Origin of the sequence: Christiangramia crocea (assembly GCF_022410465.1) — a bacterium.
Lineage (GTDB): Bacteria > Bacteroidota > Bacteroidia > Flavobacteriales > Flavobacteriaceae > Christiangramia > Christiangramia crocea.
The window spans coordinates 288,357-334,623 of record NZ_JAJSON010000016.1 but is presented as its reverse complement, the minus strand read 5'-3'; the positions used below and the strand labels follow the sequence as shown (position 1 = coordinate 334,623).

45 protein-coding genes, 2 tRNA genes and 1 pseudogene (1 of these 48 running past the window's edge) are annotated in these 46,267 nt (G+C 40.6%); 18 read left to right on the top strand and 30 right to left on the bottom strand.

What is annotated here, in order from left to right; genetic code table 11:
* A pseudogene (locus LU635_RS07535) lies at positions 1-213 on the top strand (alpha/beta hydrolase); the annotation flags it as partial.
* Positions 214-249: 36 nt separating this feature from the next.
* Here LU635_RS07535 and LU635_RS07530 read toward each other — a convergent pair.
* A tRNA-Ala gene (locus tag LU635_RS07530) sits at positions 250-323 on the bottom strand.
* Positions 324-385: 62 nt separating this feature from the next.
* Between LU635_RS07530 and LU635_RS07525 the strand changes: the two genes are divergently transcribed.
* The 4 genes from LU635_RS07525 (at position 386) to LU635_RS07510 (ending at position 3,320) form a co-directional block, all read left to right on the top strand.
* Positions 386-886, top strand: a complete 501-nt coding sequence (locus LU635_RS07525) for a GNAT family N-acetyltransferase (protein WP_240097771.1) — start codon at positions 386-388, stop codon at positions 884-886.
* A 39-nt stretch (positions 887-925) separates the two neighbouring features.
* Positions 926-2,254, top strand: coding sequence for an MATE family efflux transporter (locus tag LU635_RS07520; RefSeq protein ID WP_240097769.1), 1,329 nt, complete (start codon positions 926-928; stop codon positions 2,252-2,254).
* A gap of 64 nt (positions 2,255-2,318) precedes the next feature.
* A complete protein-coding gene (locus LU635_RS07515; protein ID WP_240097767.1) occupies positions 2,319-3,086 on the top strand; it encodes an enoyl-CoA hydratase/isomerase family protein in 768 nt (255 codons plus the stop codon).
* Positions 3,087-3,137: 51 nt separating this feature from the next.
* Positions 3,138-3,320 (top strand): hypothetical protein, encoded by a 183-nt coding sequence (locus LU635_RS07510; protein WP_240097765.1) that lies wholly within the window; start codon positions 3,138-3,140, stop codon positions 3,318-3,320.
* Positions 3,321-3,430: 110 nt separating this feature from the next.
* On the opposite strand, the gene LU635_RS07505 is transcribed toward LU635_RS07510, so the two are convergent.
* Entirely contained in the window at positions 3,431-4,084 is a 654-nt protein-coding gene (locus LU635_RS07505; RefSeq protein WP_240097763.1) for a 2OG-Fe(II) oxygenase, read from the bottom strand.
* Positions 4,085-4,183: 99 nt separating this feature from the next.
* On the opposite strand from LU635_RS07505, the gene LU635_RS07500 reads away from it, so the two are divergent.
* On the top strand, positions 4,184-4,633 hold the full coding sequence (locus LU635_RS07500) for a 6-pyruvoyl trahydropterin synthase family protein (protein ID WP_240097761.1): 450 nt from the start codon (positions 4,184-4,186) through the stop codon (positions 4,631-4,633).
* Between the two features lie 117 nt (positions 4,634-4,750).
* Complete coding sequence (locus LU635_RS07495) at positions 4,751-5,509, top strand: UDP-2,3-diacylglucosamine diphosphatase (RefSeq protein ID WP_240097785.1); 759 nt, start codon at positions 4,751-4,753, stop codon at positions 5,507-5,509.
* Here LU635_RS07495 and recJ read toward each other — a convergent pair.
* The 4 genes from recJ to LU635_RS07475 form a co-directional block, all read right to left on the bottom strand.
* A complete protein-coding gene (gene recJ, locus LU635_RS07490) occupies positions 5,506-7,200 on the bottom strand; it encodes a single-stranded-DNA-specific exonuclease RecJ (RefSeq protein WP_240097759.1) in 1,695 nt (564 codons plus the stop codon). The genes LU635_RS07495 and recJ overlap by 4 nt on opposite strands.
* A gap of 61 nt (positions 7,201-7,261) precedes the next feature.
* On the bottom strand, positions 7,262-7,828 hold the full coding sequence (locus tag LU635_RS07485) for a uracil-DNA glycosylase family protein (protein WP_240097757.1): 567 nt from the start codon (positions 7,826-7,828) through the stop codon (positions 7,262-7,264).
* Positions 7,828-8,499 carry a 16S rRNA (cytidine(1402)-2'-O)-methyltransferase gene (gene rsmI, locus LU635_RS07480; protein WP_240097755.1) on the bottom strand — a complete coding sequence of 224 codons (672 nt, stop codon included), beginning with the start codon at positions 8,497-8,499 and terminating at the stop codon, positions 7,828-7,830. The genes LU635_RS07485 and rsmI overlap by 1 nt, the downstream gene beginning before the upstream one ends.
* An 11-nt stretch (positions 8,500-8,510) precedes the next feature.
* Complete coding sequence (locus LU635_RS07475; protein WP_240097753.1) at positions 8,511-9,260, bottom strand: hypothetical protein; 750 nt, start codon at positions 9,258-9,260, stop codon at positions 8,511-8,513.
* Between the two features lie 189 nt (positions 9,261-9,449).
* Here LU635_RS07475 and LU635_RS07470 point away from each other — a divergent pair, with 189 nt between their 5' ends.
* The 5 genes from LU635_RS07470 (at position 9,450) to LU635_RS07450 (ending at position 15,130) form a co-directional block, all read left to right on the top strand.
* The gene (locus LU635_RS07470) at positions 9,450-10,097 is read left to right on the top strand and encodes a thymidine kinase (protein WP_240097751.1); all 648 of its coding nucleotides are present in this window, start codon (positions 9,450-9,452) and stop codon (positions 10,095-10,097) included.
* Entirely contained in the window at positions 10,090-11,211 is a 1,122-nt protein-coding gene (alr, locus tag LU635_RS07465) for an alanine racemase (RefSeq protein ID WP_240097749.1), read from the top strand. The genes LU635_RS07470 and alr overlap by 8 nt, the downstream gene beginning before the upstream one ends.
* A 54-nt stretch (positions 11,212-11,265) precedes the next feature.
* Positions 11,266-11,694: a large conductance mechanosensitive channel protein MscL gene (gene mscL, locus LU635_RS07460; protein WP_240097747.1), complete on the top strand. Its 429-nt coding sequence runs from the start codon at positions 11,266-11,268 to the stop codon at positions 11,692-11,694.
* Between the two features lie 190 nt (positions 11,695-11,884).
* A complete protein-coding gene (locus LU635_RS07455; protein WP_240097745.1) occupies positions 11,885-12,874 on the top strand; it encodes an aspartate-semialdehyde dehydrogenase in 990 nt (329 codons plus the stop codon).
* A 96-nt stretch (positions 12,875-12,970) separates the two neighbouring features.
* A complete protein-coding gene (locus tag LU635_RS07450) occupies positions 12,971-15,130 on the top strand; it encodes a prolyl oligopeptidase family serine peptidase (RefSeq protein ID WP_240097743.1) in 2,160 nt (719 codons plus the stop codon).
* 35 nt (positions 15,131-15,165) lie between these two features.
* Here the strand turns inward: LU635_RS07450 and LU635_RS07445 are convergent, their stop codons facing one another.
* Entirely contained in the window at positions 15,166-15,783 is a 618-nt protein-coding gene (locus tag LU635_RS07445; RefSeq protein ID WP_240097741.1) for an HAD family hydrolase, read from the bottom strand.
* A gap of 109 nt (positions 15,784-15,892) precedes the next feature.
* On the opposite strand from LU635_RS07445, the gene LU635_RS07440 reads away from it, so the two are divergent.
* Positions 15,893-16,861: an ABC transporter ATP-binding protein gene (locus tag LU635_RS07440; protein ID WP_240097738.1), complete on the top strand. Its 969-nt coding sequence runs from the start codon at positions 15,893-15,895 to the stop codon at positions 16,859-16,861.
* Here the strand turns inward: LU635_RS07440 and LU635_RS07435 are convergent.
* From LU635_RS07435 to pdxA, 9 genes are all read right to left on the bottom strand, one after another.
* A complete protein-coding gene (locus LU635_RS07435; protein ID WP_240097736.1) occupies positions 16,854-17,330 on the bottom strand; it encodes a transcription elongation factor in 477 nt (158 codons plus the stop codon). The two genes, LU635_RS07440 and LU635_RS07435, sit on opposite strands and share 8 nt — an antisense overlap.
* Complete coding sequence (mtgA, locus tag LU635_RS07430) at positions 17,308-17,979, bottom strand: monofunctional biosynthetic peptidoglycan transglycosylase (RefSeq protein WP_240097734.1); 672 nt, start codon at positions 17,977-17,979, stop codon at positions 17,308-17,310. The genes LU635_RS07435 and mtgA overlap by 23 nt, the downstream gene beginning before the upstream one ends.
* On the bottom strand, positions 17,976-19,097 hold the full coding sequence (locus tag LU635_RS07425; protein WP_240097732.1) for an NAD(P)/FAD-dependent oxidoreductase: 1,122 nt from the start codon (positions 19,095-19,097) through the stop codon (positions 17,976-17,978). The genes mtgA and LU635_RS07425 overlap by 4 nt, the downstream gene beginning before the upstream one ends.
* A 90-nt stretch (positions 19,098-19,187) precedes the next feature.
* Entirely contained in the window at positions 19,188-20,543 is a 1,356-nt protein-coding gene (gene accC, locus LU635_RS07420; protein WP_240097730.1) for an acetyl-CoA carboxylase biotin carboxylase subunit, read from the bottom strand.
* Between the two features lie 63 nt (positions 20,544-20,606).
* Entirely contained in the window at positions 20,607-21,116 is a 510-nt protein-coding gene (gene accB, locus LU635_RS07415; RefSeq protein WP_240097728.1) for an acetyl-CoA carboxylase biotin carboxyl carrier protein, read from the bottom strand.
* Between the two features lie 18 nt (positions 21,117-21,134).
* Positions 21,135-22,133, bottom strand: a complete 999-nt coding sequence (locus LU635_RS07410; protein ID WP_240097726.1) for a beta-ketoacyl-ACP synthase III — start codon at positions 22,131-22,133, stop codon at positions 21,135-21,137.
* 180 nt (positions 22,134-22,313) lie between these two features.
* A complete protein-coding gene (rpmF, locus tag LU635_RS07405; RefSeq protein ID WP_131398098.1) occupies positions 22,314-22,511 on the bottom strand; it encodes a 50S ribosomal protein L32 in 198 nt (65 codons plus the stop codon).
* A gap of 13 nt (positions 22,512-22,524) precedes the next feature.
* The gene (locus LU635_RS07400; RefSeq protein WP_240097724.1) at positions 22,525-23,058 is read right to left on the bottom strand and encodes a YceD family protein; all 534 of its coding nucleotides are present in this window, start codon (positions 23,056-23,058) and stop codon (positions 22,525-22,527) included.
* Positions 23,059-23,153: 95 nt separating this feature from the next.
* The gene (gene pdxA / locus LU635_RS07395) at positions 23,154-24,200 is read right to left on the bottom strand and encodes a 4-hydroxythreonine-4-phosphate dehydrogenase PdxA (RefSeq protein WP_240097722.1); all 1,047 of its coding nucleotides are present in this window, start codon (positions 24,198-24,200) and stop codon (positions 23,154-23,156) included.
* 61 nt (positions 24,201-24,261) lie between these two features.
* Between pdxA and LU635_RS07390 the strand changes: the two genes are divergently transcribed.
* Entirely contained in the window at positions 24,262-24,849 is a 588-nt protein-coding gene (locus LU635_RS07390; RefSeq protein ID WP_240097720.1) for a riboflavin synthase, read from the top strand.
* Here the strand turns inward: LU635_RS07390 and LU635_RS07385 are convergent.
* From LU635_RS07385 to mce, 3 genes are all read right to left on the bottom strand, one after another.
* Positions 24,846-25,109 carry a hypothetical protein gene (locus LU635_RS07385; protein ID WP_240097718.1) on the bottom strand — a complete coding sequence of 88 codons (264 nt, stop codon included), beginning with the start codon at positions 25,107-25,109 and terminating at the stop codon, positions 24,846-24,848. The two genes, LU635_RS07390 and LU635_RS07385, sit on opposite strands and share 4 nt — an antisense overlap.
* 570 nt (positions 25,110-25,679) lie before the next feature.
* Positions 25,680-25,753: transfer RNA gene (locus LU635_RS07380), tRNA-Ile, on the bottom strand.
* A gap of 66 nt (positions 25,754-25,819) precedes the next feature.
* Entirely contained in the window at positions 25,820-26,218 is a 399-nt protein-coding gene (mce, locus tag LU635_RS07375; RefSeq protein ID WP_240097717.1) for a methylmalonyl-CoA epimerase, read from the bottom strand.
* Positions 26,219-26,318: 100 nt separating this feature from the next.
* Here mce and rbfA point away from each other — a divergent pair, with 100 nt between their 5' ends.
* Entirely contained in the window at positions 26,319-26,714 is a 396-nt protein-coding gene (gene rbfA / locus LU635_RS07370; protein ID WP_240097716.1) for a 30S ribosome-binding factor RbfA, read from the top strand.
* A gap of 1 nt (position 26,715) precedes the next feature.
* Complete coding sequence (locus LU635_RS07365) at positions 26,716-27,930, top strand: ABC transporter permease (protein ID WP_240097715.1); 1,215 nt, start codon at positions 26,716-26,718, stop codon at positions 27,928-27,930.
* Here the strand turns inward: LU635_RS07365 and dusB are convergent.
* From dusB to LU635_RS07345, 4 genes are all read right to left on the bottom strand, one after another.
* Positions 27,915-28,907: a tRNA dihydrouridine synthase DusB gene (gene dusB / locus LU635_RS07360; protein ID WP_240097783.1), complete on the bottom strand. Its 993-nt coding sequence runs from the start codon at positions 28,905-28,907 to the stop codon at positions 27,915-27,917. The genes LU635_RS07365 and dusB overlap by 16 nt on opposite strands.
* A gap of 51 nt (positions 28,908-28,958) precedes the next feature.
* Positions 28,959-31,364 carry an outer membrane beta-barrel protein gene (locus tag LU635_RS07355; RefSeq protein ID WP_240097713.1) on the bottom strand — a complete coding sequence of 802 codons (2,406 nt, stop codon included), beginning with the start codon at positions 31,362-31,364 and terminating at the stop codon, positions 28,959-28,961.
* A 143-nt stretch (positions 31,365-31,507) separates the two neighbouring features.
* Complete coding sequence (locus LU635_RS07350; RefSeq protein WP_240097711.1) at positions 31,508-34,459, bottom strand: serine hydrolase domain-containing protein; 2,952 nt, start codon at positions 34,457-34,459, stop codon at positions 31,508-31,510.
* Positions 34,460-34,498: 39 nt separating this feature from the next.
* Positions 34,499-35,014, bottom strand: coding sequence for a hypothetical protein (locus LU635_RS07345; RefSeq protein WP_240097709.1), 516 nt, complete (start codon positions 35,012-35,014; stop codon positions 34,499-34,501).
* A gap of 274 nt (positions 35,015-35,288) precedes the next feature.
* On the opposite strand from LU635_RS07345, the gene LU635_RS07340 reads away from it, so the two are divergent.
* Together LU635_RS07340 and nagB are read left to right on the top strand one after the other, a co-directional pair.
* Complete coding sequence (locus LU635_RS07340) at positions 35,289-36,560, top strand: ROK family transcriptional regulator (protein WP_240097707.1); 1,272 nt, start codon at positions 35,289-35,291, stop codon at positions 36,558-36,560.
* Positions 36,561-36,580: 20 nt separating this feature from the next.
* Positions 36,581-38,500: a glucosamine-6-phosphate deaminase gene (gene nagB / locus LU635_RS07335; RefSeq protein ID WP_240097705.1), complete on the top strand. Its 1,920-nt coding sequence runs from the start codon at positions 36,581-36,583 to the stop codon at positions 38,498-38,500.
* A 170-nt stretch (positions 38,501-38,670) separates the two neighbouring features.
* On the opposite strand, the gene LU635_RS07330 is transcribed toward nagB, so the two are convergent.
* From LU635_RS07330 to LU635_RS07300, 7 genes are all read right to left on the bottom strand, one after another.
* Entirely contained in the window at positions 38,671-39,894 is a 1,224-nt protein-coding gene (locus LU635_RS07330) for a C40 family peptidase (RefSeq protein ID WP_240097703.1), read from the bottom strand.
* Between the two features lie 54 nt (positions 39,895-39,948).
* Complete coding sequence (locus LU635_RS07325; RefSeq protein WP_240097701.1) at positions 39,949-40,149, bottom strand: aldo/keto reductase; 201 nt, start codon at positions 40,147-40,149, stop codon at positions 39,949-39,951.
* An 11-nt stretch (positions 40,150-40,160) separates the two neighbouring features.
* A complete protein-coding gene (locus LU635_RS07320) occupies positions 40,161-41,180 on the bottom strand; it encodes a dipeptide epimerase (protein ID WP_240097699.1) in 1,020 nt (339 codons plus the stop codon).
* A 26-nt stretch (positions 41,181-41,206) separates the two neighbouring features.
* Entirely contained in the window at positions 41,207-42,652 is a 1,446-nt protein-coding gene (locus LU635_RS07315; RefSeq protein ID WP_240097697.1) for a sodium:solute symporter, read from the bottom strand.
* Positions 42,653-42,664: 12 nt separating this feature from the next.
* A complete protein-coding gene (locus LU635_RS07310; protein WP_240097695.1) occupies positions 42,665-44,290 on the bottom strand; it encodes a glycoside hydrolase family 10-like protein in 1,626 nt (541 codons plus the stop codon).
* A gap of 99 nt (positions 44,291-44,389) precedes the next feature.
* Positions 44,390-45,211, bottom strand: coding sequence for an N-acetylmuramic acid 6-phosphate etherase (gene murQ / locus LU635_RS07305; RefSeq protein ID WP_240097693.1), 822 nt, complete (start codon positions 45,209-45,211; stop codon positions 44,390-44,392).
* 12 nt (positions 45,212-45,223) lie between these two features.
* Positions 45,224-46,267, bottom strand: partial view of a beta-N-acetylhexosaminidase gene (locus LU635_RS07300; RefSeq protein WP_240097691.1) — the 3' portion only. The gene runs 525 nt beyond the window's last position; the window shows 1,044 of its 1,569 coding nt (coding positions 526-1,569); its start codon lies beyond the right edge, outside the window — the gene reads right to left on this strand; its stop codon occupies positions 45,224-45,226.

The following is a 46,267-nucleotide window of genomic DNA, read 5'->3' as shown; positions in this document are numbered from 1 at the left end:
TCTATTGGCGAAGCTGGTAATCTGTTCGAATGGAGCCCGGCACCAAAACTTCTGCTGGTAGAAAATGCAGACCACGTTTTTGGGACTAAACATCCGTGGAATGGCGAAGAACTTCCGAAGGAATTCAAACACGTAATCAAGAAAAGTATAGATTTTCTAAAAACCGATTCTAAAGAGTTATGGGACGAATACGGGGAATCTGATGACGATTAAAAGAAAAAACCACTGCTAAAAACAGTGGTTTTTTTGTGGAGAATATCGGAGTCGAACCGATGACCTCTACGCTGCCAGCGTAGCGCTCTAGCCAGCTGAGCTAATCCCCCAACTGGGAGCAAATGTAATAATTTTTCTGAAATATGGAAATCTTTTATTTTTCAAAAAATCCATGATTAAAAAAGCCAGACTCCATCAGCTTGCAGAGATAAAATCTCTCACTGAAGCCTGTGCCCGGGCTATGTGTGAAAAAGGAATATATCAGTGGAACGAACATTATCCTTCCCTGGAAAAACTCAAAAAAGACATTCAAAAAGAAGAGCTGTATGTCTTCGAGGAAAATGAACAAATTCTGGGCATCATTGTGATCACCGAAGATATGGATGAGGAATATATTCCTGTTGAATGGCTTAGCAAGACTAATTCAAATATTTATATCCACCGGCTGGCTACTCATCCGGAGGTTTGGGGAAAGGGATACGCTCAGAAACTAATGGATTATGCTGAAGACCATGCCCGGCAGCACACATTTGAATCGGTAAGGCTTGATACTTTCAGCCAGAACAAAAGAAATCAGAGGTTTTACCAGTCCCGGGGATATCAAAGACTGGGGAATATCTATTTTCCAAAGCAGAGTAAGCATCCTTTTTACTGTTACGAATTGCTTATTTAATTCCGGTCCTTCTATATTTGTTATTCATTAATAATTCCTTTGGCAGATTCAGTAAGTTTTAAAAATATAAACAAGATCGCCATTCCGGCTATTATCGCCGGGATTGCCGAGCCACTTATCTCGCTTACCGATATTGCGGTGATCGGAAATGTAGATGATAATTCTATTGAAGCCCTTGCTGCTGCAGGGATCGTAGGCTCTTTTCTTTCGGCGATCATTTGGATAGTTGCTCAGACCAAGACTGCAATTTCTGCCATTGTTTCCCAGCATCTTGGAGCCAGCCGCTTACATGCCGTGAAAACCCTCATTCCTCAGGCCATTGCATTTAATTTTCTGTTTAGTCTTCTCATCTATGGAGTAACTGCATTTTTTGCCAGAGCCATCTTTAGTGCTTATAATGCGGAAGGCCTGATTTTGCAATATTCCGAAGACTATTACCAGATTCGTGCTCTGGGTTATCCACTTACTTTGGTGACCTTTGCCATATTTGGGATATTCCGCGGACTTCAAAACACTCTGTGGGCCATGAAATGCAGTCTTACTGGTGCTGTGGTGAATGTTGCCCTCGATTATCTACTGGTTTACGGGATTGAAGGTATAATCCCGGCCATGCACCTGAAAGGAGCCGCCTATGCAAGTCTTGCGGCTCAGGCGACCATGCTCGTTATGGCTTTCTGGTTCTTCTTTAAAAAGACACCATTTCACCTTAAGCTCAGTTTCAATATAAATCCGCGAATGAAAGGCTTACTGCTTATGGCAGCCAACCTGTTCGTTCGTACTGCTGCCCTGAATTTCGCCATTTACCTCGCTAATGCCTATGCCACCGATTATGGTAAGAATTACATAGCCGCACAAAGTATCCTGATGAATATATGGCTGTTCTTTAGCTTCTTTATTGATGGTTATGCCAATGCTGGAAATGCAATAGGAGGGAAATTACTTGGGGCGCTGGATTATAAGAACCTTTGGGAACTCAGTAAGAAGATTAGTAAATATGCTGTGTTAATAGCACTCATCCTAATGGCCTTCTGTGCCTTGTTCTATGAACAGATAGGTTTGTTATTTAATAAAGAAGCGACGGTGCTTGCTTTATTCTCTTCCGTCTTCTGGATAGTCCTTATAATGCAGCCGGTAAATGCGATCGCCTTTATGTTCGATGGAATCTTTAAAGGCCTTGGCGAGGCAAAATACCTTAGAAACGTTCTTCTGGTGGCAACATTCCTGGGCTTTACTCCTACCCTGCTTATTTCCGATTATTTCGGATTGAAACTTTACGGAATCTGGATCGCTTTCTTCGTTTGGATGCTGATACGGAGTAGTACACTGGTTATCTATTTTCGCAGAAAATACCTGCATAAGGAAGTTTAGATTCTGTTAAGTAGGCTTCGGCTTTTACACAATATCCTTAACTTTGATAAAAACCGATAATTTTATGACCACCAGCCGCGAGAACGGAAGTTTATATACGAATATTGAAGATAAGATCGCAACCCTTGAATTCGGGCATCCTGCGAGCAATTCTTTCCCTTCGGAACTTCTGGAAAGACTCGAAAAAGAGATCGGGATGCTTTCCGAAGATGAAAATGTGAATGTCATCCTTCTGAGATCGGAAGGAGAAAAAGCATTTTGTGCTGGGGCCTCTTTTGATGAGCTTATCGAGATTAATGATCTGGAAAGTGGAAAAAAATTCTTTTCCGGCTTTGCCAATGTGATCAATGTTATGAGAACCTGCAAAAAACTAATCGTGGGCCGGGTGCATGGAAAAACAGTAGGTGGCGGAGTTGGATTGGTAGCCGCATGTGACTATGCCATGGCAACCGATGCTGCAGCCATAAAACTTTCGGAATTAAGCATCGGGATAGGCCCTTTTGTGATCGCCCCTGCGGTTGAAAGAAAGATGGGGATTGATGCCCTAGCAGAATTAAGCCTTGCGGCACATGAATGGAAAAATGCATACTGGGCAAAGGAAAAAGGCCTGTACGCCCGTGTTTTTGAGAACATAAAAGACCTGGATAAGGAAATTGATATCTTTACTTCAAAATTAGCTTCTTATAACCCAGATGCTCTGGCCGAAATGAAAAAGACACTTTGGAGAGGCACCGGGAACTGGGAGCATTTATTATACGAAAGGGCAGCAATCTCAGGAGAACTGGTACTTTCAGATTTTACCAAGCAGGCTCTTGCCAAATTCAAGAAATAGGTTTAGCTGCTTCCGGAGAAGACCTTCAGAAATTATTAAATTGAGATAGCGATGCAACAGGAACATTTACCAAAAGACAAAGATCCCACAGAGATACAGCAATGGGGCTGGACTTTAAGGGAGTTCATAACAGAAAATTTCTGGTACTTACTTGCAATATTGCTATTACTGGGCTTATTCTTTTATGCACGCTACAGATGGAGAGTAAGACATGAAAGAAACAACAAGAACTGATGGATCAGGATACCTGGGAATTTTTTAGTTTTTTAAGTGGCATGGGCTTCTGGCTTATCCTTGCCCTTATCCTTATTGGAGTCTTTGTTTATAAAAAATTCAAAAAATAATCAGCGGGTTTTTAACCAGCCGGTTATGCTTAAGCGGGGTACTTTAACAGGTTTCACCTCATGTTCGAGTTCCTGGCTTTCAAAGATCACCACTCTCCCGGGAAACGGGTAGATATTGATTTCCTCTTCTTTCCCGTTATCTTCAGTATAAATAGTGAGTTCGCCTCCGTTTTCGGGTTTCCAGTCCTCATCATTCAGGTAACAGACCATGGAAAGCTTCCTTCGGCCATCATTCTGAAACGTATCCAGATGCCGTTTGTAGAATGTCCCTTCAGGATACAGCGCATAATGGAATTCTTTGGTTAATATCCCCATAAAACAGGTTCGATTCAGGTAGTTAACCAGTGAATTTATCTTTTCAAAATAGATCTTTTCAGCCTCACCGGCTTTAGCCTCATTGATCCAGAGTATAAAATCACCACGAATGGATCTTGCAATGATCTCATTGGTACGATTTCCAATAGCTGCTTTTTTGAAATTGTCTTCTTCATATTTCTGTAACAGGCTTTCCCTCAAAATATTCACTTCAGCCTCTTCGAAGAAATTATCGATAATACTGTATTTTTTTTCTAAGAGATCTGAGATGATCTGCTCATAAAGCGGATTTTCCTTAAACTCCAGCTGTTCGAAAAGCTCTAAATCTTCCTGAATCATATCGGTGGAAATTTTGTAAATATACTCCAGAAATCAAAATTTGAATGTTAAAAATTCAGCCTCAAAAAATCGGTTATCTTTGTATCAAAAGTTTCCAAAATGAGTAATATTAGAATCACCAAACAATTCTCTTTTGAAACCGGGCATGCGCTTTATGGTTATGATGGCAAATGCAGGAATGTCCATGGCCACAGCTATAAACTGAGTGTAACGGTAATTGGAAAACCCATTACAGATAGTGAAAATGTGAAATTCGGCATGGTGATAGATTTTGGCGACCTGAAGAAAATCGTGAAATCAGAAATTGTAGACAAGTTTGATCATGCAACGGTATTTAATAAAAACACTCCGCACGTGGAACTTGCGGAGGAACTAAAAAACCGTGGTCATCATATCATCCTTGTAGATTACCAGCCAACCAGTGAAAACATGGTGATAGACTTTTCCGAAAAGATCAAAAAACACCTTCCATCGCATATAAGTCTCCACTCCCTCAAACTTCAGGAAACCGAATCTTCTTTTGCCGAGTGGTTTGCGAGTGATAATTGAGTTTATATGTCAAGCTGAACCTGTTTCACCTTCTTAGAAATGAGATCCTGAAACAAGTTAAGGATGACATTCGAACAAAAATCAGATTTCCATATCTTTACCACGAAGAAATCGTGTATGAACATTCCCCAGGGTAAAAAAATTTATTTTTCAAGCGACAACCACTTAGGAGCTCCAACTATGGAAGCCAGCCGGAAAAGGGAAGCCAGATTCGTTGAATGGCTTGATAAGGTTAAGGAAGATGCAGCCGCAATTTTCCTGCTTGGCGATCTCTTCGATTTCTGGTTCGAATATAAGCATGTGGTGCCAAAAGGTTTCGTTAGAACACTTGGTAAATTAGCTGAAATAAAGGATAGTGGAATACCTGTTTATTTCTTTGTTGGCAACCACGATCTTTGGATGGATGATTATTTTGAAAAGGAGCTTAATATTCCCGTTTATCATAACCCTCAGGAATTTGAATTTAACGGAAAGAGCTTTCTTATTGGACATGGTGACGGACTCGGCCCCGGAGATCATGGATATAAGCGAATGAAGAAAGTCTTTACCAATCCTTTTGCGCAATGGTTATACAGATGGTTACATCCAGATCTGGGAGTGCCGCTGGCGCAATATTTTTCGGTTAAGAATAAGGCTATTTCGGGTGAAGAAGATATGGAGTTTCTGGGAGAAGATAAGGAATGGCTTATTCAGTATTGTAAAAGAAAACTGGAATCAAAGCATTACGATTACTTCCTCTTTGGGCACCGTCATCTTCCTCTCGAGATCGACTTGAATGGCAAATCTACTTACATTAATACTGGTGACTGGATAAGTCATTATACCTATGCTGAATTTGACGGGAAGAACCTCAGCCTGAAAAAGTTCCAATATTAAACACTTTCTCTTATATCCTTAAGTTTAAGCTGAATCGTGGTATTCCCATTCCATGTATTTTCATCAAGGGAATAGACCGCATCAAATCTTTTATGATCCTTAATCAGGTCCAGCTTTGAACCCAGGTTAAAACCTATTACATCAATGGCAGGACCGTTTTCATCCTGTTTCACTTTGCATTTAAGATGTGTCTTATCTTCACCCACACATTTGCCATAGCCTGTATCTGTAAGCCCTCTGGTCAAAAATACCGGTGACATATTGCCCGGGCCAAATGGAGCGAATTGTTTGAGGATGCGATAGAATTTTGGAGTTATATCATTAAGGTTGATTTCGGCGTCTATTGAAATTTCCGGAGTAAGCAGCTTTCGATCGATACTTTCAGAAACCACTTCCTCGAATTTTCTTTTAAAATTCTCGTATTCTGATTCGAGCAAGGTTAAGCCTGCGGCATATTTATGTCCGCCAAACTGCTCAATATGATCCTTGCATCCTTCCAGGGCTTCATAAACATCGAATCCCTTTACCGAACGGGCCGAAGCTGCAAGCCTTTCCCCACTTTTAGTAAAAACAAGGGTTGGGCGATACCAGGTTTCGGTCAGTCTGGATGCCACGATCCCTATCACCCCTTTATGCCAGTTCTCACTATATACTACAGTAGTTAGCCTGTCTTCCTCGTTTTGTGCAATAATCTGCTGCTTGGCTTCTTCAGTTATCGTTTTATCTGCGCTACGTCTGTCTGTATTAAATTCTTCGATCTCTTCGGCATACTTTCTCGCGATTTCTTCATCTTCTTCAGTAAGAAGATTTACTGCATGCTGGCCATGTTTCATCCTTCCGGCAGCATTGATTCGGGGGGCCACGATAAATACGACATCGGTAATGCTCACGTTCTTCCGCTCACCGAGTAAACTGCTGATCCCTTTGCGCGGAGCGACATTGATCACATGAAGACCATGATACGCTAGTATCCTGTTTTCCCCTGTAATAGGAACTATATCGGCACCAATGGCCGTTGCTACCAGGTCCAGATAAGGAAGCAGGACCTCTTCAGGCTCCTTGTTCCTTTTTGAAAGTGCCTGAATAAGTTTAAATCCCACCCCGCACCCACAAAGTTCATCATAAGGATAATCGCAATCCTCCCGCTTGGGATCAAGGACAGCTACAGCTTCAGGAATCTGATTTCCGGGACGGTGGTGATCACAAATAATAAAATCTATCCCCTTCTCCTTTGCGTAAGCGACTTTTTCAATTGCCTTTATTCCGCAATCCAGGGCAATGATCAGGCTTATATCATTATCGGCCGCATAATCTATTCCCTGGTATGAAATTCCATAGCCTTCTTCATAACGATCTGGAATATAAGTCGCCACATTAGGATACCGGAATTTAAGATAAGAAGACATCAAGGCCACACTGGTGGTACCATCAACATCATAATCGCCGTAGACCAGAATATTTTCTTCATTTGCCATGGCCTGTTCTATACGCTGCACAGCAAGTTCCATATCCGTCATCAAAAAAGGATCATGTAGATCCTTCATTTCCGGACGGAAAAACTTTTTAGCCTCTTCAAAGCTTTCTATTCCCCGCTGAACAAGTAACCTTGCAACCGGCAGCCCAATTCCCAGCTTATCTGCCAGTGCATTTACGGTAATAGAATCGGGTTTGGGTTTTAAGGTCCAGCGCATAGAATTATATAAAAATGAATTTAGCCGAATGTAGTAAAAATCGGTTTACAGGAATTTATTTTTAAGCTAATATTTTCCTTATTTTCTTCTGAAGCTCGGGCACTACATTTTCCTCAAACCACGGGTTCTTACTGCGCCAGAAACGATTCACCGGAGAGGGATGAGGCAGCGGCCAGAATTCAGGCAGATAATCCTGATAATTATTAACCTTTTCGGTGAGATTCGATCTGCCAGGCAAATAATAGTTCGTGGCATAAGAGCCTATCACAATCTTAAGCCGTGTGTCTTCCAGCTCTTTCCAGACCTCTTCGTGCCACATGGGAGCACATTCCTTTCTTGGAGGAAGGTCGCCCGTCTTTGCCTTACCGGGATAACAAAATCCCATTGGCAGAATGGCAAAATTTTCGGTGTCATAGAAAGTCTCATCATCAACACCCAGCCATTCCCTTAATTTCTTCCCGCTCTGATCGTTCCAGGCTATTCCCGTTTCATGAACTATCCTTCCCGGCGCCTGACTTATAATCACGATCTTTGAATTTTTAGTAGCCTCAATAATAGGATTGGGACCCATTGGAAGATGATCTTCGCAAACCCTGCAATCCCTTATTTTACACAAGAGATCTTCCATCAGGATTTTCCTTCTACCACGACTACAATTTCACCTTTAGGCGGATGTGAAGTATAATACTCAAGCACTTCAGCTAAAGTTCCCCTAACAGTTTCTTCATGCATTTTGGTTATCTCTCTGGAAACGGAGACCTTCCGGTCTGCCCCGAAATATTCTACGAAATTGCTAAGAGTCTTTATCAGTTTATGAGGTGATTCGTAAAAAACCATGGTTCTTCTTTCCTCAGCTAGAAACTTAAGCCTGGTTTGTCTTCCTTTTTTTACGGGAAGAAAGCCTTCAAAGACGAATTTATCATTCGGTAAACCACTATTTACAAGTGCTGGAACAAAAGCGGTCGCTCCCGGCAAACAATCTACCTCAATACCAGCTTCCACACAGGCTCTTGTTAATAAAAATCCAGGGTCTGAAATGGCCGGAGTACCTGCATCGCTTATAAGTGCGATGGTTTCCCCGGCTTTGATTCGGGATACAATCCCTTCAACCGTCTTATGCTCATTATGCATATGATGGCTTTGCATAGGGGTTTGTATCTCGTAATGCTTCAGTAATTTTCCGCTGTTCCGGGTGTCTTCGGCAAGAATCAGATCGGCTTCCTTTAGAACTTTCACAGCTCTAAAAGTCATGTCCTCCAGGTTACCAATGGGAGTTGGTACCAGAAAAAGTTTTCCCATATACCTGTATACTATTTACTGAATTTATTCTCGATATGGGCCATAAATCGCTCTTCGTAGTCTTCTTTACCTTCCCAGTTATTATAATCGGGCTTCACGATCTTATCAATGAATTTTTGAGCTTCTTCAAGACTGTTGAACGTGTTCAGTTGTGAAAGTACACGGTTATAGTCGGAAGTGTTCCCGTCAAATAGATGTTTGATGTAAGAGAGTCTTTCATTCAGCCCTATATTGATGCCTTTTTTAAGACGATCATTCAGCGATCTGGGCCTGTTGTCTTTCTGAACATGGTTCACAGGCTCAAAATCGGGAAGATTGTCATAATCCACTCCTATGTTCCTGAAATCCTTCTTCTCATTTTTTGGAGCTTCTTTCGGTTTAGCTGGTTGCTCTGGATCAGAATTAATATTACTGATTATACTATCCACCTTCTCGGTTTCAGGTGGCATTTGAGCCACGATATCCTTTATCTTCTCGGTGTTTGGTTCGGTGATGGATTCAGAATCTTCGTTGTATTCAGTACCATCAGGATAAAATTCATCATAATGCTGAACATGGGCAATTCTTTGCGGTAATTCTATTTCCTCTTCTACTGTCTCCTCATTTGTCTCGGCCAGATGTTTTTCGGTAAAAGCCAGTATGGTAAGTTTCTCATAAAGGTCCTTTGCCCTCTCTTTTAATTCTTCAATATCCCTATTGCCCTTGCTTTGAAGGATAGCTTCGGCAATTCGGATCAAGTCGGCTTCAATTTTCTTTTTCATCTGTTAAAATTTTAATCCCTATTCGTCAAAATACAACTGCGGATAGAACATATGTATTATATGCAAATTTTCTGCCACGTTCATTTTACAACTTTAACGATTAGCCCCAGTCCAGGGTTGTATTTTTAATAAATTTGTTCCACCTTTATGCGAAAGCGGTATTTGCCGTTTCGATTTGAAAAATACAAAATGTTTCTCGAAAATACAGTAAATCACGAAGAGCAATTTGGCTGGATAGAAGTAATTTGTGGCTCGATGTTTTCTGGTAAAACCGAAGAACTCATCCGTAGACTCAGGCGCGCAAAATTTGCAAAACAGAACGTAGAGATCTTCAAACCCGCCATAGATACGCGATATGATGAAGAAATGGTAGTCTCTCATGATTCTAATGAGATTCGTTCCACTCCGGTTCCTTCCGCATCCACAATCCGCATTCTTGCCGATGGTTGTGACGTGGTAGGAATAGATGAGGCTCAGTTCTTTGATGATGAGATAGTAACGGTTTGTAATGATCTTGCCAATCAGGGAATTCGCGTTATCGTTGCCGGGCTTGACATGGATTTTAAGGGAAATCCCTTTGGCCCTATGCCTCATTTGATGGCAACGGCCGAATATGTAACCAAAGTTCATGCAGTTTGTACCAGAACAGGAAATCTGGCACAGTTCAGTTACCGGAAAGCCATCAACGACGACCTTGTATTTCTTGGGGAAAATGAGGAATATGAACCCCTTAGCCGCGCGGCCTACTACAAGGCCATGTTGAAAGAACGCGTAAAGAAGATCGATGTTAAAGAACCTGAAGAATTGAATTCCAAACACAACGAAGAAAATGCCTGAAGCCAAAGAAACTGTCCTTGAGATCGATCTTGGAGCCCTGGCACATAACTACCGATATTTAAGATCAAAAATAGACAGTGATGTAAAATTCCTTTCAGTCGTCAAGGCTCATGCCTACGGAAGTGATTCGGTGGTGATCGCCAAGAAACTGGAAGAACTGGGTACCGACTATTTAGCGGTCGCTTATGTAGAAGAAGGCATAAGGCTTCGTGAAAACGGGATCACCAAACCCATTCTGGTATTACACCCTCAATTCACTCATTTTGAAAGTATAATTGAACACTGTCTGGAACCTAATCTTTACAGTGAAAAGATTCTGCGGGAATTCATATCTACCGCAGAAAGACTAAAGCAGAAGAATTATCCCGTTCATATAAAACTGAATACGGGCCTTAACCGGCTTGGGTTCGATCAGCCAGAAATTCCTCTGGTAGCTGATCTTATCACTAATACAAGTACATTAAAAGTCGCTTCGATCTTTTCCCACCTGGCTGCAAGTGAAGACTGGAAAGAAAGGGATTTTACGGTCGGGCAGATAGACCTGTTCAGAAAAATGAGCTGGCAACTGGTTGAAAAACTTGGTTACGAACCCCTGCTACATATTTGCAACACTTCGGGCCTGATTAATTATCCAAAGGCTGCTTTCAGCATGGTGAGAAGCGGAATCGGGCTTTATGGCTATGGAAATGATAAAAATGTGGATTCTGAGCTCAGGCCCATTGGAACGCTTAAAACCATCATTTCCCAGATAAGAAAACTTGATAAAGGAGCCACCGTGGGTTATAACCGTGCATTCAAGGTTGAAAAGCCCAGCAGGATTGCCACCCTCCCGGTTGGACATGCTGATGGTATCAACAGGATCTACGGAAAACAAAAGGCCGGAGTCATGGTTCATGGCAAATTCGCTCCTATTGTGGGAAACGTATGTATGGATATCATCATGATAGATGTAACCGGAATTGATTGTGAGGAGGGTGATGAAGTGATTATTTTTGGCGGACCCCAGCACCCGGTAAAATTTGCTGAAGCCGGGGGTACCATTTCCTATGAACTTATCACAGGTATACAACGCAGAGTAACAAGAAAGATAATTCCGGAAGGCTCAGAAAAATAAAGATTTAATTTTTTTATCTAAATTAGACTCAACTAACTACATCAATTCAATCTTATGAGCTTTTTTTCAGATTTTAAAACATTCCTTTTTCAGAAAGATATTGTGATGCTGGCCACGGCGGTAGTCATTGGTGCAGCCTTCAATAAAATTGTAAATTCTGTTGTAAACGATGTGATCATGCCCCTAATAGGGGTCTTCACCGGTGGCATAGATTTTACCCAGAAATTCATTTCCCTGGATGGTAACCATTATGAAACCCTGGATGCGGCTAAGGAGGCTGAAGCCGCGGTGATAACTTATGGAAACCTAATTCAGGCCATCATTTACTTTATAATCATTGGCTTTTTTATATTTTTGGTTTTAAGATCTTATGAGAAGACCAAGAAGAAAGAAAATGTAGAAGATGCTCCGGCTCCAAAAGGACCTACCCAGGAAGAGATCCTGTTGGAAATAAGAGACGAACTGAAAAAACAAAATTCATAAAGAAGTACGCTTACCGCTACACTACTTGTTCTAACTATAAACCCCGATGAGAATCGGGGTCTTTTTTTTAACAAAATTGACAAATGCGTATAAATCTTTATAAACCAGGTATTTTTTTTGATCTGTATACCTCAGGTTTAAAAGCAACTAATACCTTTGCAATCAAAATTTTAAAAAGTACTTTGTAATTATGAAAGTAGCTGTTGTTGGAGCCACCGGTATGGTGGGAAATGTAATGCTAAAAGTCCTTGAGGAGAGAAATTTTCCTTTAACGGAGCTTATTCCTGTGGCCTCAGAAAGATCTGTTGGCAAGAAAGTTAAATTCGGAGATAAGGAATATGAAGTCGTTGGTCTGGAGACCGCAGTTTCCATGAAACCAGAGATCGCTTTGTTCTCGGCCGGAGGAGACACTTCTCTGGAATGGGCGCCTAAATTTGCTGAAGCAGGTACCACTGTAATCGATAATTCTTCGGCATGGAGGATGAATCCTGCGAATAAGCTAGTTATTCCTGAAATCAACGCGAATCTCCTTACAAAGGAGGATAAGGTAATAGCAAATCCGAACTGTTCAACTATTCAGCTATTAATGGCATTAAAACCACTACATGATACCTATGGTATTAAAAGGGTGGTTGTTTCTACCTACCAGTCAATTACCGGCACCGGGGTAAAAGCTGTGAGACAGCTGGAAAACGAATATGCCGGTGAGGAAGGAGAAATGGCATATCCTTATCCAATCCACAGGAATGCACTTCCTCATTGCGATGTATTCCAGGATAATGGCTACACCAAAGAGGAGATGAAACTCACCAACGAGACCAAGAAGATCCTTGGTGACGATTCAGTCAATGTTACTGCCACAGCGGTAAGAATTCCCGTAGTTGGAGGTCATTCTGAATCTGTGAACATTGAATTTGAAAAGGATTTCGACGAGGCAGAAGTGAGAAAGCTACTTAACGATTTTCCCGGGCTCACAGTAAAAGATAATCCAGCTGTTAACACCTATCCGATGCCTATTTATGCTGAAGGGAACGATGATGTGTTTGTGGGAAGGATACGAAGGGATTATTCCCAGCCAAATACCTTAAACATGTGGATCGTAGCCGACAACTTAAGAAAAGGAGCTGCGACCAATGCGGTACAAATAGCAGAATATTTAATGGAAAATAATCTCGTGTAGAGATTCAAATATTTAAATATCTTTAAAGGCCTGAAAGCGACATGTTTTTCAGGCCTTTTTACATGATTATATTTGAAAATCTCAACCCGAATTTTTATGAAAAAAATAATAACCCTGATTCTTATCGCAAGTGCTTTGTTCGCCTGCAATGATGAATCAAAAAAATCTGAATCAATTGCTTTGAATTATCCTGAGACTAAAAAAGTAGATACCGTTACCGATTATTTTGGAACGAAGGTAAAAGATCCATACCGATGGCTCGAAGACGATAGAAGTGAGGAAACCGAAAACTGGGTAGAAGCTCAAAATGAGGTGACTTTTGCTTATCTGGAAAAGATACCTTACCGGGACCAGCTGAAAGAAAGACTTACCCAGCTATGGGATTATGAGAAATTAGGGGCCCCTTTCACCGAAGGTGATCATATCTACTTTTTCAAAAATGATGGTTTACAGGATCAAAGTGTTCTATATCGAAAAAAGGGGGAGGACGCCGAACCTAAGGTCTTTCTTGACCCAAATAAATTCAGTGAAGATGGTACTACTTCCCTTTCGGGAATGAGTTTTTCTGAAGACGGAAAAAAAGTAGCCTACGCTATTTCCGAAGGCGGAAGTGACTGGAGAAAAGTGATCGTGATGAATGCCGAAAACAGGAGATTGCTTGGAGACACCATCAGAGATGTGAAATTCAGCGGACTTTCATGGAAAGGCAATGAAGGTTTTTATTATTCAAGTTATGACAAGCCTGAAGGCAGTGAACTTTCAGCAAAGACAGATCAGCATAAATTATATTATCACAAGCTCGGAACCGATCAGAGTGAAGATAAAGTGATCTTCGGAGATTCTGAAGACCAAAAAAGACGTTATGTGGGCGGTAGTGTGACTGAAGATAATCATTTCCTGATTATTTCTGCGAGGAATTCCACTTCCGGAGGAGAACTTTATCTAATGGACCTCACCAGGAAGAATCCCAAACTGGTAACGATACTGGATAATTTTGAAACCGATAGTTATGTAATAGATAATGAAGGCAGCAAGCTATATATTGTTACCAATCTCGATGCTCCCAACCGGAGAATAGTTACGGTGGATGCTTCAAACCCAACTCCTGAGAACTGGAAAGATTTTATTCCGGAAACTGAAAATGTATTGAGTCCCTCTAAAGGTGGAGGCTATTTCTTTGCCGAATATATGGTAGATGCGATTTCGCAGGTAAAGCAATACGATTATGATGGTAACCTGGTACGCGAGGTAGAACTTCCGGGAATTGGATCTGCAGGAGGATTCAGCGCTAAAAAAGAGGAAGATGTTCTCTACTATTCCTTCACCAATTACGTGACACCTGGAACCATCTATAAGTATAAAATTGAAGAAGGTACTTCTGAAGTGTACAATAAGCCTAATATTGACTTTGACCCGGACGATTATGAAAGCGAGCAGGTCTATTATAATTCAAAGGACGGGACAAAGATCCCTATGATCATTACCTATAAAAAGGGAACCGAAATGAATGGCAAAAACCCGACTATCCTTTATGGTTACGGTGGGTTTAATATCAGTCTTACCCCAGGTTTCAGTACTGCCATGAGCGTCTGGCTGGAGCAGGGAGGTGTGTATGCAGTTCCAAATCTGCGAGGTGGCGGTGAATATGGAAAGGAATGGCACGATGCGGGAATTAAAATGAAGAAACAAAATGTATTTGATGATTTCATTGCTGCCGCTGAATATCTTATTGATAACAATTATACTTCGAGTGAATACCTCGCCGTACGTGGCGGGTCAAACGGAGGATTACTTGTAGGAGCTACCATGACCCAACGACCAGATCTCATGAAAGTAGCTCTCCCTGCTGTTGGAGTTATGGATATGCTTCGTTACCATACCTTCACTGCCGGAGCGGGCTGGGCATACGATTATGGCACGGCCGAGGACAACAAGGAAATGTTTGAATACCTGTATGGATATTCTCCCGTACATAATGTAAAGGAAGGTGTTGAATATCCAGCCACTCTGGTAACCACAGGTGATCATGATGATCGAGTGGTGCCAGCGCATTCCTTTAAATTTGCAGCAGAGTTACAGGACAAACAGGCAGGTGATGAACCGGTGCTGATAAGAATCGAGACTAAAGCGGGGCATGGAGCAGGAAAACCTACCAGTATGATCATTGAGGAATATGCCGATATTTTCGGTTTTACCCTTTATAATATGGGCTTTAAGAGCCTTCCGAATCAAATAAACCAAAAAGTAAAAGGTTAATTATTCAACATCCAAAAATTAAAACCGGTCGGAATTTAGATTTCGGCCGGTTCTTTTTTTTGTACAAGATGCAGATCTCCATTCTCATCAAGATAATATCCTTTTTGGGCATGATAAAGTATTTCTTCTTTATCATCTGAATATGCCTCCAGCAATTCATATTCTCCTTTTACATCTTCCTTAAGCCTCCTTATCTTTTCTTCATTATTGCAGGCAACCCCTTCAATTCTATAATTATCATTTTCATATTTGGTTAGGGTTCCCAAAACTTTTACCGGAAGAAGTTCCTCCATATATTTAGTGTAAACCTCAAATCCACCGGTAATTATGTATACTTCTATTCCATTTCGGGAATGTGTTTCAATATCCCTTATCATATCTTCCCTGAAATATTCAGGAAATTCTATATTCCAGAACTGTTTCGCAAATTTTTCAACCTTATGTGGAGGAATGCCTTTTAAATAGTTATAAAAATTCTCTTTGAAATATGTTTTGTTTATCAATTTCAATGAGTATAGTATATACATCCACGCAAGTTGAAGGGAATGAATAAGTTTATAGTCCTTTTTATAACAGATAAATTTGAAGAATTCGTCTTTGGAGGATTTCTTATATAAAGTCTGATTAAGATCGTAAACTATAATTTTTTTCATCTTTAGGCCGGAACAAGTATAAGTTGATTAGATTTATCTAAAAAAGATAGCAAAAACTCCAGATGTTAATCTTTAGATTATCATTTTATAAACAAGATTTTAACCTTATATGCTAAAGCTCCAGAATGTATCCTTCGCTTATGATAAAGAACCTGTTCTTAAAAATATCAGTTTTGAAATAGGAAAAGGGCAGAATGTTTCGATTATTGGTGAAAGCGGCTGCGGAAAAAGCACTCTTTTAAAGCTCATTTACGGGCTTTTGCATACCGAAGGAAAGCTTACCTGGAATGATGAAGAACTACTTGGTCCCAACTACAACCTGGTTCCCGGTGAGCCCTTTATTAAATATCTGGCTCAGGACTTTGATCTTATGCTGCCTTTAAGCGCTGCAGAGAACGTTGGGAAACATCTAAGCAATTTCTACCCTGTAAAGAAGAAAAGACGCATCAGAGAGCTGCTGGAAGTGGTTGAAATGGAAGAGGAGGCAGACAAGAAAGCTAAATTCCTGAGTGGTGGTCAGCAGCAGCGAATAGCACTGGCCAGGGCGCTGGCCGATGAACCTGAAATATTATTGCTCGATGAGCCTTTTAGTCATATAGATCATTTCAGGAAAAACAATCTGCGAAGACGATTATTTTCATATCTGAAAGAACATAACATTACCTGCCTCGTCGCGACTCATGATAGTACTGATGCACTTTCTTTTGCTGACAGAACCTTTGTGATCAAGAACGGTGGTATATATGCAGATGGCACACCTCAGGAACTTTATCAGACACCACCCAATAAGTATGTGGCATCTCTTTTCGGAGATGTGAATCAAATTATGCTTAAAAATCTTAGGAAAGGTGTTTCCAGTAGAAAACGGGTGGTCCTGTATCCTCATGAAATTGAGATAGTCAAAAAATCAGAAATCGAAGCTGTGGTAAAAAAGAGCTATTTTAAAGGAGAAAGTTTTTTGATTGAAGCCAGTCTTAACAGTGATCATATTCTAATAGACCACCAAAGAGAGCTCGAGCCCGAGACAAAAATTAAATTAAAAGTCTCTGAAGGGCTTATCGAAAAACGGCTCAGTTAACAGCAGTGATCCTGATCATCCTGCCATTGATTTCAAAATTCTCTCCAGCTTCTTTACCGAGTAATTTTTGCGAAACAGGAGCCTGGATTCCCACCGCATAGAATTTTTTATTCCCTGTCAAAATTTCTCCGGCAGGAATCGAAATAAAATAACTGGCAATATCAGTATTTACCATACTCCCAAGGACGATTCTTCCATTATATTTATGATCTTCTACCCTGTTCAGCACCTTTCCCAGCTTCTCATATTCATTAAGCTGATTACTGAGTTTGTTCCACTCGATATTGATCATTTCACGACCGGTCTCATATTTGTCCCCGGCACTGCTTTTTGATTCGTTTTCCAGATCTTCTTTCAGGCCGTCCATGGCTTTTAGGACCACATCTGTTTTCTGCTGAAGAAAATTCCGGCAGGCTTTTATTAGGTCTGAACGATCTGTTTTCATATTATTCGAGGCTGAATCGGCCATAATTCTGCATCTGGTTTACGATCCAGTTCTTTCTTCTCTGAATAAAACTGGAAGCAGGATTTGCCCTGTATTCCCTGGGGTTCGGAAGTACGGCTGCTATAGCCGCAGATTCGTAGGCTGAAAGATCGATGGCATTCTTGCCAAACCAGTGCATGGAAGCGGCCTGGGCACCATATACCCCTTTACCCATTTCAATGCTATTCAAATAAACCTCCAGGATCCTTTCCTTACTCCAGAGCATCTCTATGAGAAAAGTAAAATACGCCTCAAGGCCTTTTCTAAACCAGGTTCTGCTGGGAAATAGAAACACATTCTTTGCCGTTTGCTGGGAAATAGTGGAAGCTCCGCGGATCTTCCTTCCGGCACGATTATCCTCCATCGCCTTCTGAATTGCTTCAAAATCAAAACCTTTGTGTTTTATGAAATTCTGGTCCTCACTCGTGATAACAGCCAGCTGCAGGTGTCTTGAAATATCTTCTATCGGTACCCAGTCATGTTCAATCTCTTCCTCGGGATTTTCAAAATAGCGTATCGCCATAAGAGGAGTAAAGGGTACAGGTACCCATTTGTATACTACAACGATTAGAATACTGAAAATGAACAGTCCCAGAAGAACCTTGAAAATGAACCTGAAAATTCTTTTTATCATGATTTTAAAGCTAGATCTGCGATTTCTCTTCCCACCAGGCTTCCAATGGCCACTCCCATTCCGCCCAGTCTCACCCCGCAGTATACATTTTTGGAAATCTCTTTGATTATTGGTTTTTTTTGAGCACCTACTCCCATTATTCCGCTCCAGGATTGTTCAATCTCGAATTCGGTATCTGGCAGGATGCTGGTCTTTAAAAGGTTTTTTAATTTGTTCTGAATGATATTGGTTAGGCCGGTTTGATCGGTCTCCTCAGTTTTGAAGTCTAAGTTCCTTCCTCCTCCAAATAACACTCTGTTACCAACATTCCTGAAATAATAATAGCCTTTATCCAAATGAAAAGTTCCTTCAAAAGGAAGCTTATTCAATGGTCTGGTGATAAGCACCTGTGCCCGTGCCGGTTTCACCTCTTCAATTCCAAGCCGCGCAGCAAATCCGTTGGTAGCAATAATGAGTTTTTTAGAATTCAGTTGGAATTTGGAAGTATGTATCTTCACAAGTTCTTCCTCCTGCTCCAATTCCATTACCTCAACATTGTTCAGAATACGAATTCCAGCGCACTGCACCTTTTTAAGCAAAGCACTCATCATCTTCCCTGTATCAATCTGGCCTTCAAACTTATTATAGATAAGTTTTGACTGGATCTTCCTGAAACCAAACTTATTTTCTGCCAGACTAAAAACCTCATCGTGAAAAACTGGTTTTAGCAGTTCGTTCACTTCTGGCAATTTCCGGATACATTCTGAATAAAGCTCTTCATCCTGTGGAACAAAAAGCTCATAGCCACCATATGTACGGTAATCAATTTCCTGATCGCCTAAATTTTTCCGAAGCAATTCCAGTCCCTGTATTCGTTTTTCGACCAGTTTTGCCACTTCCTCTTCTGTATGGGTCTTAAGATCTTCCAGGATCTCTGAAATACTGCCAAAACAGGCAAATCCAGCATTCTTGGTACTGGCGCCTTCGGGTAACATGCCCCTTTCGAGGATCAGGATCTTTGCTCCCGGCTGCTGCTCTTTAAGACGTAAGGCACAATTAAGTCCGGTGATCCCGCTTCCTACTATACAAAAGTCTATATCCGAAAACCAGGAATCGGTTTCCCAAAAGGAAAAATTCATAGGTTGGTATTTTCTATGGCTGAAAATACAAAAAAACCCCACAGGTTTCAGAAACCAGTGGGGTCTATATAAGTTATTGGACTTCCAATTTTAATGTGCTTCTTCCATGGGCTTCATTTTGAAGTCTTCCATGAACTTTGTTGTGTAATTTCCTTCCATATAATCAGGATGATCCATCAGCTGACGATGGAAAGGGATCGTGGTCTTAATTCCTTCAATCACAAATTCATCCAACGCACGTTTCATCTTATTGATCGCCTCTTCCCTGGTTTGGGCAGTAGTAATCAGTTTGGCTATCATGGAATCATAATTCGGCGGAATTACATAACCGCTATAAACATGGGTATCTATTCTCACTCCATGACCACCCGGGGCATGGAGGTTGGTAATCTTCCCTGGTGAAGGCCTGAATCCGTGGTACGGATCCTCTGCATTGATTCTGCATTCTATGGAGTGAAGCTGTGGCTCATAATTCTTTCCTGAAATTGGCACCCCGGCTGCTACAAGGATCTGCTCGCGGATAAGATCATAATCTATTACCTGTTCGGTGATAGGATGTTCTACCTGGATTCTTGTATTCATCTCCATGAAGTAGAAGTTCCTGTGCTTGTCCACAAGGAATTCGACTGTTCCGGCTCCTTCGTATTTGATATATTCGGCGGCTTTTACAGCGGCCTCTCCCATCTTCTTACGAAGCGTATCCGTCATAAATGGAGAAGGTGTCTCTTCGGTCAGCTTTTGATGACGTCTCTGGATGGAACAATCCCTTTCAGAAAGGTGACAGGCTTTACCGCTGCTGTCTCCTACGACCTGTATCTCTATATGGCGGGGCTCTTCAATAAGCTTCTCCATATACATTCCATCGTTTCCAAAAGATGCCTCGGCTTCTTTTCTGGCCGATTCCCAGGCTGATTCAAGATTTTCCTCTTTCCAGACAGCTCGCATTCCTTTACCACCACCTCCGGCAGTAGCTTTAAGCATTACAGGAAATCCGATCTCTTTGGCAAGAGAAAGACATTCCTTATAATCCCTTATGATCCCTTCAGAACCAGGAACACATGGAACTCCTGCAGCCCTCATTGTAGCTTTGGCCGTTGCCTTGTCTCCCATTTTTGAGATCATTTCGGGTGAAGCCCCGATAAATTTAATATCGTGTTCTTCACAGATCTTTGAAAATTTGGCATTCTCTGAAAGAAATCCGTATCCCGGGTGAATCGCATCGGCATTGGTTATTTCAGCCGCGGCGATAATGTTCGATATTTTAAGATAAGAAAGGTTACTCGGTGGGGGGCCTATACAAACGGCCTCATCAGCAAATCTTACGTGAAGACTCTCGGCATCTGCAGTTGAATATACCGCAACCGTCTTTATACCCATTTCCTTACAGGTACGGATAACACGTAGTGCGATCTCCCCTCTGTTTGCAATCAATATTTTTTTAAACATACCTAGTGTTTTTAAAGTTCTGAAGCCCAAAAAGGGCTTTCAGTGGTTTAAACGGGCAGTTAATTATGATGGATCAACTAAAAATAAAGGCTGATCGAATTCTACAGGAGAAGAATCTTCTACCAGTACTTTCACGATCTTTCCGGAAACTTCACTTTCAATCTCATTGAAGAGCTTCATGGCCTCAATAACACAAAGTACATCTCCCTCCTTAACTGTGTCTCCTGTCTCAACAAATGCAGGTTTATCGGGAGAAGGCTTTCTGTAAAAAGTTCCAATGATCGGAGATTTTACAGTGATATATTTTGAGTCATCTGAAGAAGTGTCCTTACTCTGTTTTGGAGCGCTTTCATTTTGCTGTGGCTGTGGATCCGGAGCCTGTTGCTGCGGTTGAGCAGGCATCTGTTGCTGTGGCATTTGCTGGCCTACAGGAACCTGTTGTACTATGGTAGTTTCTTTTTCGTCTGAACCTGTTCTAATTGTGATTTTCACGTCGCCTGTTTCCAGTTTTACCTCACTGGCTCCAGACTTGGCTACAAATTTTATCAGATTCTGAATTTCCTTTAAATCCATAATATTAGTGTTGGTTTTTTATGAGTTATAAGCCCATTTAAGATAAGCAGCTCCCCAAGTGAAGCCACCTCCAAAAGAGGCAAATATTAAGTTATCTCCTTTTTTAAAATTTTTCTCGTAATCGCTTAACAATAATGGTAAGGTGGCTGAAGTAGTATTACCATATCTCTGGATGTTCATAAGAACTTTGCTTTCATCGTTAAGATTCATCCTGTTTGCCGTAGCATCAATAATGCGCTTATTCGCCTGGTGAGCTACCAGCCAGTCCACATCTTCATTGGTAAGATTGTTGCGCTTCATGATCTGTTCGCTAACGCCAGCCATATTTGAAACGGCAAATTTAAAGACTGTTTTTCCATCCTGTCTTACAAAATGGAGTTTTTTAGCCACAGTCTCTTCGGTTGGAGGTGTAAGGGATCCTCCGGCTTCAATATTTAGAGACGCCCTGCCAACCGCATCGCTTCTCAATATCTCATCCTGAAGACCCAGACCTTCGGTATTAGGTTCCATAAGAACTGCCCCGGCTCCATCGCCAAAAATGATACAGGTAGTACGATCTGAATAATCTATAATAGAAGACATCTTATCGGCACCTATAACCATGACCTTTTTATATCTTCCCGATTCTATGTAAGCTGCGGCAGTGGACATACCATATAAAAAACTGGAGCATGCCGCCTGCAGATCATAGGAAAATGCATTTGTTGCTCCAATCTCGGTGGCCACATAAACACCAGTAGACGCTACAGGCATATCGGGTGTGGCAGTTGCCATTATTATCAAGTCTATTTCCTTGGGATCCAGGCCGGTTTTTCTAAGGATTTCCTCTGCTGCCCGGATTGCTAGGTAGGAGGTTCCTTTGGTTGGGTCTTTTAGAATTCGTCTCTCTTTAATTCCTGTTCTGGAAGTAATCCATTCATCCGTTGTCTCCACCATTTCTTCCAACATTTCGTTGGTTAAAATATCTTCAGGCACATAAGCCCCTACAGCTGTAATTGCTGCTGTGATTTTACTCATAAATTTGGATTTAATTCACCTCTCACCGGTCCAAAATCGATCAGAACATTCATAGAAAATTACTAAAATTAATTCTAACCGGCGTGCAAATTAAGGTCTTTTTAGGACTTATTCAACTAAAAACAAAAAACTCCCACTATGTGAGAGTTCTTTAATTTTTTATGAAGCTCCTTTCCTAAATTAAGCCTCTATCTCTTCGGTATTATCAATTAATACCTGGCCACGGTAATAAAGTTTACCTTCATGCCAGTGAGCTCTGTGGTATAGGTGTGCTTCACCTGTTACAGAATCTACAGCCACTTTTGGAGCTGAAGCTTTATAATGTGTTCTTCTTTTATCTCTTCTGGTTTTAGAGATTTTTCTCTTTGGATGTGCCATGGCTTCCTGTTAATTATTCGTTTAGTAAATTTTTTAATTTGTCCCAGCGAGGATCTGTATCGTCCTCATTTTTCTTTTTCTGATTTTTCAAACTAAGCTCTTCCAGCTTATCGAGCACTTCAGATTTCAAAGTTCCGTCTTCCACTCCCGGATGAATTTTCTTCTGTGGAACTGAAAGAACAACAAGTTCATAAATATACTGCTGAACATTCACTTCAAATTCACCATGCGGCAGAATAAGTAAATCCTCATCATCATTATTGAACTCATCACCAAACTTGATCACCAAAAACAACTTTCCGTTAATTGGCTGATCGTATGGTTCGTTTGTAAGATCGCAGTTTACATTCACTGTTCCGGTTGCCTCGAAAGTCAGTTCCATCATAGTGGATTTCTTCTCGAACAACAGATCGATCTTTACATCGGCACTATTGAATTCGTCGTACTCAAAATGTTTAAAGAACCTGTTATCTAACTCATACTCAAACTGGTGTTTCCCAAGCTTTAATCCCTTAAAAGGAATTGTAAACTCTTCTAAATTCCTCATCTCTCCTCAGTTTTGAGTGCCCAACGTTTCCGTAAAGGCGGGTGCAAAGATATAAAAATTAATCAATTATGGCCTTTTTATAAACAAATTTTTGTTTATATCTTCCTGCCTTGTTTCTTTAACGGATTTTCCGTCAAAAGCTTGTATTCTTCCCTGGCTTTATAGATCTCGATAGCCTTAAAAACCGCTTCTTTAAAAGAGTTAATATTGGCTTCATTCTTTCCAGCAATTTCAAAGGCGGTTCCATGATCGGGTGATGTACGCACCTTGCTCAAACCGGCCGTGAAATTTACACCCCGGCCAAAAGAAAGTGTCTTGAACGGAATGAGTCCCTGATCATGATAGGAAGCTACAACTGCATCAAAATTCTTATAATTTTTTGAACCAAAGAAACTGTCGGCAGAATAAGGCCCAAAAACCAGGTCTCCTCTATCCCTGATTTTCTGTATAGTTGGTTTCAAAATTTCTTCATCTTCCTTCCCAATCACACCATGGTCACCACTGTGAGGATTAATCCCGAGAACGGCAATTTTCGGTAATTCTACCCTGAAATCCTGCTTTAAAGTCTGCTGAATGATATTGATCTTCTTTTCGATAAGCTCCGGAGTGATCACAGAAGCTATATCCTTCAGAGCCACATGATCTGTTAGTAAACCTATTTTCAGATTATCGGTGATCATGAACATAAGGCTTTCACCTTCCAGCTGCTGCGCAAGATAATCGGTATGTCCGGGGAAATTGAATTTCTCAGACTGGATAGTATGCTTATTGATAGGCGCTGTTACCAGGACATCAATTTCATCCTTCTTTAGTGCATCGGTAGCGGCTTCAAGTGATTTGAAAGCATATTCTCCCACAGTAGTATCTTCTTCTCCAAAGTTGATCTTCACATTCTCCTTCCATACATTCATCACGTTTATCTTTCCGTCTATAGCTTTTGAAGGATGATCTATTCCCTGAAAATGAAGGGATAGTTTATAATGTTTTTTTAAAAAGTTGATGATCTTTGAAGAGGCAAAGATTATCGGGGTGCAAAAATCCAGCATTCTGGTATCGTCAAAGGTCTTAAGCACTATCTCGCTACCAATCCCATTAAGATCCCCGATGCTAATCCCCAACTTGATCATTTCGGCATGTTTCATAAAGTTTCCCGATATAATGTTTTAATTTTACCCACAAATGTAACCATTATTATAGAAAACAATGTTCACAGGAATAGTTGAAGAAATAGGAAAAGTTATCAAGCTCGAAAAGTCAGGAAGTAACCTGAATATTATCGTGAAAGCAAAGATGACACCCGAACTGAAAATTGATCAGAGTATTTCTCATAATGGGGTGTGTATGACGGTTGTTTCTTTGAATGATGAAGAATATAGGGTTACTGCTGTTAAAGAAACTTTAGAAAAAACAAATTTAGGAAAACTTAAACCCGGGGATCTTATAAACCTGGAAAGGGGCATGAAACTAGGTGATCGCCTGGATGGCCATATTGTACAGGGACATGTAGACCAGACCGCAACCTGTATCGCCATAAAGGAAGCAGACGGTAGCTGGGAATTCACCTTTGACTACGATCCGGAAATTGGGAATATGACGATTGAAAAGGGCTCAATTACGGTAAACGGTGTGAGCCTGACTGTCGTGAATTCCCAAAAGAATAAATTCAGTGTAGCTATTATCCCATATACTTATAAACATACCACATTCCATGATCTGGAAACGAGGGATATGGTAAACCTGGAATTCGATGTAATTGGAAAATATGTAAAGAGAATAACTGAGTTATCCTAACTCAGTTCAAAATCCCTAAGCTTATAGCACCCATACATAACGCCTACAGCCATCAATAGATACACATAATCGTCTATAGGGAGGCACAAACCAACTGGAGGTGGAACTCCAGGGCGGTTATCATTTCCGCTCTGATCCCCAGGATCACAGGGAGGCCCTCCAATATGCCTTTTGTCCTGCGGGGGCGGCGGTTCTTTCTGGGCATAAGAAGACATGGAAATACCAATGGTAAGTAGAAAAACCAGGAATATGCATCTCATCTGCCCCATTTGATGTACGGTTAATATTTCCGGCAAAAGCCTTTAAATATAGATTATTTTTCGGATATCTGCTTACGAAGGTAAGAATTTTCCGTTATTACGATCATCTATATACCTTATAAAGGTCTCACCTGCAAACTTAAACTTTCAAAAGTATCTACATTAATTTTAGTTTCAAAGTTTTTCAGGTACTCAGGAACTAAAGTCCTTTAACACTATAAAACTCACTTATACCACTTAAAATCAGATCTTTTACTATGTTTCAAATTTATACAATAAGTAGTTCGCTTTCAACAAATAAGGATTAATTTTTAACAATATTGTAAATAATCTCTTCAGAGGACACTTAATTAACAACTGTTTAATTTTTATACCTTATTAAAGTCTTTTCTTACAAATTAGGAAAAAGATGAATAATAACCTGGTTTATAAATCCTCGTATATGTTTTTGAAAATCAACAGTATGCAATAATTTAAAATTGAAAATATTCCCTGATGGCAATTCTCTATATTGTGTTCACAGGGATATAAAAAAAGCCCCACATCTCTGCAGGGCTTTATTATTCCTTGTGGTCCCACCTGGGCTCGAACCAGGGACCACCTGATTATGAGTCAGGTGCTCTAACCAACTGAGCTATGGGACCTGATACTTATTCGTATCGCGAGCGCAAATTTAGATAATTGCTGCTTATACACCAAACAAAATATTTCTATTTTTCCTGACAGAGCTCCACCAATACTCCATTGGCATCCTTTGGATGCATAAACGCCACGATCTTATTATCGGCTCCTGTTTTGGGCTGATCATTCAGTAATCTGAAACCTTCTCCCTTAAGTCGTTCAATTTCAGACTGGATGTCGTCTACATAGAAGGCCATATGATGTATTCCTTCCCCGCGTTTTTCTATGAATTTTGCAACGGGACTTTCAGGACTTGTAGCTGCCAGTAACTCTATCTTGCTTTCTCCTACTTTAAAAAATGAGGTAGCAACTCCCTCACTTTCCACGGTTTCGGTCTTGTAATGTTCAGCACCAAGAACAGCCTTATAGGTTTTATTGGCTGCTTCCAGGTCTTTTACCGCAATTCCTATATGTTCAATCCTTTTCATTTCCTTCAATTTAAGAAAACAAATATCCATAATTATTGTTATATGATTCAAATTCATTTATATGCCGAAGAATCACAGTTAAAAATTTTACTTTTGTAGCATGGAAGAAACAAACAGACAAAAAAAGATAGGCGGATTATTGCAGAAGGACCTGGCGGACATTCTACAAAGCTCACTTAGAGATAGCGGCAGGACAGGAATCTTGATCTCTGTTTCAAAAGTTAGGGTTACTACAGATCTTTCTATCGCAAAGGCTTATGTAAGCATTTTCCCTTCTGAACATCGGGAAGAAGTGATCAAGGAGATCAACGAGAATAAATCTAAGATAAAACATGAGGTGGCACAGCGCACCAAACATCAGTTGCGAAAAATGCCTGATCTTAGCTTTTATATAGATGATTCTCTGGAATATATAGATGGCATTGAAAAATCCATTAAAGGGAAGGAAAATCCCATTAACAACCCAGATCTTTTAGACAAGCGGAAAAAATCATAATTTGAAGTTCCCTCTCTATATCGCCAAACGGTATTTGTTTACCAAGAGTAAAAGCAATGCGATAAACATTATTACGGTTATCGCGGCGATTGGAGTTTTTGCCGGGGCTTTCTCATTATTCATAGTACTAAGCGGTTTCTCGGGACTCCGCGACTTCAGTCTTTCCTTTTCAAATGAATTTGATCCGGACCTAAAGGTATTTCCGCAGCAGGGAAAGATCCTGAATATTTCAGAGGAACAGATAACAAAGCTCCAGGAAATAGAGGGGATTGAACGCTTTAGCAAGGTCATCGAAGAACGCGTTATCCTTAGCTATAAATCAAAAACAAATCCGGCCTATATCAAAGGGGTTGATGAAAATTACGGAAGGGTCAATAAAATTGACAGTTCCATAGTTTTTGGTACCTGGCTTACCAAAAGCGAACCTCAGGTGGTCATAGGCAACGGACTTTCCAGGCTACTGGACGTAGGAACCTTCAATTATCAGAACCTTCTGAAGATCATGGTCCCCATACCCGGAAAAGGGCAGATCACCATGACCAATCTCAATGACGCTTTTAACTCCCGCCAGGTGATAGTTAGTGGGATATACAGTGTGAATGAGGAACTGGATGACAAATATGTTTTCAGCAATATTAGTCTTGCAAGGGATCTCTTGAGCATGGAAGAAAATGAATTTTCAGCAATAGAATTCAAACTGACACCGGAAGCCTCCACAGAAGAAATATCTGAAAAGATAGCAGGTGTTTTTGAAGGAAATGCTCTTATCAAGACCAGGGCAGAACTCAACGATGCCTTAAATAAAATGTTGAATTCTGAAAACCTCTTTGTTTATCTAATTTTCACCCTTGTGTTAACCATCGCGCTTTTCAACGTTGTTGGTTCTATTATTGTAATGATCCTGGATAAAAGGGAGAATATAAAAACACTGTACAGCCTTGGAGCCACCCCTAACCAGATAAAAAACATCTTTTTTATGCAGGGAATGCTTATGACCAGCCTTGGCGGAATTATAGGTCTTATTTTTGCCATCATCCTGATCTTCCTCCAGATGAATTTTGACCTGGTGATGATCACCCCTAACCTGCCTTACCCTGTCCAAATGAAAGTCCAGAACATCCTGATCGTTCTGGCAACCATATTCACCCTGGGGCTAATTGCCTCTTATATTGCGGCAGGAAGAAGTAAGAAGGCGCTTAATCAGACAAATTCGTAGTCAGAAAATTCTCTTTCCACCTCATCGAAAGCCTCAAAAACATCTTTTGAATCATCGCTGGTCACCATTTTCATCCGGTACTCCTTGAAATGCGGGATACCTTTAAAGTAATTGGTATAATGACGCCTGGTTTCAAAAACCCCTAATTTTTCCCCTTTCCAGTCGATTGCCATTTGAAGATGTCTTCTGGCAGCATCTAATCTTTCTTTCATTGTTGGAGGAGCCAGATGTTCACCGGTTTCAAAATAATGCTTTACTTCTCTGAAAAACCATGGATATCCAATGCTGGCACGGCCTATCATAGCTCCGTCAAGTCCATACTTATCACGCATCTCCACGGCCCTTTCGGGAGAATCCACATCTCCGTTTCCAAAAACAGGAATGTGCATTCGCTGATTGTTCTTCACCTCAGCTATCGGTGCCCAGTTAGCCTCTCCCTTATACATCTGGACCCGGGTACGCCCGTGGATAGAGATCGCCTGGCAGCCTACATCCTGAAGCCTTTCAGCAACCTCAACAATTTTGATCGAATCGTTGTCCCAACCAAGACGGGTCTTGACCGTAACGGGAAGTTTGGTATGTTTTACCATCGCTTCAGTCAGTGAAACCATAAGGTCTATATCTTTTAGAATACCTGCTCCGGCTCCTTTTGAAACCACCTTCTTTACAGGACATCCAAAATTGATATCAATAATATCAGGGCCGGACTTTTCAACAATCTCGACAGACTGAAGCATCGAGTCCAGGTTAGCTCCAAAGATCTGGATACCCACCGGGCGCTCCTTTTCATATATATCGAGTTTCATGGTGCTTTTCGCCGCATCGCGAATAAGCCCTTCCGAAGAAATAAACTCTGTATACACCACATCGGCACCCTGTTCTTTACACAATGCACGAAATGGTGGATCACTCACGTCTTCCATCGGTGCTAATAGCAACGGGAAGTCTCCTACATCTATATTTCCAATTTTTGCCACAACCTTGTTTGTTTCAGGTTGCAAAATTAAGAAATTAAGTGGAAGTAAAAATTATGGATTAAGACGTTCTCTTTCAACCTCTTCTATACTACGTTCATTATCGTCCAGCCTGAAGTTTCCAAAGTTGTATTTAAAGCCGATCTGAACGTTCCGATTCTCCTCAAAAGAAGCATAGCTGTTGCTCTGGTTTAAATAGTCTGAAGTCAGCCTTGTATTGGTGGTATTAAAGATATCATTGAAGTTAACGCTAAGTTCCGCGCGTTTGTTCCATAGCTCTTTTCGTAAGCCTACAGAAACTGTGGTCATAGGATCAAGTTTATAGGAACCTGATAAAAAGTCGCTCACATATTGAACAAAGAGTGTTCCTTCAAAAGAGCCGTCCTGAGATAATGTAAAAATATTATATACATAGGCTTGGATTCCTTCAACTTCCCTTGTGACTTCGGCATTATTGCTCTCTACCGCCAAAATAGTATTTTCCTGATGGAATAAAGAGGTGAACGCCTGTGAATACCACCAGTTGGTGAAAGAGAAACCGTGAAATATATCAATTCCGTAGCCTTTGCTACCCAGTAGGTTTTGACTTAAATAACGAATGCTTAAGTTTTCGTTGTCCTGAAAAACAAGTGTTTCAGGGGATTTTCCGTGGTCTCTATAATAAAAATCAAAAAACCATGTGTTTTTCAGGGTGTAATTCAAATTGAAATTGTTGCTTATAGAAGCTACCAGATTCGGATTTCCTGCATTATAATTTGTTTCATTTAGAAAATATCGAAACGGATTTAAACTCTCATAACGGGGCCTGCTAATTCTTCGACTGTAGTCTAAAGCAAAACTATGATTGGCTGAAGCATTATACTGCAAATAAGCCGTAGGGAAAAGTTCAAAATATTTTCGATCATTAATTTCTTCCAGGCTAAGCGATTCGCCGGTTCTATTAGTATACTCTCCTCTTAGACCAGCTTTGGCACTCCATTTCTCCCAATCGTGACTAAAACTTGTATAAAGAGCATAGATATTTTCGTCATACACAAAATTGTCAGAAAGATTATCATATAAATCCTCAAGGTCCCCTTCATTGGAATAGTTAATCCCACTTTCTGAATCTATTTCTGAATATTTTGCCCCAAGGCTGAATGTTGTATTTCCAATGGTTCCGCTATAATCGATTTGCCCCGTTAAAATATTAATATCCTGAGCGGCCTGGGTTAGAAAATCTATTGAATTTAAAAGTTCCCCGGAAGGATTGAAGTATCGGGAATTTACTCCCTGGGTCCTATCCCTGTCAAATATGGTATAGTGAGTGGCAATAGATAATTCTCCACCATTCTCGAAAGAATTGTTATAAGAAAGGTTTAAGGCTACATTACTTTCATCATAATTAACGCCTGACTTGGTTATTAAAGTGGAATCTAATTGGCGCTGAGAATTCATCATCCTGGTGGTAACGTCATTATCAAACTTCCTATTCGGACTAACATTAGCATTCATGGAAAAATTTAGTGCGCTGTGATCGTTTAAATTATAATCCAGGATTGTGTTCACATTATGTGCTTCAGAATTTGTAATTCTTTCAAAATCTGTTTCCCATCGTGAGAAAGGTTCTCCGTTTCTAATAAAATTTATATAGCTGTCATCACTCTTAAATTCTTTTCTTTCTGAATATGAGTAATTGGCGAAGACATTCAATTTTTCTCCCTGAAAATAATGACTGGTTCCCATTTGAAATTTAGGATAAATAGCCTGGGTATAACTGCCTTCTATGCTTCCCTTATATCCGGCAGCAATTGCTTTTGAAGTATGTATACTTAAAATCGCCCCTCCTTCAGCATCATATTTTGCCGGAGGATTGGTAATAATTTCTATAGACTTTATGTTCTCTGCAGAATAGCTCTCCAAAAGGTTTTTCAAATCGGCAGCCGATAAATAAATCTTACGATCATTTAAATATATTTGTACTGAAGAATTTCTAACCATCAATTGTCCCTGACTCTCTATTACTCCCGGGGCTTTTCTAAGTATTTCCCAGGTATTTCCAGAAGATAAATTGGAATTTTCCACATCAAAAACCAGGCGATCCACTTCACGGCTAATTTTAGGTTTACGCGCATTTATTGTTATTTCATCTAATGCGCCGGAATCTTCTATAAGTTTTAATGAATTTAACCTGGTATCACCTTCCACCGTGATTTTTTGAAGAATATCCTCATATCCCACATAAGTGATTTTTAAAAGGTAACTACTATCTTCTAGCTTTTCGAATTCAAAAGATCCGTCTACTTCTGAGATGGTTCCTTTATAAACACTGGTTGAATCCTGAGAATTTAGCAGAATTACATTTGCGAATGCAACCGGATCATTATTTTTATCCGTGATGCTGCCTTTTAATTCACTTTGAGCATTCATTAAACAGGATAACAACAGAAATATATAGGGGGTGAACTTTTTTATAATCATTAAGGTTAAGTCTGGTTTTTGGCAAAAGCTTAACAAATATAGAGTTTCTGAATTTTTAAGCAATAATTTTATTGCCTATCATTCTGAAAATAAAAATGTTAAAAATTTCTGGTTTCCTGACTTAATCTCTCCCTGAAGTCTTATTATTCCTTTATGGCATCATAAAGTACCTGCTGTATCTTTGTTCTTGTATTCAGTTTATACAATCTTGTATTATCCCGTGTTGGCAACACCCTGTTAGACATAAAGACATATAGCAGGTCTACTTCGGGATCAACCCACACCATGGTTCCCGTAAAACCCGTATGACCAAAACTATTTTGGCTGGCATCTTTTGCAGTATTATTGTCCTCTCCCTGGTATTCCAGATTCGGTTTATCAAAACCAAGACCTCTACGATTATCGTTATCCGGAAACTGAGTCCTGGTAAACTCTTTAAGCGTCTCTTCTGAAATATATCTTTGCCCGCCATATTCTCCATAATTAAGATACATCTGCATTAGTTTCGCAAGATCATTGGCATTGGCAAAAAGTCCGGCATTGGCAGAAACACCTCCCATCATTATAGCTCCCTCATCATGAACCCTCCCATGGATAGGCTTATGCCTGAAGAAAAAATCACTTTCCGTAGGAACGATTCTTTTAAGAGGAAATTCTGCCGAAGGCTCATAGGTAAGCGTAGTCGCTCCAAGTTTATCATAAAAATTCTCATTGATATACCTCCTGAAATCCTGCCTGGTGATCTCTTCCACTATCGATGGTAAAAGATAGAAGGCCAGCCCTGAATATTTATACTTTGCTTCCTCTTCCAGGGGTGATTTCTTTATCGCCCTAAATATCTTTTTCTGATAGTTACGGTGCAGCCAAAGATCTTCACTGATCTTTACGGGAAATCTTGCGGAAGAATCTTTCTTAAAGGTATTCCATTTATAGCTTCCGTTATTCCTTATTGTATTCTTCCAGTATGGTATCCAGGGTTTGAACCTGGCCTGGTGTGCGAGAATTTGCCGGAAAGGAACTCCGGCTTTATTCGAATTCCTGAAATAAGAGAGGTAATCGTCAATTCCTGCATTCAGGTCAAACTTACCCTCATCGTGAAGCTTCATCAAGGCTGGTAATGCCGATGAAATTTTGGTGATTGAAGCAAGATCGTAAAGATCATCCTTTTTCACCCTGATTGTGTCGCTATATCTGTGCAACCCGTATGCCTTATACATTACCACCTTGCCGTCTTTGGCAACAAAAACCTGTCCGCCGGGAATCGCCTTGGCATCTATAGCTTCATTCATTAGAGAATCAACCTTAGTATACAGTACTTTGGAATCCATCCCGGCATCCTCGGGAATAGTGTATTTAAATCTGTTAATAGCCTTTACCTCTAGCCCATCTCCCATTCTGAATTTTTCACCAACACTTACCGGTAATTTCCCAGTGGCACCTATCCCGCCAAAAATAAGCTGGGCAGTCATTTCCTGTGTGGTTTCAGAATCCTGGTAGGCCTCTATAAGTACCGAAGACACCTCAATATCCTCAAATTTGTTTAATACGTAAGGGTTCTTGAACAGGCCGATAATGGTTTTTTCGTCTGCAGACAGTTCTTTCACAAACTCCTGAACCTCTTGAGACAAACTTACGGAGTTCCTTGGATATTTACTCTGATCATGTATCCCGGCAATCAAAAGATTGTAGTCCTTCAGTTCTGCTTTTACCGAGTCAATCTGAGATCCATCTGCTTCAACAGGTAACTGAAAATGCTTTACTTCTGTATATAGGCTCAGGCTCTTCTGAAAAACGGTTTCTTTCTCTTCTCCTATGGAAATAGATGCGATCTTAAGCGTATCCAGTCTATGTAAAGGGAGCAGATTGTTTTTATTCTTAAGCACAGTAAGGGAAGCTTCTACCAGTTTTCGGTTCAGCAGAATTGCTTCCGGTGTATTTAGTTCTTCAACAATATCTTCAGTGGATGTGGGACTGTAATCATTCAACCCAACCCATTGTTTTACCGCGAGCACCTTTCTTGCACGTTCATCGATCTCCTTCTGAGTGATAATCCCGGCCCTGATGGCTTTTCTTATTTCGGCGATGGCGCGAGGCACATCTTCAGTAAACTCCAGAAGATCATTCCCCGCAACAATGGCTTTTTTATCCACTACGCCCGGCTCATTACCAGTGGTAACTCCTTTCATGTTCATCGCATCGGTCACAATAAGGCCATTAAAACCAAGTCTCTCTTTCAGTATTCCTGTAATGATAGGTTTAGACAAAGTAGATGGAACTCCGGTGGAATCCAAAGCGGGAATATCCAGATGGGCAACCATCACCCCTCCAATCCCGGCATCGATCAGTTCTTTGAATGGATACATTTCCAGGGAATCCAGCCGTTCCAAGGGATGGTTTATTTGAGGCAGGGCATAATGCGAATCGGTATCGGTATCTCCATGTCCCGGGAAGTGTTTAGCGGTGGTGAGTACCTTATGGTCCTGCATTCCTTTCATGTAAGCTATGCCTTTGGAAGTCACATTCTGTTTATCTTCACCAAAAGAGCGGAAATTAATCACAGGATTTTCAGGATTATTGTTCACATCAACGACCGGAGCAAGGTTGATATGTAATCCGGTTCTTTTCACCTGTCTGGCCACTTCTTCCCCCATCTTATAAATAAGATCATCATTTTGAATAGCCCCAAGCGCCATCTGGAACGGATAACTTATCGTATTATCAAGTCTCATCCCCAGGCCCCATTCGGCATCAATAGCACCAATTAAAGGTACCTCGGCAGCCTGCTGATAATCGTTCATAAGCTCAGCCTGCGTTTCCGGGTCTCCCTGGAAGAAAATAAGCCCGCCAATCTTTTGTTCTTTAATGAGTTCAAGTATCTCCTGTTTATGCTCTTCTCCCCTGTTTGAATAGGCTGCAACAAGAATGAGTTGCGCAATTCTCTCATCGGGCGTGAGTTTGTTCATAATGGAATCTACCCATTTGCTGGTCTGATATTTTAGGAATTCGGGATCTGTTTTCCCGGAACTCTGAGCATTCAACTGCAGACTTAAAAGAAGTCCTGTAAGCATACATAGGATTGGGGTCTTAATTCTCATTTTTTCTTTTGCTTAATTTCAAATTTTTAATTCAGAATTTCATATAGATCTTATTCTTATCCAGCCAGAAAATGACGGGTTCTTGCCAAAAGCTTCAAAAAAGCAGATCCACTTTTTAAAACCTGCAATTTCTATAATTAAAATAAGTACTCCTAAAATTATCAGCTCCCAGCCCGTGCTGTAAATAACAAAACCACTGGTCCAGATGCCTTTATTAACAGGAAAGTAAGCATCCCAGATTTGAGCAGCAATAAGAAATAGTACTCCAATGCCGGAAAGATACAGCACTTTTCCTGTCTGGTTATTATTACTTTGAATCAATTTTCCAATGGCATAACCCGCAATTATATTTAAGGTACTAAAGAGACCTTCAGGATCAAAAGGCACCCCAAAACCTCTCCAAAGGTTTTCCTCCGGAAAAATAAAAAGAGCGAATTTTAAAGCAGCATTACGCTGAAGGTTAAAAGCATGGGGATAACCTCCAAAATGCCACATTACACTCCAGTATAGAAATAAAATTATTCCGCTCAACCAGAGAGCAGATTTCAACTTCAAATGGCGCAGGTACGTTTTATCTTCAATTTTAAGAGAATTATTCATACTAATGTTCAAAGAATCTGCTTCAAGCTTCAATATCTTTTAAAATTACGAGGGAACCTTAATATGCTAAAAATATAAATTTCATTTAAATTAATGATCTTTTATAAATTTTTATAAAAAGTATTTAGAAAAAGGTTTTTTTTGCATAATTTTAATTTCAAATAATTCACTTTCTTTAAAAAAGCTTATTTTGAGGCAAAAAGCGAATTATTTAATTATAGAAATAACAATGGCTAAAGATTTACAAGATTTCCTGGTCACCGAGAAGCAAATTTCCAAACTAACTAATGTAGAGCGAAAGAAGTTTCTCCAGAAAATAAAAATTATCAAGCACCTTTTTTTAAACGGTGAAACCTCTAATGCCGATATCTGCAACCGCTTCAATGTAAGTCTACCTACTTCCATGGCTCTTATAAGCCAGTTAAAAGAAGCCGGAATAGTGGTTAAAAAGGGCAGAGGAAAATCGGAAGGAGGCAGAAAACCTGACCTCTTTGGTTTAAAAGAACATTTGTTCTTTGTGCTAAGTATACATATAGAGCGCTTCAGTATAAAGCTGGCAGTTATTGATAACAACCATAGCATCATTGCCGAGAACACTATTGAAAGTGCCATTTCTCCAAATTCAAATATTGTTGACTCTCTCTACGCTTGGTCTGAAGAACTTTTACAAAATGCGAAGATCAAAAGCGACCAAATAATGGGTGTGGGAATAAGTATGCCCGGACTGGTATCTACAGAAGAGGGTAAAAACTTCACCTACTACCTTACCGAACAGGAACCTGAGTCACTGAGGGACAAATTTGAAAAGACCTTCAATAAGCCGGTAGTGATTCAAAATGATGCAAAAAGTGCCTGTCTGGCTGAATTTAGATATGGTCTTGCCCAGAACAAGAAAGATGTACTGGTGATCTCTATGGACTGGGGTGTAGGTCTCGGTATTATAATGGGAGGTAAAATGCATTCGGGTGCTTCCGGTTTTGCCGGAGAATTCGGGCACATCCCCATGGTGGAAGATGGTTTGTTATGTCATTGCGGAAAAAGAGGCTGCCTGGAAATGGAAGCTTCAGGTCTTGCACTGGTTAGAAAGGTAAAAGAAGGGTTAGAAGCAGGACAAACTTCTATTTTAAGCCAGTTAAAGAAGGAAGAATATGAGAAACTGGAACCAGGACTCATTATAGATGCCGCTAACAAAGGAGACCAGTTCGCTATAAATATGCTTTCGGAAATAGGGGTTAAACTGGGGAAGGGAATCGCGATTCTTATCCAGATTTTCAACCCGGAGCTCATAATTCTGGAAGGGAAGATCTCTGAAGCCAAGCAATTCATCACTACTCCTATCCAGCAGGCGATGAACAAATACTGTATGATGCAATTAAAAGAACGCACAAATATTGAACTATCTACACTTGGTCATAATTCAAGCCTGTATGGTGGCATTATAGCAGTGATGGAAGACATTTTCAAAGACCAGGTGGACCTTATTAAATCTCAAATTAATTAGTAAGAAATTTTAATAAAACTATGGCAAGACTTAATCTTTTGGAAGAGACCAGGTTTGAAAAATTACCGGTTAGTGTATACGAAGATGAACATATTGCTTCTAAAAAGGTAGCTTATCGCATTTCAGATATCATCAAGAGTAAACAACGACGTGGAGAGAATGCCGTTCTGGGACTTGCAACGGGTGCCACACCTGTTGAAGTTTACGAAGAGCTGGTTCGTTTGCACAAAGAGGAAGGCCTTAGTTTTAAAAATGTTATCACTTTCAACCTGGACGAATATTATCCAATGCAGCCCGAAGCTCAACAAAGCTATGTGAAGTTCATGGATGAGAACCTCTTCAATCATATAGATATCAGGAGAGATAATATTCATATTCCGGACGGAACACTCAAAAAAGAAGATATTGCAGAGTACTGTTTAGCTTATGAACAAAAAATATCCGCAGTAGGCGGACTTGATTTTCAAATTCTTGGTATTGGTAGAACAGGGCATATCGGTTTCAACGAACCGGGTTCAGCTCCAAACTCAGGGACTCGTCTTGTTACGCTAGATGACCTTACCCGCCGTGATGCTTCAAGGGATTTTGGAGGAAAGGAAAACGTGCCTACAAAGGCGATCACGATGGGAATTGGGACGATCTTCAAGGCCCGGGAAATTATCCTGATGGCCTGGAGCAAGAAAAAAGCCCCCATCATTCGTAAAGCCGTGGAAGGTGAAATTTCGAGCAATGTACCCGCCACCTATCTCCAATTATCAGAGAATGTAGAGTTTATCCTTGACAAGGATGCGGCCTCCGAGCTTACCAGGTTCAATACACCTTGGCTGGTTAAAGACTGCATCTGGGACGCACAGCTAATTAAAAAAGCAGTTATCTGGTTATCCCGCGAGGTGAATAAACCCATCCTAAAACTTACTGAGGAAGATTATAATGCCAATGGAATGGCGCAACTGGCAACCGAACAGGGTCCTGCCTACGATATAAACATCCACGTCTTCAACCAGCTGCAACACAGTATAACTGGATGGCCCGGTGGCAAACCTAAAGCCGATGATTCCCAAAGACCGGAACGAGCAAAACCCGCAAGAAAACGTTCGCTTATCTTTAGTCCGCATCCAGATGATGATGTGATCTCTATGGGTGGGACTTTTATACGGCTGGTAGATCAGGGCCACGATGTTCATGTGGCTTATCAGACCTCAGGAAATACAGCTGTTTGGGATACCGATGTCTTAAGATATGTTGAATTCACAATAGATTTCAACCAAAGTATTGGAGAAGATACTGCGCAACTTGAGAAGACCTATGAAAAAATGCGGAAATTCATTGAAAAAAAGCAGCCAAATGACCTGGACATAAAAGAAGTTAGAAATGTAAAGGCCTTTATTAGAAAGAGTGAAGCAATTGCCGGAGCACGCTATGCAGGACTTCAGGACAAAAATATCCATTTCATGGCACTGCCCTTCTATGAGACCGGAAAAAAGGTAAAGAATCCTGTTACCGAAAAAGATGTTGAGTTGACCATGAAGCTTTTACAGGAAATCAAACCTCATCAGGTTTTTGCTGCCGGTGATTTTGCCGATCCTCATGGAACTCATATAGTATGTTTTAGAATAATTTTTGAAGCTCTGAAAAGACTTCGGGAAACAGAGGATTGGACCAAAGACTGCTGGTTGTGGATGTACCGGGGTGCCTGGCAGGAATTTGAAGTTCATGAAATTGAGATGGCAGTTCCACTATCACCTCAAGAAGTTCAGAGAAAAAGACATGCAATCTTTCAGCACCAGTCCCAAAAAGACAGACCGGTTTTTCCTGGGGACGATGAAAGAGAGTTCTGGGTGCGAGCCGAGGAAAGGAATAAAGAGACCGCAGTTCACTACCATGAATTAGGTTTGGCAAATTATGAGGCTATGGAAGCCTTTGTAAGGTGGAAATTCTAATAAACGGGGAACTGACAGATCATGAGTTAAGAGTGCTCTATTTTCTCTATCTGAAATATTTATAAAAAGGAAATAGTTTAGTTTGGTTAAATAGTGTTAGTAGATTAGTTGAAAAGCCCCGCGTTGTTAGTGCGGGGCTTTTTATTAAATATAACTCTGTGTTGGCTTTTTTATTCAGAAGTATTTTTTTCAGAAGAATTATCGGTAAAGATATCTTCCTTACTTAAATATTTGATCTGGTTATTTTTTTCATTCAGCAGGCGTTTCGTCCTTAGGTACCTGTTATAATTATATTCATCAAAATCTGTCGCTGTAGTATCAAAATTGCTTATGTGCACTTCCCCCATGGAGTGAATGAATTTATTATTTCCTATCCACATTCCAACATGCACTACCCTTTCTGAAGTGGAATCGGTGGCTGGTCTGCCAAAAAACAGAAGATCACCCGCAACCAGATTTTCAAAATTTCTGGTTGAGTCTACCAGTTTTCCGGTATGAACCTGCTGAGATGCATCTCTTGGAAGTACCATCCCGTTAAGGAAATAAACGGTTTTAGTAAAACCGCTACAGTCTACTCCCTTTGGCGAGGTTCCTCCCCATAAATAAGGCAGCCCCATCAATTCTTTCGAGGTTTCCACAAGACTTTCCTTATCCTGCTCCAGGGAAGTAAGCCAATCCTGGTATGGTCGCGCCTCAGACATTCTTACAAAAGCTTTCTTTTGATTAGGATACCTTACCTCATAAAAACCGTTTTGTTCACTTAAGAGCTCTAGAACATCGCCAGCCACAAGATCACCAACAACTGCTGAAGATGAATTTGCCTCTTTATAGGAAGCACCGAAGGCTTTGGTAAAGATCAGTTTCTTGGCCTTCTTCCATTCAGAAAGTTGCTCATTGGTCATGTTTTCTATTCCACCATAATCAACCCAGGCCAGATAATCATCAGGGGTCTGGACATAATACCAGCCACCCTCCTTTTTATAAACTTTTAAAGGCATCCCCATGGTTGCCTGAGTTACCAGCTGGGCAGAATGCTTTGGCTCATCACGTAAATTGGCTACCGAGATCTTCACGACTCCCATGGTTTTTCCCTCCAGGCCTTTCTCATCCGGTAATATAGATATACTATCTTTATACTGAATATTTTCTGCTTTTAGCCTATTCTGAAGTTCTTCAACCGCCTTAGGTATGTTAGACTCCCCCTTCAGAATATAGCTATCTCCTTTCTTTTTTGCTTCCACATCAAAAAGAGCCACCCGGCTATCGGGAGCATATTCTTCCTGAACCTCTGCTATCACATCCCTGGCCTCGTTATTTTCCTTTTCTTCCTTTTCCTGGCAGGAAACCAGAATTAGGATAAGCATCAGTACTGCGTAATTAATTTTTTTTATCATTTCTGAATTCTATTTATTATTCATTATAAAATCAACTCTATCCCTGTTGCTGGATTATCTGCAGATATCAGCCGTATCAAAAAAATTGATTCCGAGGTCCAGGGAACGGTGAATGGCTTTTTTCGAAACCTCATCGTCCACATCTCCCCAGCCAATTGCAGTGTCTCCGACCATCTCTCCTCCACCTATTGCCCAGGCGCCAAATCCTATTTCGCTTACCTGAAGGTCCGTATTTCCCAATTTCCTATAATTCATATCAAATATATTTAACTGAATTTAAGCAATTTCGTGCCCGTCCCATTCCGATCTGGAAAATGGACCTTTTTGTCATATACTTTTACCCCATCAGCGATATCAGATTTTAAAAGCATGGCTCCATCCATATCCACATAATCCAGTAAAGGTAATAAATGTGCGATTGCTGAAATTCCGATAGTTGATTCCGTCATACACCCCACCATTGCTTTCAGGCCCAGTTCCCGGGCTTCTTTAATCATTCGTCTGGCAGGCGTAAGTCCGCCACATTTAGTGAGCTTAATGTTCACCCCATGAAAAAAGAGAGCGCATTTTTTTACATCATTTTCGGTAATACAGCTCTCGTCGGCTATAAGAGGAAGGGCAGATTCATTATATAATATTTTCATGCCCTCTTTATCATCGGGCTTCAAAGGCTGTTCCAGAAATTCGACTCCAAGATCCTTTAAAGCTTTACTGTTTTCTATCGCCTGCTCGGCAGTCCAGGCAGCATTGGCATCCAGCCTGAAAATGGAAGATGTATGCTTCCGCAATTCTTTTACGATTCTCACATCTTCATCTGTACCCAGTTTGATCTTGTAAAGCGGCCAGGGAAATTCTTTCATCTTCTTCACCATCATTTCAACAGTATCTATCCCAATGGTATAATTGGTAAGGGGTAAATTCTCAAGTTCCAGGCCCCACATTTTATATAAAGGCATTTTATTTCTTTTACCGTGCAGATCATGCATGGCAATGTCAAGGGCGCATTGGGCAAAAGGATTTTCTTTTAAATGTGAAAATGTAAGCTCCCACAATTCCTCAGGCAAAAGCTGAATATTTTCAGCCAAGATCTTTTCCACTCCTTTTATCGAAGCTTTCATTTTATCAATACTAACCCCATAATAAGAAGTTGCCGCGGCTTCTCCATAACCGGTATATTCCCCATCAGATAACTCAAGGATCAAAGTAGGCTGAAAATTGCGGGAACCATGGTTTATGGTAAAGGTATTTTTCAATTCGAGATCAAAAGGATGAAATTTAAGCTCCATAAGATTTCAATTTAAATCGAAGGTTACTAAAAACCTGTTTTTTTCTCATAAAGTAACCAAAGACCGGTAAAGGTGATTGCGGCATTCACCAGAAGAATCTCAAAACCAAACTGGTAACCATAGAACCAATCCATCGAATTCAGATCTATGATAAAAGAAAGTATGGGCGACAGTATACATATAAAGGGTACAAGACGGTCTTTTACCGGCCTGCTGTTTAAAAGCCCGAATGCAAATAATCCCAGAAGTGGTCCGTATGTAAAACCAGCCACTTTAAAAACTGCGCTAACCACACTGGAATCATTAATTGCATTAAAAACTATTATTACCAGAAACATGATAATTGTAAAGCCTATATGAACCAACATTCGGGTCTTTTTCTGATCGTGTTTTTTCTTCTCTATGTCCAAAATATCCACGCAGAAAGAAGTGGTCAATGCAGTTAATGCAGAATCGGCACTGGAAAAAGCTGCTGCTACAATTCCAAGAAGGAATACAACCCCGGCCACTGTTCCGAATTCATTCAATGCTAAAAGTGGATATACCTCATCGCTTCTTTCGGGAATAGGGATTCCCTGATCCAACGCATATTTATATAATAGTACTCCCAGGGCCAGAAACAATAGCGTTGAAAAGAAGAAAGTAATAGAAAACCAAAAAATGTTCTTTTGTGCATCTCCCTTATTTTTACAGGTAAGGTTTTTCTGCATCACATTCTGATCCAGGCCATTCATCGCAATGGTTATAAAGATCCCTGCTAAAAAAGTCTTATAAAAATTCATGTCAGACCTCCAGTTCCAGTCAAAGATCGTTGAAAGTTCACTTTTTGACACAACACCAAATACTTCTGAAACCTTCAGGTCCATATGGTTCATAATCACAAAAATGCTAATTATTACCGCCAGCAGAAGAAAGGTGGTCTGCAGAGTATCTGTCCACACAATGGTTTTGATTCCACCTCTAAAGGTATAAAGCCATATCAAAATTATGGTAGCGAGTACCGTAACATAAAACGGAATACCAAAAGCATCAAAAAATGCAATTTGCAGTACCACGGCAGCCAGAAACAATCTGAATGAAGCTCCTATGGTCTGGGAAACAATAAAGAAGGAGGCTCCTGTTAGGTAGGATTTCCGGCCGAATCTATTCTTTAAATACTCATATATTGAAACCAGTTTAAGATTATAAAAAAGAGGAATAAGCACCAGGGCAATCACCGCATAGCCTACCATATTTCCCATAACGAACTGCAGATATGTCCAGTTCGAATTTCCTACTTCTCCCGGAACCGAAATAAAGGTAACTCCGGAAAGACTGGCCCCTACCATTCCGAAAGCAACCAGAAACCAGGGAGACTGACGGTTAGCGGTAAAGAAGGTATTATTATCACTTTGCCTTGAAGTAAAATAACTTATACCTACCAGGAGTAAAAAATAACAGCTTATAACACTAAAAACTAAAATGGGACTCATAAAGGGGAGATCTCAATTCACTTTTAATGCTTTAAACTCACTCTGTTTCCCGGTTCGGTCTACAGCAGTAACTCCTATCTGTTCCATCTTCTTTTTCTTGTTTCCTACGATATACTGAAGACTATAAGATTTTGTTCCCTGATCAAGAATTTTATAATCCCAGTTTCCGCCTTCATATTTGAAATAAACCACCCATCTGAAAATATTATCATCTTCAGGATGGTTCCAGTTTATGTGAAGTCTGTCGTTGTTTACAGAAGTCTGAACCTGCGGAGTTTCAGGGGAATCCTTATCCAGCCACGGACTTGCTGGAACCAAAGTTCTTTTTTTATAAGGACCCTCTTTTAAAGCTATCGCCAGTGAATCATGCGCCACCAACGGACCAATGCTCCAGTGAACCGTGCCTTTACTTTCCGGGAGCATTCCCCGGGTAATCATAATCTGATTAATAGTTTCATCAATATTTTTATCATCACCTCCCAACCCAACATTGATACCGGGCCATAAGTGACGGTTTTCCCTATTTTCACGTTCCCACCATCCAAGAAGCTCCGGAAAACTCTGTCCTTCCTGATTGATCCTCCAGTACAACTGAGGCGTGAAATAGTCTATCCAGCCTTCATTAAGCCATAATTTGGCATCGGCATACAGCTTTTCATACTGATCATATCCTGTTACTGATTGAGGATAACCTGGTCGCCATATACCAAAGGGACTGAGCCCAAATTTAACATATGGCTTTTCAGTTTTGATCTCATCGTAAACCCTTTTAATGAACTTATTTACATGCTGACGGCGCCAGTCGCCTCTTAATAGGTCTCCACCCTGAGATTTATAGGTATTCCAACTAATATCATCGGGAAAATCCTTTCCATTATTATAGGAATCGTAAGGATAGAAATAATCATCAAAATGTACCCCGTCAATATCATATCTTTTTACAATATCCATTACAACCGCTGCGGAATGATCCTGGGTGCCCTGCTTTGACGGGTCTAACCACCACATACCGTTTTCCAGTTTCACCGCCAGATCGGGTTTTTTTTTAATAATTGAAGCATCACTAACCTCGCCCCCGGTAGTATGATGAGCTCTGTATGGATTCAACCATACATGTAATTCCAGTCCGCGATTATGTGCAGCCTCGATCCAGAATTTTAAGGGATCATAATAAGGTTCCGGAGCTTTACCTTGTTTTCCTGTCAGGAAGTAAGACCATGGTTCCAGTTGACTGTCGTAAAACGCATCAGTTTGTGGCCTTACCTGAAAGATCACTGCATTAAAATTATTTTCCTTTAGAAAATCAAGCAATTTAAGTGCTTCCCTTTGCTGTTCGCTGGTGGACAACCCAGATTTACTTGGCCAGTTAATATTCGCTACTGTGGCCACCCATGCTGCCCTGAATTCATAAATATCCAGTGGAGGCGCCATCTTAGTAACTTTAATCTCCGGCTGTTTCTCTTCTGGTTTTTGAGGTTCCTTTACTACAACCGGGGGCTTCTCCGAAAGGATAGTATCCTGTGGTGTTGTTTTTTCGGCAAGTGGAGGTTCAGGTTTGGAAACCGGATTAGTGGTCTTACAGGAAGCTAAAAAAACCGCAGTAAGATATACTAAGAATCTAACGGAATGTCTTAACATTTGATTTGGGTGTACTTGATTTAACTTATCTTAATTTTACAGAAAAGTCCTTCAAAATAGTTTTTAAAGGACTTTATGAACAGACCACTAATAGTGGTATTACTTATTATCAGAAAACGCGGCGATGGCCTTACGAACACTCCCGTATTTCTTTAAAAGCTTTTCCGCTTCCTCTTCATCTATCCCAAGCTCTTCCATGATCATTCTGGTGCCACGTCCAACCAGCTTCTTATTTGAGAGTTGCATATCTACCATCTTATTGCCCTTTACCCGGCCTAGTTTAACCATTACCGTAGTTGAGATCATATTGAGAACAAGTTTCTGCGCAGTTCCGGCTTTCATCCGGGTACTCCCGGTAACAAATTCCGGTCCAACAATTACTTCGATGGGGTACTCGGAAGCTTCGGCCAGGGGACTTTCTGAACTACAGGTTATACACCCCGTAGTTATTCCATTTTGGCGGGCGTCCTTTATTCCTCCGATAACATAGGGGGTGGTACCGGAAGCTGCGATGCCTATAAGGACATCCTGTTTTCCTATATTATATTCCTGAAGATCTTTCCAGGCCTGGTTTGTGTCGTCTTCGGCATTCTCTACTGCCTTACGAAGTGCAAAATCTCCACCGGCAATAAGCCCTATTACCATATCATCACTTACTCCATAGGTTGGCGGACATTCGGAAGCATCCAGAACCCCCAGTCTGCCACTCGTTCCGGCTCCTATATAGAAAAGTCTTCCGCCTTCTTTCATTTTTGAAACGATCACTTCAATAAGTCTTTCTATTTTTGGAAGTACTTCTTCTATTTTTTGAGGTACGGTTTTATCCTCTTTGTTGATATTCAAAAGCAATTCTGAAACACTCATCTTTTCAAGATGGTCATATTTAGATGGCTTTTCAGTATCAGGCTTCTTACTTTCCATTCTTCAAGTTTTTTATTCGGCCTCCGGCATAAATCCGGAAAAAACCCCTTCTCCCCTGTCAACATTCCATTCAATATCAGGACTCGCAAAGTAATTGATATCCAAATAATCAAGTCGGTCCCCATGATGCCCGAGTCTTTCCTTAAAGTTAGTAAAATCCTTACTTTCCTGCACTGTCCAGCCCACTTCAGAAGTAGCAATTGTGCGAGGCCATAATCGATTATCAGCTATATCATCTGAAGTGATAAGTTCGGTCCAAACCGGTGCTTCCACCCCAATTACATTAGGGTTATCAGGATTAAAATTATAGGCATCCTCAAGAGATACTCCTCTTTCCTGACACCAGTTATTGGTGTTTTCCTGGCCCGGCACATTTGCATGATCAAAATAGAAGTTAGTGCAGATAGATTCGATGATCCTGACATCCACTACATTTTCTGTCTTGCCATTCCAGCGCTGACTGATAAAATCTAGATTTACCGGGGCCTGGGTAACTTCTTCCCAGCCTATCGTGGTCTTTCCGTTCATCCGTACTATAGAATCGGCCTTTACAACAAATTCCTTATATCGATCATCTTCGATCTCATCCCCTCCAATATGGATATATTCACCGGTAGTGATTTCCGAAAGTTCAGCAATTACTTCTGATACAAAGTCATAGATCTCCGGTTTTTCCAGACAGAATTTGCTCCATCCTACTGTATATTCATGAAATAACTGAGGCGGAGTGGCCAACCTGGGTTCAAGATTAGAAAATTCCTCACAGTTTAACTCGGGATAAGCTATCAGGGCCGCGTAAATATGACCTGGCATATCGATTTCAGGAATAATCGTAATGTTTCGTGCTTTTGCGTAGGTCTGCAGTTCCTTATACTCTTCCTGAGTAAGGAATCCAGAACGGCCGTTCTTTACGGCACTCTTTCCTCCCACTTCAGTTAACTTGGGCTTACTTTTTATTTCTATTCTCCATCCCTGATCATCTGTAAGATGCAGGTGCAGTTTATTCAGTTTGTACAGCGCCATCCTGTCGATATGTTTTTTCAGGTATTCAGGCCC

Bases quoted from the DNA above. Each gene is read 5' to 3' on its own strand.
- LU635_RS07525 (WP_240097771.1), top strand. From the start codon at position 386: ATGATTAAAAAAGCCAGACTCCATCAGCTTGCAGAGATAAAATCTCTC.
- LU635_RS07515 (WP_240097767.1), top strand. From the start codon at position 2,319: ATGACCACCAGCCGCGAGAACGGAAGTTTATATACGAATATTGAAGAT.
- LU635_RS07510 (WP_240097765.1), top strand. From the start codon at position 3,138: ATGCAACAGGAACATTTACCAAAAGACAAAGATCCCACAGAGATACAG.
- LU635_RS07505 (WP_240097763.1), bottom strand. From the start codon at position 4,084: ATGATTCAGGAAGATTTAGAGCTTTTCGAACAGCTGGAGTTTAAGGAA.
- LU635_RS07500 (WP_240097761.1), top strand. From the start codon at position 4,184: ATGAGTAATATTAGAATCACCAAACAATTCTCTTTTGAAACCGGGCAT.
- LU635_RS07495 (WP_240097785.1), top strand. From the start codon at position 4,751: ATGAACATTCCCCAGGGTAAAAAAATTTATTTTTCAAGCGACAACCAC.
- recJ (WP_240097759.1), bottom strand. From the start codon at position 7,200: ATGCGCTGGACCTTAAAACCCAAACCCGATTCTATTACCGTAAATGCA.
- LU635_RS07485 (WP_240097757.1), bottom strand. From the start codon at position 7,828: ATGGAAGATCTCTTGTGTAAAATAAGGGATTGCAGGGTTTGCGAAGAT.
- rsmI (WP_240097755.1), bottom strand. From the start codon at position 8,499: ATGGGAAAACTTTTTCTGGTACCAACTCCCATTGGTAACCTGGAGGAC.
- LU635_RS07475 (WP_240097753.1), bottom strand. From the start codon at position 9,260: ATGAAAAAGAAAATTGAAGCCGACTTGATCCGAATTGCCGAAGCTATC.
- LU635_RS07470 (WP_240097751.1), top strand. From the start codon at position 9,450: ATGTTTCTCGAAAATACAGTAAATCACGAAGAGCAATTTGGCTGGATA.
- alr (WP_240097749.1), top strand. From the start codon at position 10,090: ATGCCTGAAGCCAAAGAAACTGTCCTTGAGATCGATCTTGGAGCCCTG.
- mscL (WP_240097747.1), top strand. From the start codon at position 11,266: ATGAGCTTTTTTTCAGATTTTAAAACATTCCTTTTTCAGAAAGATATT.
- LU635_RS07455 (WP_240097745.1), top strand. From the start codon at position 11,885: ATGAAAGTAGCTGTTGTTGGAGCCACCGGTATGGTGGGAAATGTAATG.
- LU635_RS07450 (WP_240097743.1), top strand. From the start codon at position 12,971: ATGAAAAAAATAATAACCCTGATTCTTATCGCAAGTGCTTTGTTCGCC.
- LU635_RS07445 (WP_240097741.1), bottom strand. From the start codon at position 15,783: ATGAAAAAAATTATAGTTTACGATCTTAATCAGACTTTATATAAGAAA.
- LU635_RS07440 (WP_240097738.1), top strand. From the start codon at position 15,893: ATGCTAAAGCTCCAGAATGTATCCTTCGCTTATGATAAAGAACCTGTT.
- LU635_RS07435 (WP_240097736.1), bottom strand. From the start codon at position 17,330: ATGGCCGATTCAGCCTCGAATAATATGAAAACAGATCGTTCAGACCTA.
- mtgA (WP_240097734.1), bottom strand. From the start codon at position 17,979: ATGATAAAAAGAATTTTCAGGTTCATTTTCAAGGTTCTTCTGGGACTG.
- LU635_RS07425 (WP_240097732.1), bottom strand. From the start codon at position 19,097: ATGAATTTTTCCTTTTGGGAAACCGATTCCTGGTTTTCGGATATAGAC.
- accC (WP_240097730.1), bottom strand. From the start codon at position 20,543: ATGTTTAAAAAAATATTGATTGCAAACAGAGGGGAGATCGCACTACGT.
- accB (WP_240097728.1), bottom strand. From the start codon at position 21,116: ATGGATTTAAAGGAAATTCAGAATCTGATAAAATTTGTAGCCAAGTCT.
- LU635_RS07410 (WP_240097726.1), bottom strand. From the start codon at position 22,133: ATGAGTAAAATCACAGCAGCAATTACAGCTGTAGGGGCTTATGTGCCT.
- rpmF (WP_131398098.1), bottom strand. From the start codon at position 22,511: ATGGCACATCCAAAGAGAAAAATCTCTAAAACCAGAAGAGATAAAAGA.
- LU635_RS07400 (WP_240097724.1), bottom strand. From the start codon at position 23,058: ATGAGGAATTTAGAAGAGTTTACAATTCCTTTTAAGGGATTAAAGCTT.
- pdxA (WP_240097722.1), bottom strand. From the start codon at position 24,200: ATGAAACATGCCGAAATGATCAAGTTGGGGATTAGCATCGGGGATCTT.
- LU635_RS07390 (WP_240097720.1), top strand. From the start codon at position 24,262: ATGTTCACAGGAATAGTTGAAGAAATAGGAAAAGTTATCAAGCTCGAA.
- LU635_RS07385 (WP_240097718.1), bottom strand. From the start codon at position 25,109: ATGAGATGCATATTCCTGGTTTTTCTACTTACCATTGGTATTTCCATG.
- mce (WP_240097717.1), bottom strand. From the start codon at position 26,218: ATGAAAAGGATTGAACATATAGGAATTGCGGTAAAAGACCTGGAAGCA.
- rbfA (WP_240097716.1), top strand. From the start codon at position 26,319: ATGGAAGAAACAAACAGACAAAAAAAGATAGGCGGATTATTGCAGAAG.
- LU635_RS07355 (WP_240097713.1), bottom strand. From the start codon at position 31,364: ATGATTATAAAAAAGTTCACCCCCTATATATTTCTGTTGTTATCCTGT.
- LU635_RS07350 (WP_240097711.1), bottom strand. From the start codon at position 34,459: ATGAGAATTAAGACCCCAATCCTATGTATGCTTACAGGACTTCTTTTA.
- LU635_RS07340 (WP_240097707.1), top strand. From the start codon at position 35,289: ATGGCTAAAGATTTACAAGATTTCCTGGTCACCGAGAAGCAAATTTCC.
- nagB (WP_240097705.1), top strand. From the start codon at position 36,581: ATGGCAAGACTTAATCTTTTGGAAGAGACCAGGTTTGAAAAATTACCG.
- LU635_RS07330 (WP_240097703.1), bottom strand. From the start codon at position 39,894: ATGATAAAAAAAATTAATTACGCAGTACTGATGCTTATCCTAATTCTG.
- LU635_RS07325 (WP_240097701.1), bottom strand. From the start codon at position 40,149: ATGAATTATAGGAAATTGGGAAATACGGACCTTCAGGTAAGCGAAATA.
- LU635_RS07320 (WP_240097699.1), bottom strand. From the start codon at position 41,180: ATGGAGCTTAAATTTCATCCTTTTGATCTCGAATTGAAAAATACCTTT.
- LU635_RS07315 (WP_240097697.1), bottom strand. From the start codon at position 42,652: ATGAGTCCCATTTTAGTTTTTAGTGTTATAAGCTGTTATTTTTTACTC.
- LU635_RS07310 (WP_240097695.1), bottom strand. From the start codon at position 44,290: ATGTTAAGACATTCCGTTAGATTCTTAGTATATCTTACTGCGGTTTTT.
- murQ (WP_240097693.1), bottom strand. From the start codon at position 45,211: ATGGAAAGTAAGAAGCCTGATACTGAAAAGCCATCTAAATATGACCAT.